The organism is Kitasatospora sp. NPDC101447 (assembly GCF_044767225.1).
Taxonomy (GTDB): Bacteria; Actinomycetota; Actinomycetes; order Streptomycetales; family Streptomycetaceae; genus Kitasatospora.
Genome location: NZ_JBIWNL010000027.1, coordinates 1 through 56,665, shown reverse-complemented (window position 1 = coordinate 56,665; position 56,665 = coordinate 1). Strand labels below are relative to the sequence as shown.

Here is a 56,665-nt window from a genome sequence, read left to right as displayed (position 1 = left end):
TCATCGCGCTGACCGACGACTACCTGGACCGCGCCCTGGAGCGCCTGAACACCGCCCGCCTCGCCGACGGCCGCCCCTGGCTGCTCGCCAAGCCCACCGGCACCGCCCCGTGGCTCGGCCCGCTGCTGCGCCCCGGCGAGACCGGCTGCTGGACCTGCCTCGCGCAGCGGATCAGCGGCAACCGCCAGGTCGAGCGCTACCTGGCCGGCAAGCGCGGCGAGACCGTGCCGCTCCACCCGCTGCGCGCCGCGATCCCGGCCGGCCCGGCGATGGCCGCCCAGCTGCTGGCCGCCGAGACCGCCCGCACCCTGGCCGACGCCTGCTGCTCCGCGCTGGCCGGCACGATGGTCAGCCTCGACCTCAACACCCTGCAGACCACCGAGCACGCCCTCGTCCGCCAGCCGCAGTGCCCGAGCTGCGGCGACCCGGCGCTGCTCACCGAGCGCAGCCCCAAGGTCGTCCTGCAGCCCAGCCCCGCCCGGCACACCACCGACGGCGGCTACCGGGTGCAGGCCCCGCAGTTCACCTACGACCGGCTGAAGCACCACATCAGCCCGCACCTGGGCGCGATCACCCGGCTCGGCGCGCACGAGGACACCGGCAACGGCATCACCTACAGCTTCACCGCCGGCCACAACTTCGCCATGGTCAACGACAACATGGACCTGCTGCGGCGCAACATGCGCGGCCAGAGCGGCGGCAAGGGCCGCTCCGAGATCCAGGCGAAGGTCAGCGCGATCTGCGAGGCCATCGAGCGCTACTCGGCGGTCTGGCGCGGCGAGGAGCCGGTGGTGCGCGCCGCCTACCGCGACCTCGACCCGGCCGTCGCCGTCCACATGGACGCCCTGCTGCAGTTCTCCGAGGCCCAGTTCGAGGGCCGCGCCGCGTGGAACGCCGACCCCAACCACCGGCTGCACCTGGTGCCCGACCCGTTCCCGACCGACGTCGAACTGGACTGGACGCGCGCCTGGTCGCTCACCCACGACACCGAGCGGCTCGTGCCCTCCGGCTACGCCTGGTACGGCCACCCCGACCTCCAGCAGCACTTCTACTGCGTCGGCGACTCCAACGGCTGCGCCAGCGGCAACACCCTGGAGGAGGCGATCCTGCAGGGCTTCTGCGAGGTCGTCGAGCGCGACGCCGTCGCCCTGTGGTGGTACAACCGGCTCGCCCAGCCCGAGTTCGACCTCGACTCGCTGAACGACCCGTACGTGGACACCATGCGCGCCTTCTACGCCTCGGTGGACCGCGAGCTGTGGGTCCTGGACATCACCTCCGACCTCGGCGTGCCGGTGTTCGCCGCCGTCTCCCGGCGCAAGCACGCGGTCGAGGACATCATGGTCGGCTTCGGCGCCCACCCGGACCCGCGGATCGCCGCGATCCGCGCGCTCACCGAGGTCAACCAGTTCCTCCCGTTCGTCGACCGCCGGGACGACGAGGGCAACACCCTCTACCGCACCGACGACCTGGAGACCCTGGAGTGGTGCCGGACCGCGACCGTCGCGGGCGAGCCCTGGCTGCTGCCGGACCGCGAGCGCGCCGCCAGCACCCTCGCCGACTTCGCCCCGCTCGTCGGTGACGACCTCGCCGGGCACGTCCGGGACTGCGTCGAGCGCGCCGCCGGGGCCGGCGTCGAGGTGATCGTGCTCGACCAGAGCCGCCCCGACCTCGACCTCAGCGTGGTCAAGGTGATCGCTCCCGGCATGCGCCACTTCTGGCGCCGCCTCGCCCCCGGCCGGCTGTACGACGTCCCGGTGCGCCAGGGCCGGCTCGCCGCGCCGCACACCGAGGAGCAGCTCAACCCGAAGAACGTCTTCTTCTAGAACGGCCGGGTGCTGACACGATGACCACCGCTCTGACCACCGATGCGACCGCCGGTCCGACCGCCGGTCCCGACGGGATCCACCTGCCCGCGACCGCCCGTACGGTCCGCCGGCTGCGGCTGCGCCCGGACGGCGCGCTCGCGCCGCTCGGCCCGCGCGCCGTCCGGCTGACCGCGCCCGTCGGCGCGCTGAACCTGAACGACCTCGCCCCCGGCGCGCTGGACGCGGTGACCGCGCTGGCCGCCGGGGAGCAGACCGAGGAGGAACTGGCCGCCCTGGTCGCGGCCCGGGACGGCGACGCCGGGCTGCTGCGCTGGCAGCTGACCCGCCGCCGGCTCGGCACCGCCGGGCTGCTGGAGCACTCCGTCCACCTGGCGACCGGGGCCTCGGACGAACCGCTGGCCCGGCTGCGGCCGGTCGGCCGGGGCGCCGCCGAGCCGGGGCCGACACCGGACCCGACCGGGCAGGTGAAGCTGTCCCGCTTCGCCTCCGCCGCGGTCGAGGACGGCGCCCTGCTGGTCCGCGCCCCGGGCAGCCCGCTGGCCGTCCAGCTGACCGCCCGGGCCGCCGGACTGCTCGCCGCACTGGCGGGCTGGACCAGCCCCGCCGCCCTCGCCCAGCTGCCCGGCGGCCTGCCGCTGGACGCCGTCCGGCAGACCCTGCGGCTGTTCGCCGCGGCCGGCCTGCTGGCGTACGGCTCCCCCGGCGCCGAGCCGGAGGCCGAGGAGCAGCGCTTCGCCCAGTGGCAGGCCGCCGACCTCGCCTTCCACTCCCGCACCCGTCGGCCCACCACCGTCGCCGGGTACGGCGGCACCTACCGGTTCGGCGACCGGTTCGCCCCCGAGCCCGCCTCGCCCGCGCCGTTCCCGGGCGAGAAGGTCGCCCTGGCCGTCCCGGACCTGGACGAACTCGCCCGCGCCGACCGGCCGTTCACCGAGGTGCTGGAGCAGCGCCGCTCGGTGCGCGACCACGACGAGCAGGCGCCGATCACCCTGGAGCAGCTCGGCGAGCTGCTCTACCGCAGTGCCCGCCGGCGCCAGACCTTCACCGGCGGCGACGGCCAGGAACTGGCCGACCGGCCGTACCCGAGCGGCGGCGCGGTGCACGAGCTGGAGGTGTACCCGCTGGTCACCTCCTGCGCCGGCCTCAAGCCCGGCCTGTGGCACTACGCGACCGACCGGCACGAGCTGGAACTGGTCAGCGAGCCCAGCCCGGCGACCGCCCAACTGGTCGCCGGCGCCCGCGAGTCGAGCCTGATGAAGGCCGACCCGCAGGTGGTGCTGCTGGTCACCGCGCGCTTCGGCCGGGTGATGTGGAAGTACGAGACGGTCGCCTACCCGCTGATCCTCAAGCACGTCGGCGCGCTCTACCAGACCCTCTACCTGGTCGGCACCGCGATGGACCTCGCGGTCTGCGGCCTCGGCGGCGGCGACGCCGCCGACTTCGCCGCGGCCAGCGGCATCGACTACTTCACCGAGGGCACCGTCGGTGAGCTCGTGATCGGCAGCCGGCCCCCGACGCTGCGCCAGGACGTCGGCGTCCCACGGAGAGAAGCCAGACGATGAAGTTCCGTTTCAAGGCGCTGCAGCGGATGCGCGAGCCGGACGAGCTGGACTCGCCCACCCTGCTCGCCGCACCGCGCGGCTGGATCGCCCTGTTCGTCGTGATGATCACCATGGCGGCGGCGCTGCTGTGGACCTTCGCCGGGAACATCCCGATCACCGTCGACGCCCCGGGCCTGCTGACCCGCCCGCACGGCACCGCGATGATCCAGAGCCCGTTCGGCGGGATGGTCCGCACCGTCCTGGCCAAGCCCTCCGACCAGGTCAGGCAGGGCCAGTCGGTGGCCCGGGTCGAGGACGCCGAGGGCCACAGCCGGGAGATCACCAGCCCGTTCGGCGGGCGGGTGGTCGGCCTGTCGGTCACCGACGGGCAGGTCGTCGCGCCCGGCTCCCCGGTGGTCTCGGTCGAACGCGTCGAGGACCCGCAGGAGGGCATGGTCGCGATGGTCTTCGTGCCCTCGACCCACACCATCGGGCTGGAGCCCGGCGACCAGGTGGACCTCAACGTCTCCACCACCCCGGCCGGCGCCTTCGGCCTGCTGCGCGGCACCGTCAGCTCGGTCAGCCCGTACGCGCTCACCAAGGAGGCGGTCTCCGGCCTGGTCGGCGGGGACCTCGCCGCCCAGCGCTACCTGGGCAAGGACGCGCCCCGCCTGGTGGTGGTCGAGCTGACGCCCGACCCGGACACCCCGAGCGGCTACTCCTGGACCTCGCAGAGCGGCCCGCCGAACCCGCTGGGCACCCAGGTCGCCGTCACCGCCACGATCAACGTGGGCAAGCAGACCCCGTTCAACCTGATCCTCGGCCGCTGAGGGGAGCTCCGATGACAACCACGATCCCGGAGACCACCCGGAGCACCGCTTCCGACCCCGCACCGGGGAAGAAGCCGGGGAAGAGGAACCGCCGCGGCCGCCCCACCCGGGCGGCCGCGCCGCGGCGCTGGCGGCACGCCGTCCCGACCGTCCTGCAGATGGAGTCGGTGGAGTGCGGCGCCGCCAGCCTCGCCATGATCCTCGCCTACCACGGCCGCTGGGTGCCGCTGGAGGACCTGCGCGGCGTCTGCGGCGTCTCCCGCGACGGCGCCCGCGCCTCCACCCTGCTCAACGCGGCCCGCGCGTACGGGCTCAAGGCCCGCGGCTACCAGACCGAGGCCGAGAAGCTCCGCGACCTCGACGGCCCGGTGATCATCTTCTGGGCGTTCCAGCACTTCATGGTGGTCGAGGGCGTCCGCACCCGGTACGGGCGCACCGTCGTCGCCGTGAACGACCCCGCCAGCGGCCCCCGGCTGATGGAGTGGGACGAGTTCGACTCCGGCTTCACCGGGATCGTGCTCTCCTTCGAGAAGGGCCCCGACTTCGAACCCGGCGGCGACCGGGGCGGCATCACCCGCGCGCTGCTGGAACGCCGGCTGCCCACCGGACGCGCCATGCCGCTGGTGCTGCTCGCCAGCCTGCTGCTGGTGCTGCCCGGCATCGCCATCCCCGCGTACACCCGGGTGTTCATCGACCGGGTCCTGGCCGGCAGCGGGAGCGGCTACCTCCTCCCGCTGCTGGCCGCCATGACCGCCACCGCCGTCGTCGTCTTCGTGCTGACCTCCGTCCAACGGCACTACCTGCTGCGGATCGAGATCCGGATGGGGCTGGTCAGCTCCGCCCGGTTCTTCCGGCACCTGCTGCGGCTGCCGGTCGACTTCTTCCTGCAGCGCCGCCCGGCCGAGGTCGCCAAACGCGTCTCCGGCAACGACGTGGTCGCCGAGATCCTCTCCCGCGACCTCGCGCTGACCGTCATCAACCTCGGCCTGGTGCTGTTCTACGCGGCCATCCTGATCCGCTACGACATCCTGCTCGGCGTCGTCGGCCTCGGCATGGCGCTGCTCAACATCGTCGTGCTGCAGGCCGTCGCCCGCTCCCGCACCGACGCCGTCGCCGCCCTGCGCACCGACCGCGGCAACCTGACCGCGACCACCTTCACCACCCTCTCGCTGATCGAGACGGTCAAGGCCACCGGCGCCGAGCCGGACGCCTTCAGCCGCTGGGCCGGCTTCCTGGCCAAGGTCGTCACCGCCAAGCAGAAGCTGGGCATCCCCAGCGCCGTGCTCACCGTCGTGCCGCCGATGCTGGCCGCGCTCAACAGTGGGCTGATCCTGCTGGTCGGCGGGCAGCGGGTGGTCGACGGCGCGATGAGCGTCGGCATCCTGGTCTCCTTCCAGACCCTGCTCGCCGCGCTCAGCCGCCCGGTCACCCAGCTCACCAACCTGGGCGGCCGGCTGCAGGACGTCACCGCCGACATCAAGCGGCTGTACGACGTCGAGCGCTACCCGGTGGCGGCGGCGTTCGCCAAGCCGGAGCCGCAGGCCGGGCCCAAGCTGGACGGCAACCTGGAGTTCGAGAACGTCCGCTTCGGCTACAGCCCGCTCTCCGACCCGATCATCAAGGACCTCAGCCTGACCGTCGTCCCCGGCCGGCGGATCGCCGTGGTCGGCGGCTCCGGCAGCGGTAAGTCCACCCTCGGCCGGCTGCTGACCGGCCTCTACACCCCGTGGTCGGGCCGGATCCTGCTGGACGGGCGGCCGCGCGAGGAGCTGTCCCGCACCGTGCTGGCCTCCTCGCTGGCCTACGTCGACCAGGACATCTCGCTGTTCGAGGGCACCGTCCGGGACAACCTCACGCTGTGGAACGACGACGTCCCCGACGAGGCCGTCACCGCCGCACTGCACGACGCCGCGGTCTTCGACACCGTGATGACCAGGCCCGGCGGCATCCACAGCCCGGTCCTGGAGGGCGGGCGCAACTTCAGCGGCGGCCAGCGCCAACGCCTGGAGCTGGCCCGCGCGCTGGCCACCGAACCCACCCTGCTGGTCCTGGACGAGGCGACCAGCGCGCTCGACCCGGAGACCGAGCGGGTGATCATGGACAACCTGCGCCGCCGCGGCTGCGCCTGCCTGATCATCGCGCACCGGCTCTCCACCGTCCGCGACGCCGACGAGATCATCGTGCTGAACCAGGGCGAGATCGTCGAACGGGGCACCCACGACGAGCTGTTGGCGCTGGGCGGGCACTACACCGCGCTCATCGAGTCCGCGCGCCGCGAGGAGGAGGACGAACTGTGACACTCGCTGTGGAAGTCTTCTCGCCGTTCTTCACCGACGCCGCCGAACCGGTCGAGCCGCTCGCCGACCGCTACCTCGTCCTGGACGACCCCGGGCGGATGCTGCTGGTCCGCTCCGGCGCCGTCGACCTGTTCGCCGTGAGCCTCGAATCCGGTGCGCCGCAGGGCCGTTGGCACTTCCTGTGCCGGATGGAGGCGGGCACCCTGGTGCCCGGCGCGGCCGCCGGAGCGCGGCGCGGCATCGTCGCCCGCCCGGTGCTCGGCGCCGAGGTCTCCTACCTCGCCACCTCCTGGGTCGAGGGCCTCTCCGCCCGCGGCCGGGACTGCGGCACCGCCGCCGGCGCTGCCGTCCGGGCCCTGCCCGAGGGCGAACAGCAGCAGGCTGCCGATCAGTTCCTGGCCGGGCTCGCCCGCGGCCTCACCGCCCTGGCCGGCGCCCTGCGCGACACTCTGCCGCCGCGCGAGTTCACCCCGCTCGACCCCGCCGGGCCCACCGCCCTCAAGCGCGGCCAGGCCCTGCGCTCGGTCGACGGCCTGCAGTGGGTGCGGGTCGAGGAGGGCACCGTCGAGGCGCCCGGCGGCGCGGCCGGCGAACTCGCCGGGGGCACCGAGCTCTGCCTCACCGAGAAGGACTGGCTGGTCGCCACCGGCCCGGCCACCGTCCGGGCCCGCTCCCCGCGCGAACTCCTCGACGAGGGCGGGCTCTGGGAACGCCTCACCGCGCACTGCGGCCGGCTCCTGGACGCCGTCGACCGCCGGATCGAGACCCGCCGCGACGCCGAGACCGAACTGATCACCGCCCGCCGCGAACGCGACGCCGGCACCCTCGCCGACTCCGCGCGCGGCTTCGAGACCGTCCTGCGCGACACCTCCTCCCGGCTGCGGATCGGCGACGCCACCGGCGACGAACCCACCCTGGCCGCCGCCCGGCTGGTCGCCGCGCACGAGGGCTACACCGTCACCGCCCCGGTCACCGGCAACGGCCACGACCGCCGGCTGGACCGGCTGCAGGCCATCGCGCTCGCCTCCGGCGTGCGCACCCGCTCCGTCCGGCTCGACGGCCGGTGGTGGCGCCACGACCTCGGCGCGATGATCGGCTACCGCAAGGCCGGCGCCCCGGTCGCGCTGCTGCCGCTCGGCGACGGCTCCGGCGGCGGCTACGTCCTCGCCGAGGGCGGCAAGGTCACCCCGCTGACCCCGAAGCTCGCCGCCGAACTGCAGAACAAGGCCACCGTGCTGTACCGGCCGCTGCCGGCGGCCGTCCGGACCGTCGGCGGACTGCTCAAGTTCGGCCTGCGCAACAACCGGCGCGACCTGTGGATGTTCACCGGCATGGCCGCCCTGGTCGCACTGATCGGCCTGCTCGTCCCGATCATGACCGGCGAGGTGCTCGGCACCTTCGTCGCGCACGCCCAGCGCAACCTGATCACCGAGGGCGCGCTGGTGGTGATCGGCTCCGCGATGGCGGTGGCCGCACTGTCCATCGTGCAGAACATCGCCGTACTGCGGATCGAGAGCCGCTCCACCGCCGCCATGCAGGTCGGCGTCTGGACCAGGCTGCTGTCGCTGCCCGCGCCGTTCTTCGCCAACTACTCCACCGGCGAACTCGGCACCACCGTGCTCGGCGTCAGCGCCGCCCAGGAGACCCTCTCCGGGATGATGACCACGGCGACCCTCGGGCTGCTCACCGGGCTCGCCAACCTGGTGCTGGTCTTCTTCTACGACCTGCGGCTGGCCGCCCTGGCCACCGTCCTCGTGCTGATCGGCGGCGGCTTCGCCCTCGTCGCCGGCCGGCTGGAGGTCCGCTGGCAGCGCCGGCTGTACGCGCACGAGCAGACCATGTCCGCCCGGGTCTTCCAACTGCTCACCGCCGTCCCCAAGTTGCGCGTCACCGCGGCCGAGGACCGGGTGTTCGGGGTGTGGGCCGCCGAGTTCGGCAAGGGGCGCGGACTCGCCGCCTCCTCCCGCCGGGTGCAGAACGCCGTCACCACCTTCAACGCGGGCTTCCCGCTGGTCTGTTCGGTCATCGTCTTCGGCGTGATCGCCGGCCCGCTGGACGGCAGCGTGCCGATCCCGGTCTTCCTCGCCTTCTTCACCGCCTTCAACCTGCTGATCGCCTCCAGCCTGCAGTTCACCTCCGCCGCGGTCACCGCGATGGGCGTCGTACCGATGCTGGAGCGACTGCGGCCGATCCTGGAGGAAAAGCCCGAGGTCGACGACACCAAGGCCGACCCGGGCGACCTCTCCGGGCGGCTCGGCCTCAGCCACGTCACCTTCCGCTACGGCCAGGACGGCCCGCCCGCCCTCCAGGACGTCACGCTGACCATCGAACCCGGCGAGTTCGTCGCCGTCGTCGGCCCGTCCGGCAGCGGCAAGTCCACCGTGCTGCGGCTGCTGCTCGGCTTCGAACGGCCGGAGGCCGGCACCGTCCTCTACGACGGCCAGGACCTCGGCGAGCTGGAGGTCTCCGCGGTCCGGCGGCAGTGCGGGGTCGTGCTGCAGCACGGCGCGCTGCTGGCCGGCGACATCAAGGCCAACATCGTCGGCTCCACCAACCACACCCTGGACGACGCCTGGGCGGCCGCCGAGATGGCCGGCATCGACAAGGACATCGCGGCGCTTCCGATGGGCATGAACACCGTGCTCTCGGAAGGCACCAGCACCCTCAGCGGCGGCCAGCGGCAACGCCTCATGATCGCCCGCGCGCTGGTCTCCCGGCCCCGCATCGTCTTCTTCGACGAGGCCACGAGCGCGCTCGACAACCCGACCCAGCGGCTGGTCACCGAATCCACGCGGCGGCTCAACGCCACACGGGTGGTCATCGCGCACCGGCTGTCGACGGTCGCCGAGGCCGACCGGATCATCGTCATGGACCAGGGCCGGGTGGTCCAGCAGGGCCGGTACGAGGAACTGCTGGCCGACCGGGACGGGCTGTTCGCCCGGCTCGCCAGCCGGCAGATGTAGAGCTCGCCGTTCGCCGTTCGCTGTTCCGGGGAGGGGACATGGAGTACGCACTGCTGGTCTTCGGCCAGGAGACGGACTGGGACCGGATGACGCCCGAGGAGCGCGAGGCGCGGTTCACCGCCAACCGCGCCTTCGGACGGGAGCTGGCCGAGGCCGGCGTGCGGATCGTCTACGGCGCGCGGCTGGCCCGGCCGGCCGCCGCCGAGGGCGAGGCCCGGGCCGGGGACGGCGTGCTGGAGGTCGGCGGCCTCTGGGTGATCGACGTGCCCTCCGAACAGGAGGCGCTCGGCTGGGCGGCGAAACTGCCGGTCAGCGAATCGGGCCGGGTGGAGGTCCGTCGCTGCGACGGGCCACCGCGGACCAACCGGCCGGTGGGAACGGAGAACTGAGGATCATGGAATACACCCTGCTCATTCACGGCGACGAGCGGGTCTGGAACGGGCTGAGCGAGGCGGAGGAGGCGGCACTCGACGCCGCCCACGCGAGATTCGGCCGGGAGCTCGCCGAGGCCGGTGTCGGCGTGCGGTACGGGGGTGGGCTGCACCGCAGCTGCAGCGCCCGGCTGGTGGTGCCGGGGGGCGCCGCCGGGGCACCGGTCTCGGACGGGCCGTACCGGGAGGGGCACGAGCACCTGGGCGGGCTGTGGGTGATCGACGTTGCCGATGAGGCGGAGGCCGTGGCCTGGGCCCGCCGCATGCCCGGCGCCCCGGGCGACCTCGTCGAGGTCCGCCCGGTCCGGGTGACCTGAGGAATTCGCCCCGTCGAGCACCGGCTCGACGGGGCGACGTGCTCAGGCGTCGGCGACGAAGTGGTCGAACTCGCCCGCCTTCGCGCCTTGGAGGAAGGCGGCGAACTTGGCGGGCGAGGTGCGGACGATGACGTCACCGTCGTCGGACTCGCGAAGCTCGATCACCCCGTCGGAGGTACGGACCTCAACGCATTCGGAGTTCGCAGCCGAGTAACTGGACTTCTGCCAGGAAGAGTTAGACATCTTTGCTTTCCATATCCTTCTTGATGGATTGAATGAACTCCCGGGACTCCTCTTCCGAGAGGGCCGCCGAATCGATCCGGTCGAGCAGGGAGCGAAACTGGGCGGTGTGCGCCGGTGCGTCATAGAGGACGCTGCCAAGGCCTGAATCCATCTGCGCTGTGTCGAGCTCAGGAACCGGACCTTCAGCGTAGGTGAAGTTCTCGTAGTTGACCGGAAGCGTATCCACGTCGAACAGCACGACTCGGACCGAGATGGTCGACCGCTCGGAATCCTCGATGAGGCTACCGAGCTGCTCGGCTTGGACCTTTGGCCCACTGAACTGCATGCGCAACGCCGCTTCGTGGATGTATGCCGAGTACGGAGTCTCGCCGGATCGGACCACCTGCTGCCGCTGGATGCGAAAGGCGGTCCTCAGGTCGACCTCGTGGTGGGGAAGAAGCGGGAAACCTCGGGCGAAAACCGCAGAAGCGTAAGCAGTGGTCTGGAGCAATCCAGGAATGAAGGCCATGGTGTAGGTCGAAAGCCCATGGGCGCGACCCTCGATCTCGGCCATCTCCAGGAAGTGCTGCGCGAGGCGGCCACGGTAGTCCTCCCACCAACCTCCCTTGTCACGACCCGAGATGATGTCCGCCAACGCATCGATCAGTGGCTCGTTGACACACATGCACAGCGCGGCGATCGTACGCAGTCGTTCGACACTGATGCCGGTCTTGCCGCTCTCCATCTGTGTCACATGAGCTGGGTTGATTCCGAGCGCGCGGGCGAGCTCACTGCCGCCGAGGCCCGCCTGTTCACGCATCCTGCGCAGCTCGGCACCCAGCCGCCGCTGGCGGAAAGTCGGGTTCGATCGAAGCGCCATGACGTCCTCTCTGCAGGTCGTGGGACCAGTGTGCCTCAGAGCCGCCGCCACGTTAGAGGGAACTTCTCGCGCACCGCCACAAATCTGTGGCGGTGCGCGCTATCGTCATTCCCAGCTCGATCCGACGGATCGTCAGTAATGCCTGCACCCCGGGCAGTAGGCGCCTGCTGCCCCGGCACCGAAGAGCAACCAGCCCTGCTCCGGCCTGGCCTGGCTCACGGCGACGCCCGTCGTCACCTCTCCCACACCACAGCCTCACGGAGGTTCCCGTGTGCACCCGTAACACCCCCTCGCTCACGCTCAGCCGGCAGGCCCTGCGGGACGTCCTGACCCGCAACGGCTGGCACCCCGAGACCATCTTCAACGCCGAACTCGCCCTGATGGAGCTCCTCGTCAACGCGTGGCGCCACGGCGACACCACGGCGCCCGTCGTCTGGTTCTCCCTCCTCGGGCACACCCTCCGCGTCACCGTCTCCGACGAGTCCGACGCCGTCCCCCAGCAGCGGAGCGCGGCCGAGTTCGCCGAGACCGGCCGCGGCCTCCAGCTGGTGGAGGGCCTCACCCACCGCTGGGGCGTCGACCCCCAGAAGCGCGGCAAGAGCGTCTGGTACGAGCTGGACTCGGTCGCGTGACCCGCGAACCCGTCGCCCCGGACGACCCGCGGATGCGCGACTACAGCGGGCCGCAGATCACGGCCCTCCTCGGCGAACTGCACAGGCGCGGAATGCCGTACGGACTCCTCTGGGGCTCCGCCTCGCCCGGCGGGTCCACCCTCGACGGGCGCATCCTCGTCGACTTCGGCAACGCCCCGGTCAGCACCATGCTCAACCTCCTCCACCTCCTCCGCGACCTGGACCGCCACAAGGCGTGGACCCCGTAGAACAAGCAGCACTGACCCACGCGGAGGCCCTCGCCCACCCATGGCGAGGGCCTCGCGGGCACCCCCGACAGAGCTCAGGGAAGTGACCCCCGTGCCGCCCGTGCGCCGATACGCCGTTGACGGCGTCAGCGGGCCGAGTTCAAGGTCGTCACAACTGAGCGCAACAGACGCATCAGCGGAGGTGGTCATGGAGCTACGATTCCTCGGCAAGGACCCGGAGTCGGGCGATCACGGATGCCCGTCCGTATGCCTCGACGAGGAGCGCGGGGAGCTGGTGATCCAAGGCTGGAAGGCAGATCTGGCAACGGAGGCCGAGTGCCGGAAAGCCGGCCCCATTCCGGAGCACGAGGCCGTGGTCCGGATCCCCAAACGCATGATCCCGCTTCTCAGGGAGGCCGTTCGTGGCGCAGACGCTCTCTAGCTTCGCCGATCTGATCCGATCCGCGCAGCACTCCGCGCTGCACCTGGAGATGCGGGACTGGTACGCGGTCGAGAACGAGACCGACGGGTTCACCGCATGGCGTCAGGGCAAGAGGCTCGACCCCGAGAACCGGGAGTCGTGGTGGCGGCCGTGGCTGGACCTGGTGCAGGAAGTCACCCGCAAGGGCGTCGCGATTCGTCGCGCCCGGGTCGTCTCGGAGCCGGTGAGCGAGTACATCCGCTTCGAACATTCCGGGACCTTCACCAATGTCGCGGCGGGTGAAGAGATTCGGTGGCTCCCCAGGCGTGGTGCGTCGGGAATCGCCCTCCCAGGGAACGACTGCTGGATCTTCGACGGCCGGGTCGTCCAGTTCAACGTCTTCGACGGCGACGGCCGGTGGGTCCACACCGATCAGACCGAAGACCCGGCGGTGGTGGCGCTTTGCGCCTCGGCCTTCGAGGCCGTGTGGGACGCCGGGGTCCCGCACCAGAAGTTCGCCGTCTAGCGCCTGCGCCGGAAGTCGATCGGCCGGTTCATGCCCACCTCTCCACTGTCCAGTGCGAAGGCCGCACGCGCAGAGATCGCCGCACGCCTGGACGCGATGAAGAAGGACGCGGGGCTCACCGGGGATGAACTGGCCGGCCGGTGCGGGTGGCACAAGTCGAAGTCATCGCGGATCGCGCGCGGTCTGACCGCGCCTTCGGATGCGGACATCCGTGCCTGGTGCGCCGCCTGCGGATCCGAGGACCAGGCCTCGGACCTCATCTCGGCTTCACGTTCCGCCGACTCGATGTACGTGCAGTGGCGGCAGATCCACCGCGACGGCATGCGCCGGATCCACGAGAAGACCCTCCCGTTGTACCAACGAACCCGGAGCTTCCGGGTCTACGCATCCAACGTCGTGCCGGGAATGCTTCAGACAACCGGGTACGCAACAGGGCTCCTTCGGTCGATCACCGACTTCCAAGGAACGCCTGATGATGTCGACCAGGCCGTTCGAGCCAGGACCGAACGATCGAGCGTGGTCCAGAACGCCGGCCGGCGGTTCGCGATCCTGGTCGAGGAAGCAGTCCTGTACTACCGAGTGGCGGACAACGCGGCCATGGCCGCCCAGCTGGGACGCCTGTTGTCGGTCATGGCTCAGCCGAACGTGTCCTTCGGGATCATCCCGCGGGGCGTGCGCCGTACAGTGTGGCCGCTCGAAGCGTTCTACGCCTTCGATGACGAGCTGGTCGCCGTGGAGACCCTCACTGCCGAGATCAACATCTCCACTCCGAGCGAGATCAGCACGTATCACCGGGCCTTCGCCGAGCTGGCGAAGCTCGCCGTCCGGGGCGCGACGGCACGGACCTGCATCACGAAAGCCATCGACTCGCTCGGGTGAACCGGTGCAACCGGGTGCAACTTCGTCGACTGCACGGCCCTTGGCTCCTTACCGTCCTGCTGACGACATCTCATCAGGCGCGGGGAGCTGATCTCATGGCCGACGGCGAATGCCCGGGATGTGCGTTCTTCGTCGATGCGAAGGCGCGCTACCCGACCGACGAGTACCCCACCATCGGCCGGATGCTCGTCCGAACGCACGCACAGCACCTGGCTGACGGGGAGTGCCTGGCGCCCTCTCGGCCGGTCCTCACGCCGGAGGAGCACACCGCAGCTCCCCTGACCTCCGAGGAGCGGCAGCGGCGGGCTGACCTGCTGACCCGCGTCCGGGCAGCGAACCATCCCGTGCGCTGAGCGCGACATCGAACAGGAGGACAACACCGCGAACGCCCTGTGCGAGATCGAGATCCCGACCGACCTTGCCGCCTACAACTGGCCTTCACCATCCGCGTGTTGGGTGTGGCGAGCATCGATCCCGATCGCTTCGGCGCTACCGTCTGACGCACCCCCCGCTCGAACCGTCCCCGCCCTGTCCCTTCCACGACCCCGACCCCGGGGAGGACCCGATGTCGACCTGCACGCAGTGCTCCGCTCCTGCGGCGATCGAGGATCTCGACGTACAGCCGCCCCAGCCCTGGTGCCTGGGCTGTGCGACCGCCCTCGTGCGAGCGGGCGATCCGGTGATCAACTACCGCTCGCTCCGCGGCGAGAACGAGTACGAGCACATCCTCGCCGGCGGCAGCACCCAGGTACTGCCCTTCGGCTGACCGGCACACCAAAACGGCTCGCTCCCTGCGCGCAGGGAGCGAGCCGCTCTCGGGTTGATTCTGCGGGTCGTCTCCGAGCACATCCCGTGCGAGTGGAAGGCAGTAAGAGAATGGGCGAGTTCACTCCCGCGGCCGACGAAGCGCTGAAGGCCGCGCGATCCATGTGTGGGCCGCTGGAGCTGGCGGAGATCAGCAACCGGCGAGGCTCCGCAGTCTGGAAGGCCACCGGGCCGCGAGGCGTCGCGAGCATCAAGCTCGGCACCGGTGAGGCCGCCGAGGTGACCGCGCGCGAAGCCTCCGTCCTGGACCAGCTCCCCGGCTACACCGTGACCGCCGGCCGCTTCGACGACGGCGTCTGGTACGTCACCCCGTGGCTGGCCGGACCGTCCACCTGGGAGGTCTTCCGCCCGGTACGCAAGGGCGACGGCGGGCGGGGTGACGCCCTTGAAGCGGCAGTGGAGCTGTGCCGCGCCGTTGCCGGCCTCCACGCCGAGGGGTGGGTACACGGCGACCTTCAGCCCCAGCACGGAATCCACGGCGCGGACGGAACGGTGCGCCTCCTCGACTTCGCCTGGTCCCGACGGCTCGGCAGCACCCCGTGGACCGCATTCGACGGCACGATGATCCACCTCACCGCCCCGGAGTTGGCTGCCGCCATCATCACCGGCCCCCAGCCCGTCGACACGACACAGACGGCCGACGTCCATGCCCTCGCCGGCACCCTGTGGACCTGCGTCACAGGCACATGGCCGCTGGACTACGAGGCCGCCGGACTCGGGCGGGGCACGCCCGTCGCGGAGATCCGCAAGGCCATCGCGACCCGGGCCGTCCCGCTCGCCGCCTCGACGCCCTGGCCCACGCTTCAGGCCCGGCTGCGGGACGTCCTGCTGGCCGGGCCCGACGACCGGCCGAGCGCCGTCGAACTGGCCGACCTCGTACAAGCGGTGGACGCATGGTCCGGCTACGCGAGCTGACCCCGGACGACGCCGTAGCCCTCCAGAGCATCTACAGCCCGGAATCGACGAGGTTCCTCGGCCGCGGGCCGATGGACGCCGCGGAAGCCCGAAGCGCCGCTCACGACGCTGCGGCCTCCGCCGCTCGATCCCCGCGCATGATCTACACCCTGGGCCTCGATGTCGACGGCGATCTGCTCGGGATCGCCAAGCTCCACCTCGACCGCTCCTTCGCCTCCGCCGGCTACGTCCTGCGTCCGGATGCCTGGGGGAAGGGGCTCGCCACCGAAGCAGTACGCGGGCTCGTCGCCCTGGGCTTCGGCCATCTCGGGCTGTCCGCGATCCGCGCCAAACACCACCCGCAGAACCCGGCTTCCGGCCGCGTCCTCCTCAAGGCGGGGTTCGAACCGACCGGTGAGCACGCCGGATTCACCACCTATGCCATCCGGTCGCCCTGAGCACATCTGAGACAACACACCAAAACGGCCCGCTCCCTGCGTGCAGGGAGCGGGCCGTTCGCATACCGGTCGTGGTAGGGCGCCGCGGGCGGGGGGCGGGGCAGTGGCCGGGGCCTGCCGCATGCCCTCAGCGCCGGGTGACCTGAGCCGGCGCGCCGGGCGCATCGACTGTGAAGGAGTGGGAAGTCGGATCGGCCGACTTCCCACTCCTCTTGCCCTGGTGGGGCGTCACGGCGCATCGGTGAGGTCGAGTTCGGCCCGAGCACTCTCGGAGTTGGGATGGCGGGGGCTGGTGCCCCAACGGTGACCGGCAGGTGCGCGCCAAGCACCCCCACGGAGCGAAACGAGTCTGCTACGTTCACTGTGCGCGAATAAGTGGTCACACGTACGATTCATGCGTACACGACCACTCACGGCTGGCAAGCAGGCGCGGCGCAGGTCACTGGTTGGGGGGACGAACATCCATGAATGCGTACGCAGGCTCGGACGGGACAGGCGGGGCCTACGCCGTCCCGGCGGCCACGCCGCCGCTCGGAGCGACGTTCGGGGTCAATCCCGCGGATCTGGACCTGGCTGCCAAGGCCGCCAAGGAGAGCGGTGAGGCGATGCCTGGCGAACTCAAGGCGATCCACCAACCCTCCGACGCTGTGGTCTCCGCGCTGTCGGGCTGGCAGGTCGGCGCCTCTCTGCAGAACTGCACCGCGGCGTGGGAGGAACTACTGAACAAGCTCGCATCCGAGGTTGACGGAGTTGCCCTGAAGCTAAGCCAGACCGCCACCGACTACCGCAACGCGGACAAGAACGGCGCCACAAGCCTGAAGCCTTCCGGGCTGTCCCCGCAGGGGGCGCGCTGATGGTCACCCTCGCCCAACTGCGAGACACCGAGCTGTCCGGCTTGATCCCGGCGGCAACCGCCTACGACACCCTCTCCAGCAACTTCAGCAAGCACGTGCAGATCATGCAGCAGGAGGTCCTCAAGCACGTCTACAACGCGAACTGGGTCGGCAACGCCGCCGGTGCCGCCAACGCCTCGCTGCAGCGCACCAGCAACCGTCTGGACGCTGCCCACACCGAGATGTCGGCGGTCTCCGGGCTGCTGCGCGAGGCCTCCGAGAGCTTCCTGCTCGCCCAGTCCAAGTTGAAGGTAGCGCTGCAGGAGGCCCAGAACCTGGGGCTGACCGTCGCCGATGACGGGACGGTGTCCTGGCCCGCGCCGTCCAAAACGGAGAGGAACGACCCGGGGTACAACGTCCCCGAGCAGGCGAAAGCACTGGCGAACCGGATATCCGAGGCCGTCACCGAGGCCGGCAACGCCGACCAGAAGATCGCAGGGCTTCTGAACGCCCTGACCGAACGCGCCCGCAACGGCACCGGGTTGGAGGCCGACAAGGCCGCCGCAGACCTGAAGGCCGTCACGCAGCAAGGTGTCGACCTGATGGCCGCCGGCTTCCCGCCCGCCGGCGCCTCGCCCGCCGACGTCAACGGATGGTGGAAGGGCCTGACGCCCGAAGAGCAGCAGCGACTCATCAAAGCCCATCCTGACCTGCTGGGCATGCGCGACGGCATCCCGGCCGCGGCCCGGAACCAGGCCAACCAGCTGAATCTCGCCAATCTCATCACCAAGTACCAGCAGAAGCCCGACCTGACGGACGACGAGAGGCAGAAGCTGGACGGCTTCCTCGCGATCGACAAGAAGCTGAAGGAACGCAAGGACCAACCTCCGCCCGTGTTCCTGCTCGGCGTCAGCGAGGAGGGCCAGGGTCGCGGCATCCTTTCCTACGGCAACCCCGACACCGCTACGAACGTCAGCGCCTACGTACCCGGGATGGCCACCAAGCTCACGGATGTCGCCAACAAGGACGGCGACCGCGCCCTGAACGTGTACACCGCCGCGCGTATCGCCGACGCCAACGCGTCGGTCGCGTCGATGGTTTGGCTCGGCTACGACCCGCCACCCGACGCAATGAAGGTGCTGGAGGGCGACACCCGTCCACTGGAAGTAGCGGACACAGACCGTGCCGAGAAGGGCGGCGCCGCCTACGACAAGTTCATGGCAGGCCTGCGCGCCACACACGACGGGCCGCGTGCACACCTGGTCGCCCTGGCCCACAGCTACGGCACCACCACGGTGGGCTTGGGTGCACAAATGTCGGGCGGCACCGGCGCCGACGACATCATCCTCGTCGGCTCCCCCGGCACCGGCGCCCACAAGGCCTCGGAACTGAACATCGATCCCAGCCACGTGTGGGTCGGCGAGGCGGATAACGACCCAGTGACCCACGCGCCGCCCTTGGACCGAGTCGCCATGGCCGTTACGGGACCGTTCGCCCCACCCGTAGACGACTATTGGCAGGAACACACCCCTCCCAACCGGCTCTGGCACGGCCAGGACCCGGCCAGCAAAGAGTTCGGCGCCAACCGCTTCGCCGTCCCGGACGGAGACATACGCTCCGCCCACTCCCTCTACATGGAGAAACCCAACCCAGATGCCCAGCCGGGCGACCCCGCAATCTCCGCCAACAACATCGGCCAGATCGTGGCGGGCAACTACAGCAACGTCACCAGACAGGAGCAGCGATGACCACACCCATGAGCAAGCCGCTGTCACGACGCCTGTCCAACGCCGCCGTACCGGTCGCGCTCGCACTCGCTTTGACGTCCTGCAGCGTGGTCAAGGCCAACGTCGACTCCTACCGACCCTTGCCGTCCACCTCGCTGGTACCGCCCGAGCAAGCCCTGCACACCCTCGACACCCTGCTCGACGACTCCCTCGGCCAGGTCCAGCCCCGCCTGCAGTACTGGGACGCCTGGCCGACCTCCACGGAACAGGCAGGAGGGATTGACGACCACTCCCTCGGTTACGCCACGGCCTCCCGCGACCGCTACATCATGACCAAGATCGACCCGGCCAAGTACACCACCCTGCTAGGCATGGTCGAGAAGGGTTGGAGAGCCAAGGGCTACACGGTCGCCACACCCGCCGGAATCGCCCTGCCCTCCCTCGCCGCCCGAACCTCGGACGGAAACAGCGTCAGCATCACCATCTACACGCACGGCAACATCTCCATCAGCGCGTCCGTGTACCGCATCCCTGTCATCCGCGACCACGATCCGTTCGGCACTCCCACCCCCGTACCGGTCACGACCAACGGCGATCCCGACATCCTCCCCAAGTACGAGGACCCATTCTGGTCACACTGATAACCCCGAACTGTCCGGGCTGCTCCGGCCAACTCGGCCACTGGCCTGCTCCAGGCCCAGCGGCCCACAGCCCTGCTCCCCCATCCTCCAAAGGCTCCGCATGACCCCCGAACAGGCCGTCCAGGAACTCGACGCACTCCTCAACGAGGCGATGTCCGCCATTCGGCCGCCGCTGCGCTACTGGGACGGCTGGCCGCGCTCAACCGAGCAGACCGCGGGCCCGGACAACCACTCCCTGGGCCACGCGGTCGCCACCCGCGACCGGTACATCATGACCGTGGTCGACCCCGCCAAGTACGGCCCGCTGCTGGGCGTCGCCGAACGCGGATGGCAGGCCTGCGGGTACCGAATCACCGCCGTCAACCCGAATCAGCCTGCCATGTTCGCCACCACGCCCACCGGGCACAGCGTGTGCATGCTTTTCGGAGCCGCGGGCAACATCACTTTCCAGGCCACCGTCGGCCCCATCCCCGTCATCCGCGACCGCGACCCCTTCGGCACCTACGTCCCCGAGCCGACCCTGCCCAACGGCAACCTCGACATCATCCCCCGGTACGAGGACCCGTTCTGGTCGCACTGAACGGCCGCTTCCCGCAATGGCGGCAACTGTTCGTGACACCTGCAACCAGCCTGCCCAGCCGACCGCATGAGTTGCCGACACGCGTGGCGAACCCGCATCCGGCCACGGTGGCCGACCCTCACAGCAGATCCGCCGTGAGCACCTGCAGCACCGGCCTCCACACCTTCTCAGGTCGACCTGTTCGGGGAACCGCATCGATGCGAACGGACTGAGACAGCGCACCGAGACGGCCCGCTCCCTGCATACAGGGAGCGGGCCGTTCGCGTACCGGTCATGGTAGGGAGCCGCGGGCGGACGGCACGAGGGGGCGGGGGCGGGAGGCGGGAGGCGGGAGGCGGGAGGCGAGAGGAGTGGGGGGGGGGGGGGGGGGGCGGGCCCCCCCCCCCCCCACTCCTCGTGCCTTGGTGAGGCTTCACGGCGCATCGGTGAGGTCGAGTTCACCACCGAGGTCCGACCCGGGGTCGGTGAACCCCGCTCGCAGCTCCGACCGTGTCCGAGGTGGCGCCGCGTCCGCGGTCGGCCGTCCTTCGGCGCGACGGAGTTCGATGTCATGAGCAGGAACACCAACCACGCGAGGCACGGAGGCCCGGGAGTGCGCGCGGCTCTCGCCCGGCGACGGGTCCCGATCGCTGCGACCGCGCTCGCGGTGCTGGCCGGATCCGCCCTCGCGATGTCCGCCCGCGCCGCGGGCCCGGAGGCCGCCCCCTCGCCGGCCGCCGGCGCCCCGGCTTCCGCCGTCAAGGTCCAGCAGTGGGTGTACCCGGGGCCCGCGGGGTCCGCCGTGTGCAGCGCGCCCTCGGAGTACGCCGACGGGCGGCTCGCCCAGGGCGTGCTGAAGCCGGAGTACTACACCATCGACGCCACCGGCAGCGCCGCCCTGCTGTCGGCGTCCGACCCGGACTACGCCTGCAACGGCTACAGCGCCGCGAACGCGGCCGATGTGAAGGCGCACTCCGCGCAGCAGTAAATGACGGTCTCGCTGGCGGACCTGGAGTCCGAGCGCAAGCTCACCGGTGACCCGGCGAAGACCGCCGCGGCCGTGCAGACGCTCGCCGACTTCACCCAGAAGATCGGCTTCAACGGCGTCGACATCGACTTCGAGAACTACTGGGCGTGGAGCGACAAGGACGCCTCGAACTACAACGCCTTCCTGCGGGCGCTGGCCGACGGGCTGCACGCGCGCGGCCTCAGGCTCCAGGTGGAGGGGCCGCCGGACACCACCACCAAGTTCGACTACGGCAAGGTGCTGGCGCTCGGCGCCGACCAGGTCGTGATGATGGCGTACGACCAGGAGTACCAGTCCCCGGCCGGCGCCACCTGCCTGCCGTACGCGCAGTTCGACTGGATGCGCGACCTGCTGTCGGGCGCGCTGGCGCAGATCCCGGCGGACCAGCGCTCGCGGTTCGTCGCGGGCCTGCCCTCCGAGGCGTACACGGCGAGCGACCAGTGCCGAAAGATCGCCGGCAACCAGACGATCGCCGACATGAAGAAGGCCCCGGGCTACTCCGAGGACCCGGCGGTCGTCGCCCAGCGGCGCGACCCGGCCTCGGGCGAGATCCGCTGGAGCTCGGGCGGCCGCTTCTACGACTACGTCGACCAGGCCGCGCTGGACGCCAAGCTCAAGATCGCGACCGACCTCGGCATCAACGACGTCTCGGTGTGGGCCCTGGGCGGCGGCAACGCCTGGTTCTCCCCCGGCGCCCTGGGCGGCGGCACCACGGCCCACGGCCTGGTGTCGAGGGCGAGCGGCCGCTGCGCCAACGCCCCGGCCCAGGGCAACCTGACGCGCCTGGAGGTCCGGGACTGTGACGGCTCCGCCGGCGAGGCCCTGACGGTGGGGACGGACGGCACGCTGCGCGTGTACGGCAAGTGCGTGGACGCCTCCGGTCGCAAGACCGCGGCCGGCACCCCGGTCATCCTCTACACGTGCAACGGCGGCAACAACCAGCAGTGGGCCCACCAGCCCGACGGTTCGTTCGTCGGCGGCCAGTCGGGCCTCTGCCTGGACGTGATCGGCGGCGCCGTCCCCGCGCCCGACGGCACCCAGCTGGAGCTGTGGCCGTGCACCGGCAAGACCAACCAGATCTGGACCCTCGTCTGAGGCCTGCCTGGCCCGCACCATCCGCAACGGCCCACCGCCACCCCGGCGGTGGGCCGTTCGCATGCGGGTTGCGGCAGGGGCGACTCGGGGGCCGGGCCGAATCGTCAAGTCCTGGTCCCTACAAGGCAATTACTTCATCAACCTTCGTGCCGCTCCCCTTGCCCGGCTCATGACAGGTCGGCAACCCTGAACTGCCGCCCCTCCCCCGGTCGCCCCCACGGCCGGGGCCGGCGTGTGAGTCGCCTGCCCGTCCCCCACGAAGGAGCAAGCATGCGCAACTTCCGGATACGCCTCGCCGCCGTCGCGGCCGCGGCCGCCCTCGCCGCCCCCGCGGCGCCGGCCACCGCCACGGCCGCGCAGGCGCTGTCGTTCCGCCCGCTGAGCTACAACACCAACGGCTACAACTGGGGCGGTTACGCCGCCCAGGGCAGCGGGTTCACCTCGGTGTCGGCGACCTGGACCGAGCCGCGCGCGACCTGCAACTCCACCAACGACCTGTACGCGCCCTGGGTCGGCATCGACGGGTACGGCTCCTCCAGCGTGGAGCAGACCGGCGTGGCGACGGACTGCTCCAGCGGCAGCCCGGTGAACCAGGCCTGGTACGAGATGTACCCGGCGGCCCCGGTGTACCTGAGCACCGGCTCGTACCCGGTGTCGGCCGGTGACTCCATCAGCGCCTCGGTGACGTACGCCGGCAGCAACAAGTACACCCTCAAGCTGACCGACTCCACGCGGGGCTGGACCTACACCACCACCAAGACCCTCTCCGCGCAGCGGACCAGCGCCGAGGTGATCATCGAGTCGCCGACCGGCTCGTACCCCAAGTTCGGGACCCTGAGCTTCACGTCGGCCACCGTCAACGGCAAGTCCCTCGGCTCCTACGGCCCGGTCGCGCTCGACCCCAGCGCGAACGGCACCTACGAGGCCCGCACCAGCGCGCTGAGCTCCGGCGGCACCAGCTTCACCGACACCTACCTGCACCAGTAGTCGCACCGATGCCGACGCGGCCCGCCCCCTCCGAGGAGGGGGCGGGCCGCACGCGTGCGACGTCCGGTACCGAACACCACCTCACAGGTTCTGGTGGCCGACGGCCTTGTGCTGGGCGTCGTACTCGTCGAGGGCGCTCATCCGGGACGCGGCGGGGACGGCGACGGCGTAGGCGGTGAAGTCGGTGCCGGGGACGGTGACGGCGGTGACCGTGGTGGGGGCGGCGTTGCCGAAGGTCATCGTGGCGCCGACGACCGCCGCGGCGGGCTGGGCGATGAACAGGCGCGCGCCGTTGGGGAGGGTCCGCTCGCCGTACATGCCGCGGGGGCTCTGGTCGGTGGGGCCCTTGACGCCCGCGCAGGCCCCGTAGGGGCTGTCGGCCCGGCCGTCGAAGACGGTCCGCAGGCACACCAGGCCGGCGGGCGTCTTCTCTCCGGGCGCGTAGTCGGCGGGGACGGTCGGGTAGTAGGTCAACGTCACCGACCAGGTGGCACCGTCCACCACGCCGCTGCCCACGGTCTGCGACAGCTCGCCCTCGACCGGCGGCGGCGGTGCGGCGGCGAACTGGACCCGCGGGGGCCCTGCCGGGTCCGGCACGTCCGGGAGGAGCGCGAGGAGACCGGCCCTGGCACCGACCGCGACACCGGCCACGACGGCGGCGGCCGCGACGCCGGTCAGCACGCGGCGGCGGCGGGTACGGCGGGCCCGGCCCGACCGCAGGATCTCGGCGACCGGCGCGGGCGACGGGGTGACCCGCCCGGCCGAACGGGCCAGGGCCTCGTGGAGTCGATCGGTCATGGGGTCGCTCCCAGGAGGTCGGCGGCGTGGTCGAGCAGGGTGGGGTCGGAGCGCAGCCTGGCCAGCGCACGGGACGCCTGGCTCTTCACCGTGCCGACGCTGCACCCGAGTTCGTCGGCGACCTGCTCCAGGCTCAGGTCCTCCCAGTAGCGCAGTACCACCACGGCCCGCTGGCGTTCGGGCAGCCCGGCGAGGGCCGCGACCAGCAGGTCGCGGTCCTCGCCGGCGTGGGTGGCAGCGGGCGCCGGGGTGTCCGGCAGGAAGGGTGTCAGCAGCTGGCTGACCCTCCGCCGCCGGTGCCGGCTGCGGTTGTTGTTCACCAGTGCGCGTCGCAGATAGCTCGCGGCGGTGTCCGGGTCGATCCGCCGCCAGTGCGGATACGCCTTCGCGAGGGTGGTCTGCACCAAGTCCTCGGCCTCGTGGAAGTCACCGGTGAGCAGATAGGCGGTCTGCACCAGTGCCCCCCAACGGGCCACCACGAACGCGCTGAAGCCGGCGTCCTCGCCTGCTCGCTCGTCCTTGCCTGCTCGCTCTTGGCCGCTGCGCACGGAAATGGGCGTCCTTCGGGTCGGTGAGGGGGTCAGAAGTCCTGGTGGCCGACGGTCTTGTGCTGGGCGTCGTACTCGTCGAGGGCGCTCATGTGGGACGCGGCGGGGACGGGGACGGCGTAGGCGGTGAAGTCGGTGCCGGGGACGGTGACGGTGGTGACCGCGGTGGGGGCGGCGTTGCCGAAGGTCATCGTGGCGCCGACGACCGCCGCGGCGGGCTGGGCGATGAACAGGCGCGCGCCGTTGGGGAGGGTCCGCTCGCCGTACATGCCGCGGGGGCTCTGGTCGGTGGGGCCCTTGACGCCCGCGCAGTCGCCGTAGCGGCTGTTCGCCCGACCGTCGAGGACGGTCCGCAGGCACACCAGGCCGGCGCGGGTCTTCACGCCGGGTGCGTAGTCGGCGGGGGTGGTCGGGTAGTAGGTCAGCGTCACCGACCAGGCGGTGCCGTCCACCACACCGCTGCCCACGGTCGCCGCCCGCGGCTCGGTGGCCGCCGCCGGGGTGACGGGTGCGGCGGTGGGGTCGGTGTTGGTGACGGGTGCGGCGGCGGCCGTGGCCGTGGCCGTCGCGGTGGCGATCGCCGGGGCAAGCGGATCGGCGGCCGCCGGGGCGGACGCGGCGCCGGCGGACGTGCTCAGGGCGAGGCCCGCCAGCGCCATGGCGGCCGCAGCGGCAGCGGCGAGCTTCGTGGTCCGTGCCTGGGTCATGGTTCCTCCTGGATCGCGCAAGGGATGAACGGAAGGAGCGGCGCCTCTCCACCCATGAGTACTCCCGCCCCGGCGAACGGGTTGCACGCGTCGATCAGCGGCGCACTACGGGCACGACGCCTCTCGCCCGGGTGCGCGCCAGTGGGCCGGAAGCGTCAAGCGGATCGACGGATCGCACACCAGAGGGTGAATGTTCGCATGCCTAGCGTGCTTGCCGGGTAACGCCTTGCTCGACCTGCTCCGAACCTCAGGAGGGATCCGCCGCCATGGCGAAGACCAAGCAGAAGGCCCGGGTCTTTGTGACCAAGGACTACACGATCTTCAACCACAACGGAGATCTGTGGATCGAAGACGGAACGAAGATCGCCACCGACGGTGGCTTCAACGGCAACTACGACTGGGAAGCGGACGAGAAGCGCTGGGTCGGGGCCGGACTCACCGGCAAAGCCAAGTACTTCTACAAGATCCTTGAGCCCGACGGCCACAAGGGCAAGTACATCGACGGCGATGACATCGACTGGGAGACGAAGAAGAGCTGACCCCGCGACACGGTGGCCGGTCGGGCTTCCGAACTGCACCTTCGGCCCGCTCCCTGCGCACGGGGAGCGGGCCGTTGGGGGTGCCCTCCTCAGGCGAGGTGGGCGGCGAGCAGCGGGGCGCACTCCTCCGGGCGTTCGAGGAGGGGGAGGTGGCCGGTCTCGGTCAGCGTCTCCAGCCGGCAGTGCGGGACGGTGTCGCGCAGCAGCTCGGCGTTGCGGGTGAAGGCGGGCATGTCCTCGTCGCCGAGCACGACCAGCGTGCGGGCGGCGATGCGGCGCAGGTCGTCCGCGGTGTGCCGGTGGGCGGTGAGGGCGTCCATGGCGCGGTTGCCGAGTTCGGCCCAGCTGTGACGCACGACCACCGAGCGCAGCGCGGCGCGCAGGGCGGGGTGCCGCTCGGTGCCGGTGAAGATGTCCGGCGGGGACTGCATCCAGAGGTCGGCCAGCTGTTCGCCGGGCCCGGCGAAGCGGTGGAGCATCGTCAGCTGCCGGTAGCGGACCCTCGCGGAGTCCTCGTTGGGGGTGCCGGCCAGGGTGGGTGCGGCGAGGACCAGGCGGTCCAGCAACGACGGTTCCTGGAGGGCCAGTTGGATGGCCGACAGCGAGCCGAAGGAGAGCCCGACGAGCCGCCGGGCGCCGGTCTCCTTCGCGACCTCGGCCAGCTGCCCGGCCAGGGCCGGGAGCGTCAGGCCCGGGGTGAGCGGGGCGGAGCCGCCGTGACCGGGAAGGTCGACGCCGATGTGGGTCCAGCCGGGGAGGCGGTCCCACAGGGGCTGCCAGGTGGTGGAGTCCATGGTGTAGCCGTGGAGCCACAGCACGGCCGGGCCGTCACCGTGGCGGTGCAGGTGCAGGTTCGGGCCCTCAGGCATCGCGGCCTCCGGAGAAGTCGGCGCAGAACCGGCGGAAGGCGAGCACCGGCTCGTCGCGGGCGTCGTAGCGCGGCGTCATCGCGTGGTCCAGGTGCTCCCAGACCACCTTGTCCTCGGCGAGCGCCTTCTCGCTGCCGCCGAGCAGGGCCGGCAGCGCGGCCCGCTGGTTCTCGCGCACGCCGATGGCGACCCGGGCGACGCAGCCGCCGTCCTCGGTGGGCACCGAGCCGGTGACGATCACCTGCCGTTCCGCCTCGGGGCCGAACTCGGTGACCACCACGTTGGGGCTGAACGCCTGGGCGTGGAAGCGCGGCTTGAAGTCCCACCGCACCCGGCCGGTGCGGACCGCCTCCCAGCGGATCTCCTCCAGCGTGCGGGCGTCCTGCCAGGGCGAGGTCTGCATCAGGAACTCGCCCTCGATGACCAGTTCGCCGCTCCCGCCGTCGCGCGCGGTCATCCCGCGGGTGCCGGGGACGCCGTGCACGGCCTTGAAGTGGTCGGGGTCGAAGGCGTTCTCGACCACGTACTCGGACGGCACCGCGACGGGCAGGCTGACGGCGGCGACCAGCGGGTACTCGTCCTCCCAGCCCTTCACCGCCCGCTCGAAGCCGCGGTCGCCGTCCGGGTCGTCGGAGAGCCGGACGAACAGCGCGTCGCCCCAGGTCAGCACCCGGTGTTCGGCGACCGACCAGTGCTTGGACGGGTCGCCGAGGGCGATCCGCTTGCCGTGGAAGGGGCAGACCAGGCAGTCGCCCTCGCGCCGCCCGCCGTGGCCCAGGTGGGCGCCGCGGTGTGGGCAGGAGGCGTCCAGGACGCGCACCCGCTCCCCCTCGCGGACGGCGATCAGGCGGTGCGGGCCGACGGCCAACGGGGTGATCTCGTCGGTCAGTTCGGTGAGGAAGGCCAGCAGGTACCAGCCGTGGTGCACAGTCATCGGACTCACGTTCATCGGGTTGCCAGTGCCTTGAGGACCTGTTCGGCGGCCCGTTCCCCGCTCGCCAGGGCGCCCTGCACCCAGGGCAGCCGCTCGCCGGAGACGGTCGCCTCGCCGGCGAAGAAGAGCGTGCCGTCCACCGGCTCCGCCCACTCCCGGGCGGCGTCCTCCAGCCCGGCCCGGGGTGCGGTGAACGCCCCGGCGGCGTACGGGTCCCGGCCCCAGTCGGCGACGGCGAGGTCCGTGACGGCGGCGCCGGAGGTCCAGGGCAGGGCGGTGGCCAGCAGGGCGGCCAGGGCCGCGGGGTCGGCGACGGCCGCGCGCAGCTCGGCGGCGGCGTCCGCCTTGGCGACGACCAGGGCTTCGGGGCGGCCGGCGGTGCAGCGGACGAAGCCGGTGCGGCCGTCCACGTCGAAGACGATCACCGTGTCGGGCGCGGGCCGGTCGAGCGTGGCCACGGCGCAGCAGCCGTCCCCGGCGGGGAGCCGGCCGGCGGCCGCGCGCTTGTCGGCGGGCAGCCCGGCGATCCCGCCGAGCGCCGCCGGCGGGACGGTGAGCACGAGGGCGCGGGCGGCGGCCGTCCCGGCGTCGGTCCGTACGGTGACCCGCCCGGGTTCGTGCGCCAGCTCCCGGACGGGCTCGCCGAGCCGCACCGCCAGGTCCTCGGCCAGCCGCTCCGGCAGCCGGGCGAAGCCGCCGTCGACGGCGAACTCGCCCTCGCCGACGTCGTCCCGGCGGTGTGCCTCGGCGACGGCGGCGGCGCTCAGCCCGTCCGGGTCGGCCGCCCAGTTCTGCCGGAACCACTCGGTGGCGGCCGCGGCCTCCGGGCCGGTGCTGCCCTGGGCGCGCAGCCAGGTGCCGACGGACAGGCCGGTGATGCCGGGCGCGCGCTGCAGCATGGCCTCCAGCTGCCAGGGCGCGCGGCGGCCCCGGCTGAGCGCGCCCATCTCGCGGTTGGCGCCGTCCTCGACGATCCGGGCGCTGACCCGGCGCGGTACGGCGGTGGTGCCGCCGGGGCCGACCAGCTCGTGCACCGGGTTGCGGTCCCCGTGCACCACCTGGGCGCCGAGCTCCAGCGGCGGGCCGCCGTCGGCGGGGTGGAAGGTGTGGATCCGGCCGCCGACGCGCTCCCTGGCCTCGTACACCACGACGCGCCGCCCGGCCCGCTGCAGCAGCCGGGCGCAGTTCAGGCCGGACGGGCCGGCGCCCACCACGATGACGTCGTACGCGCTCACCGTTCACCCCCGAGGTCGACCGGGAAGGCCCGCAGGCGGCGCGGCACCAGGCAGAGGTCCCAGTCCGGGGGGCCGGCCGGGCCGCGCAGGGCGGGGAAGCGGCGGAGCAGCCGGGGCAGCAGCAGGGCCGCGGTCTGCCGGACCAGCGGGGCGGCGAGGCAGAAGTGCGGGCCGCCGCCGAAGCCGAGGTGCGGGTTGGGGCTGCGGTCCAGGCGGAGTCCGTCCGGGTCGGCGAAGACGTCCGGGTCGCGGTTGGCGGCGGTGAGCACGGCGAGGACCCGGGCGCCGGGCGGCAGGACGCCGCCGTTCAGCTCGACCCGGTCGGTGGTGACCCGGGCGGTGAACGGGATCGGTGCCTCCAGCCGGAGCAGTTCGTCCACCGCGAGGCGGGCGAGGTCCTCGTCGGCCCCGGCGAGCCGGGCGACCGCGGCGCGGTCGGGCAGCAGCAGGTGCAGGGCGTTGCCGATGGACTCGGCGAGGGGCTGCCAGCCGCCGATGACGGCCAGGCTGAGGATGCCCAGCATCTCGGCGCGGCTCAGCCGGTCGTCGGCGGCCAGGGCGGTCAGCGGCAGCTCGGCCCCCTCGCGGACGACCCGGGCGGTGTGCCTGTCGAGGTAGTGGGTGAGTGCGCCGGCGGCGCTGCGGCCGAGGGCGGCGCGGGCGGGCGGCACCATCGGGTCGAGGTTGACGGAGGCGGCCCGGGCGAGTGCCTCGAAGCGGGTGAACTCCGCCGCGGGGAGCCCGAAGAGGCGGGCGTAGACGGCGGTGGCGAGCCGTCGGCCGATGTCGGCGACGGCGTCGACCGGCCGGTCGAGGGGAAGGGCGTCGAGCAGCGCGTCCACGTCGGCGGCGAGGCCCGCGCCGAGCGGGCGGACGGCGGCCGGCCCCAGGAGCAGCGCCCCCGGGGCCCGGAGCCGGTGGTGGTCGGGCGGGTCGGTGGTGAGCATGGACGGCGGCAGGGCGTCGTCGCGGGCGCGTTCGCGCTGGCCCTGCGCGGCCGAGAAGCGCGGGTCGCGCAGGACGGTCGCGCAGTCGGCGTGCGCGGTGACCAGCCAGAGCCGGGACGCGGCGTCGTAGTGCACCGGGTCGTTGGCCCTCAGCCACCGGTACGCCGGGTGCGGGTTCGCGCGCCCGGCCGGGGCGAACGGGTGGATCAGGTGCTCGGGCAGTCGCACCGTCGCCGTCGTCATGGGTGCAGCCCCCAAAGTCTCAGCGGACCCGGGGTCCGCGCCAGCGGAAGGAGAAGGCGGTCAGCAGCAGGCCGGCCAGCGACCAGGCGGTGAGGACCATCGCGATGTGCCCCAGTTCCCAGTTCCCGGCCGGCTCGACGACGGTGAAGGAGTCCGGCAGGAACACCGACCGGAAGCCCTGGGCCATCCACTTGACCGGGAAGAACGCGGCCACCGTCTGCATCCAGGCGGGCAGTTGGCCGAACGGGAAGAACACGCCGGAGATGAACTGCAGCACCATGAAGACCGGGGTGACGATCGCCGCGGCGGACCGGCTGTTGGGGATCAGCGCCGAGTAGGCGGCGCCGGCCATCGCGCAGGCGACGGTGCCGAGGGCGAGGTCCCAGCCGAGGGTGAACCAGCGCTCCGGGGTGCTGGGCAGCGGCAGGCCGAACAGGGCCAGCGCGATGCCGATCAGCAGCACGGTCTCCAGCGCGGTGGTGACGATGACCCGTACCAGCTTGCCGACGAAGTAGGCGGACTTGGGCATCGGGGTCATCGCGAGCCGCCGGACGGTGCCGGTGTCCCGCTCGATCGCGATGTTGATCGCCAGGCCGGAGAAGGCGGTGCTCATCACGCCGGCGGCGATGATGCCGGCCATGAACACCAGCTTGACGTCCGTGTCGGTGCCGGCCACCTTGCCCGAGAAGATCGAGCCGAAGACGACCAGCAGGATCACCGGGAACATCAGGGTGAAGACCAGCGACTGCTTGTTCCGGAAGAACGCCCGCAGCTCGACCTTGGAGCGGGCCGCGCCGGCCCGCAGGATGCCGGGCATCCGGCCGGCCCGCCGGGGCGTCGTGGTGCCGCCGGCGGTCCCGGTGGCCGGGGCGGTCGCGGTGGGTTGGGTGAGGGTCATCGCTCGGCCGCCTCGTGGGTGATGCTCTGGCTGGTGTCGGCGCCGCGGTCGGTACCGTCGGCGTGCTCCCGGATGAGGTCCAGGTAGACGTCCTCCAGGGTCGGCCGGTGCACCCGCAGCTCGGGCAGCTCGCCGACCCCTGCCAGGTGCGCCCACGGGACCAGCGCCGCGAGCAGCGCGGTCGGGGCGTGCGTGGCGATCCGGAGCACGCCGTCCACCCCCACCGGGGCCGGTTCGGCCCCGGGTGGCAGCGGCGGCAGCGTGCGGCCGGCCAGCTCCGGCGGAATCCGGAAGGAGACCGTGGTCGGAGTCTGCGAACGGCCGCCGAACTCGGCCAGCGGCCCGCACTGGACCACCCGGCCGGCGACGATCACCGCGGCGCGCTCGCACAGCGCCTCGGCCTCGTCCAGGTAGTGCGTGGTGAGCACGGTGGTGCGACCGCGCTCGGAGAAGTAGCGGACCAGCTCCCAGGCCTCCCGGCGAGCCACCGGGTCCAACCCGGTGGTGGGTTCGTCGAGGAAGATCAGGTCCGGGTCGCCGACGATGCCCACCGCGACGTCGAGCCGACGGGCCTGGCCTCCGGAGAGGTCCGCGCTCTGCTTCTTCTCGTGCTTGCCCAGTCCGACCATGTCGATGACCTGGCCGACCGGGAGCGGGTTCGGGTAGAACGCCGCGAAGTGCTCGACGACCTCGCGGACCGTCAGGTCCGAGTAGGCGCCGGTGGTCTGCGGGACGACCCCGATCCTGGCGCGCCACTCGCGCCGGTCCTCGGCTGGGTCACAGCCGAGGACCCGCACGTCACCGCCGGTTCGCTGGCGGACGCCCTCCAGGATTTCGACGGTCGTCGTCTTGCCCGCGCCGTTCGGCCCGAGCAGGGCGAAGACCTCTCCCTGGTGGATGTCCAGATCCAGACCCTGGACCGCGTGCCAGTCGCCGTAACTCTTGCGCAGGCCGCGGACTGAGACGGGGTGTTCCCCGACGGCAGTCGCCACTGTGGATCGCTCCTCTGTGGGGTGTTCAGGCCGACCTGGTGCTCAGGTCGACCGGCCGGGCGCTCTGCCCGGCGGGCGGGTTTCCCGGCTGGATCAGGTGCAGCAGCAGCACGGGCAGCAGCAGGAGTTGCCGCCGGCCGCGATGTCCGACAGGTCGCCCTCGCTCAGCTCGGCGGTGTCGATCTGCGGGGTCTCCGGGATGTGGAACTCGTAGCGACCGGTCGCCAGACCGATCTCGAAGAGCTCGACCTGCACCTCCAGGTTGCCCTCCTGCTCGCCCTCGGCGGCAGTCGAGACGATGACGATCTCGGCGTCGGCCGGGAGCTCCAGGCCGGCCTCGGCGAGGGCGGCGCGGGCGTCGGTACGCAGGCGGGCCGCGTACTCCTCGCTCGACCAGGCGCTGATCAGGGCACGGGTGTAGCCGTTGACGAACTCGGCCCGCTTCCTCTGGTCCAAAGCCATGTGACTTTTCCTTTTCTCGGTATCCGGTGTTTGCCGGCGGCCCTTCCCGGCGCCGCCTGCAAATGAAGAATGACACGGCCGCAATCGGCCGCCAAGACCTCATTTCCGGTGCCGGGACTAAGTATTGAGCACATGCGGCAGGTGCGGTAGATTTCAGCCGTCACACGCCCATGAATACGTATCAGAATACGCATCGGAATACGCATCCGAATACGTACCGGGAAATGCCGAGTACGTATCCCGGAGCCGAGTACGCATTCCGGAGTCCCGGGTAAGCATCGAGAGGAATCACGGGGGTGGTCCGCACCGTGCCTACGCACACCGTCCCGCCAGGCCCTGCCGACGACGTCGACATGGCGCTGATGAGGGAGTCGCCGCTCGACTTCATCACCGACCTGGCCCGCCGCTACGGCGACATCACCCGCCACCGTGCGGACGGCGACACCGTCTACCTGCTCAACCGTCCCGAGTACGCCAAGCACGTGCTCAAGGACAACGGCGCCAACTACACCAAGGAGGGCACCCCGGACGACGCCATGCTGCGTCCGCTGCTCGGCAACGGGCTGCTGACCAGCAACGGCGCCGACTGGGCCCGCCAGCGGCACCTGACCGCACCGGCGTTCCGCCCGAGCGCGGTGCGCAGCTTCGACACCATCGTCACCGACGCCACCGCCGGCATGCTGGAGCGCTGGCGCCCGTCCGTCGAGTCCGGCGCCCCGCTGGAGGTGGACCAGCACTTCACCGCGCTCACCCTCGGCATCCTGACCCACGCCATCCTCGGCGCCGACATCGACGGCATCGGCGAGGGCTTCGGCCGCGCGGTGGACGCCGTCAACCGCTGCATCGGCCACTACGTGCCGAACCCCGACCCCGACCCGGCCGACACCGCCCGCCGGTTCGCCGACTTCGGCCGGGCCCGGGTGTTCCTCAACACCGTCACCCGCACCCTGATCGCCGCCCGCCGCGCGGGCGGCAGCAGCACCGCCGGCGGCGACCTGCTGGACACCATGATGTCCGGCGACCACCTGGTCTCCGACGAGGACCTGCGCGACCAGGTGCTGACCATCGTGATGGCCGGCCACGAGACCACCGCCAAGTCCCTGACCTGGACGCTCTACCTGCTCGACCGCCACCCCGAGGAGCTCGCCAAGGTCCGCGAAGAGGTCGACCGGGTCCTCGGCGGCCGCCCGCCGACCGCAGCCGACCTCCAGGACCTGCCGGCCTGCCGCCGGGCCATCCAGGAGGCGATGCGGCTCTACCCGCCGGTCTGGCTGATCTCCCGCCGGGCCGTCGAGCACGACGTCATCGGCGGGTACGACGTCGAGCCCGGCACCCTGGTGTGCGTCAGCCAGTGGGTGCTGCACCGCCACCCCGACCACTGGGACGCCCCGGACGCGTACCGCCCGGACCGCTTCGACGGCGCCACCCTCCCCAGCCACCTCTACCTGCCGTTCGGCGGCGGCGACCGGATCTGCGTCGGACAGCACTTCGCGATGCTGGAGGCCGTCCTGGTGCTCGCCACGCTGCTGCAGTCGGTCCGGCTGGAACTGGTCGAGGGCTTCCCCGTGGAGCCCGAGGCCCTGGTCACCCTCCGCCCCAAGCACGGCATGACGATGATCGCGAGGCCCCGATGAGCACAGCCGTCCGCCCCGTCGGCGGGTCCTACGACCCGGCCCGCACCACCGGCGGCGGCCTCGCCGCCGAACTCGACCGGCTGGAGGCGCAGGCCGCGCTCTCCTTCCCCGAGGAGCTGCGCATCCTGCGCGAACTCGGGATGGGGGACGGCGCCACCGAGCCCGGGACCGGCACCGGCGCCACCGAGCCCGGGACCGGCGCCGGCGCCACCGTGCTCGAACTCGGCGCCGGGCCGGGCGCGGTGACCCGGCGGCTGCGCGCCGCGCTGCCCGCCGGGACGGCCCTGATCGCCGCCGACATCGACGGCGAGCTGCTCGCCCACGCGGCCGGCCCCGGCGTCACCCTGCTGGTCGCCGACGGCGCCGACCTGCCGCTGCCTGACGCGAGCGTGGACTTCGTCCTGCTCCGCTACGTCCTGCAGCACGTCCCCGACCCGGCCGCCGTCCTGGCCGAGGCCCGCCGGGTGCTGAAACCCGGCGGGCGGGTCGCCTGCACCGAGGTCGACTCCGCGCTGTGGGGCGCGGCCGAGCCCTCGTACCCCGAACTCGCGGGCGTGCACGCCAAGATGGCGGCCGCCCAGCGCGCCGACGGCGGCGACCGGTCGATCGGCCGGCGGCTGCCCCGGCTGCTGCGCGCGGCCGGCTTCGACGAGGTCGTGCTGCGCCCCTTCGCCACCACCAACGACGACCACCCCACCGACGCCTTCGCCCCCCAGCTCGGGCCGCAGCGCCTGGAGCCGCTGGTGGCCCGGGGCGTCCTCTCCCTGGCCGAACTCGCCCTCGCCGCGGACCGCTGGAACCGCTTCCGGTCGGACCCCGACGCCTGGGTGATGCTGCTCGGCCTCACCGCCGCCGCGACCGCACCCGCGGGCCGCGGACCGCAGGAAACCGCCTGACCACACCGAGAACCGCAGCCCCGGAAGGAATCGCCATGCACCCCAAGGTCAAGATCTTCATCACCATCTTCTGCTACATCAGCGCCGTCGCCGGCCTGATCACCGCCGTGATGGACGCCAGCCACAAGCCCGCCCAGACCACCGACGCGGTCGTCGCCGGCGTGCTCGGCGTCGCCTTCCTGCTGGGCGGTCTGGCGCTGACCCGGAAGCCGCGCTACTGACGGTGGTGTCGACGCCGGGTCGCTTAGCAGCACAACGGGTCGGGGGGTAGGGCTTCGAAAAGCCCTACCCCCCGACCCGTTCCCGCTACCGGCTAGCGCGACCGGCGCAGCGGGTTGATCACCCCGAACGCCCCGGTCAGCGTGGACGGGTCGACGAAGGAGCCGCCCGGCCCGTGCGTGCGGCGGAAGTTGTCGACCAGCCCGCGGAACGACGGGTCCACCGTCACCCGGTACGCGGCCAGCAGGTTGACCCGCTCCGGCGTGGACAACTCCTGCTCGGCGCGCAGCTGGTGGCTGCGGGACAGGTGGTACATGCCCTCGACGGTGTACCCGGCGTCCAGCCAGCCCTGCCACAGCCCGTCGCGGTCCGCCTCCTGCCCGGCGAAGTACGCCAGGGCGCGCGGCCGCGGCTCGGTCGGCGCGGCCGTGGCCGGCACCGGCTCGGCGCGCAGCTCGACCCGCCGCCCGCACAGGTACAGCACCGCGACGCCCTTGCGCACGCAGAAGTTGAGCGCCTCCGCGGCCTGGTCGACGACCGCCTCGGCCTTGTCGTTGAGCGAGGTGTTGCACAGGATCGGCACCCCGGTCGCCGCCCGGAACGCGTCCAGCGCCCGGTGCAGCCGCGGGTTGGACTCGGCGGTGACCGTCTGGTGCCGGGCCGAGCCGTCCAGGTGGACGATCGCGGGCACCAGCTCCCGCACCTCCGGGCGGACCTGGACCGCCTCCAGCATGTACGGCGACTCGCGGTCCGAGGCGAACCACTCGCCGGTGTGCTCGGCCATCACCATCGGCGCGACCGGGCGCCACCACTGGCGCCGCTTGTACGCGTTCAGCAGGTCCTTGACCTTCTGCGAGCGCGGGTCGCCGATCAGGCTGCGGTGGCCCAGCGCACGCGGCCCGAGCTCCGCCCGGCCGTCCACCCAGGCGATCACGCCGTCGGAGACGTCGGCGACGAACCGCTCCGCCTCGAAGTCCGTCACCGAGGCGATCCACGGCGCGAACTCGGCCAGCGCCTCCTCGACGTCCATGACGTCCCGGCCGTAGTACGGCGAGACGATCCGCAGCCCGGAGTCCGCCAGCGCGCCGGCCCCGTAGAGGCCGAGCAGGCCGAGGCCGATGCCCTGGCCGGAGTCGTTGGCGCACGGCGGGGTGACCAGGCCCTTGAAGCCGAACCGGTCCATCAGCAGCGTGTTGGTGGGGCAGTTGAGCGCGTAGCCGCCGCTGGTGGACAGATGGGTGTCCTCGGCGCGGATGCCGCCGACCTCCAGCAGCCGCTCCACGTTGCGGATCGCGACGCCCTCGCAGCAGCGCTGGACGACCTTCATCACCGCGCTGCGCAGGTGGTCCTCGCGGCTGAGCGAGTCGTCCAGCTCGACGCCGGCCAGCTGCTCCTCGGCGGCGGCCACCACCGCGCGGACCAGGTCGTGCGCGGCCTTCCACGGCTGGGTGGCGGAACCGCCGAAGAAGGTGACGTCCGCGATGGCGGCCTCGGCGTCGAACTCGATCGCCGCGGTCGAGGCCGTGGCCAGCGCCATCAGCGAACCGGGCTCCAGGCCGAACACCGTCTCGGCGGCGGTGTACAGCGGGCCGGGGGACTCCACCGGCTCGAAGGTGATCCGCCCCTGCTTCACCACGCAGCCGGCGTACCAGTAGGTGTTCGGACGGCTCTCCTGCGCGTAGTCGGGCAGCGCGTCGATCGCCATGCCGACGATCTGCCCGTCACGGAACAGCGGGAGGTCCCGCAGCACCCCGCTGAACAGGTGCGCCAGGCTGTGCAGCGGGAACTCCTCCGCCCCGGCGGGCTTCGGCACCGGCTGCGCCTTCGGCAGCCCCGGCGTGCCCCAGGTCGCCGTCACGTCGTCGAGGGTGAGCCCCTCCTCGGCCAGCAGTGCCGACAGGAACGCCTCGGCCCGGCCCTCGGTGTACAGCGGCCAGAAGTGGTGCTTCTGCCCGCTGACCCGCTCCAGTTCCCACACCCGCACCAGTTCGACGTCCGCGTCGTCCCGGCGCCACAGCGCGACGTTCTGGTCGTGCCGGACCGAGAACACCGCACCCGGCCCCGGCGGCGTGAGATAGGCGGAAAGGAAATGCTCGGCCACGGTTACCTCTTCTTCCTCGGTCTGCCCAGGAGGAGGTAATTCCGGCCCGTTCGCGAGGGGATTCCCGCACCCCGCCCAGGGCCGGCCGCCCGCCCCCGGCACCAGCGACTACGCGGCCATTCGACCACGCCCGCCGAGACCCGGTACATACTGAAATCCCCCTTTACGCACGCCGCGTACGCATGCGCAGCACCCCGTCGGCGGCACTCGCCGACGGGGCGGGGACAGGCGGGAAAGGGGACGGGCGTGAAAGGGGACGGGCGGGAAGGGAGCGGAGAGCGGACGGGCGGCTACCGGGCCCGCGGTTCCGGGCCCAGGCCCGCGAGTTCCAGCAGGAACGCCTTGACCTCGGTGGCCTCCAGGGCGTCCCGGGCCGCCGTGGGATCGCTGCAGAGCAGCACCGGGCCCTCGTCCGGGTGGGCGGGCAGCCGCCCGTGGCTGCCGCGGACCGGGGACGGGTCCAGCGGCACGACGTCCATCCGGTAGCGCAGGCCGACCTTCTTGCGCAGCAGGGCGCCGCCCGCCCGCAGCCGGGCGGTGCGGTCGGCCGGGTCGAAGAACAGCTCGGCCGGGTCGTAGCCGGGCTTGCGGTGGATCTCGACGGTGGGCGCGAAGTCCGGGGCGAGGGCGTCGTCGAGCCAGTAGTAGTAGGTGAACCAGGCGCGGGGGGCGGCGACGGCGACGAGGTCGCCGGAGCGTTCGTGGTCGAGGCCGTGCTCCTTCTTGGCCGCCTCGTCCAGCACGGTGTCGATGCCGTCCACGCCTTCGAGCAGCTCCTGCACGCGGTCCCGGTCGGTCCGGTCGCGGACGTAGACGTGCGCGAGCTGGTGGTCGGCGACGGCGAACGCCCTGGAGGTCCACGGGTCCAGGTACTCCATGCCGTCCTGGGTGTGGACGTTCAGCAGGCCCGCCCGGCGCAGCACCCGGTTGATGTCCACCGGCCGGTCGACGGCGGTGATGCCGTACTCGCTGAGGACGACGACCGTGACGTCCTGCGCGGCGGCGTCGGCCAGCAGCGGGCGCAGCGCCCAGTCGATCTCGGCGGCCGCGTCGGCGGCCTGGGGGGAGTCCGGGCCGAAGCGCTGCAGGTCGTAGTCCAGGTGCGGTACGTAGACCAGGGTGAGGTCGGGGCGGTGGTCCCGGAGGATCTGCCGGGAGGCGCCGACGATCCACTGCGAGGAGGGCAGTCCGGCCGTCGGCCCCCAGTAGGTGAAGAGCGGGAACTCGCCGAGCCTGGCCGTGAGTTCGTCGTGCAGGCCGGGCGGCCTGGTGTAGCAGTCGGGCTCCTTGCGGCCGTCCGCGTAGTAGATCGGGCGGGGGGTGACCGTCCAGTCCACGTCGGCGCCCATCGCGTACCACCAGCAGACGTTGGCGACGGTGTACCCGGGTTTGCGCCGGCGGGCGGCGTCCCACAGTTTGTCGCCGCCGACCAGGGCGTTGTGCTGGCGCCACAGCAGCACCTCGCCGAGGTCGCGGAAGTACCAGCCGTTGCCCACGACGCCGTGGCCGGCGGGGAGTTCGCCGGTGAGGAAGGTGGACTGGACGGAGCAGGTGACGGCGGGCAGGACGGTGCCGAGCGGGGCGCTGAAGCCGCGGTCGGCGAGTCCGGCGAGGGTGGGCATGTGGCGGAGCAGGGCCGGGGTGAGCCCGACCACGTCCACCACCAGCAGCCGTTTCATGAGTCCGTCTCCTTGAGTCCCAGGCGCTGCAGTTCGACGCGCGTCCAGTCGAGTTCCTCGGCGATTCCGCCGACCGGGTCGGGTGCCCCGGCGGTTGCACCGGCCGTGCGGGCTGCGGCGGACGCGTCGGGCGCCCGCCGTTCCGGGCCGGGCGGCAGCACCGGCCAGGTGTAGGTCTCGACCTCGATGTGGTCGACCGCCGCCCTGGGGCCGCCCAGCAGCAGGCCGAGCGTCTCCCGGAGCACCGGGCCGGTGCTCGCCAGCGGCGCGGCCGGTCCGGCACCCAGCGGGACGTGGAAGTGGACCCGCCAGGGGTGCTCCCCCGGCAGCGGATCCGGCCCGGCCAGGGCCTGGTCCAGGTCGTCCCGGCGCAGCAGGCCGTCCGCGCCGGGCTCGCGGGTCTGGTGCAGGAACCGCGGCTCCGCGTACGGCTCCAGGGCGGTGCGCCCGGCGGCGCTGCGCGGGCGGTCCGCGACGAGGGCGGCGGACGCCTGCAGCTTGACCACCTCCAGGCCGGCCGCGGCGAGCCGGTCGAGCGCGGCGGCCGGCTCCTCGTGCTCGACCGCGAGGTGACAGGCGTCCAGGCAGACGCCCAGGTGCGGGCCGGCCGCGTCGGCGAGCTCGCGGACGGCGTCGGCCGTCGACTCGACGACGCAGCCGGGTTCGGGCTCGAACCCGACCCGCAGGAGGCGCCCGGTGCTCCCGGAGATCCGGGCGAGCTCCCGGGCGAGCCGGTCGAGCTGCCGGCGGGCCGGGTCGGCGTGCCGCGGCGTCCAGTCGGCGCGCCAGCCGAGCGGGAGGGTGGAGATGCTGCCGCGCCGGGCGTCGTCCGGGAGGAGTTCGGTGAGCACCCGGGCCAGGTCCAGGGTGTAGCGCAGGCGTTCCGGGTCGGCCCAGTCCGGCCGGTACACCCGGTGCTTGACGACGGCCCCGCCGAAGCCGCGGTAGGGGAAGCCGTTGAGGGTCACCACCTCCAGGCCGCGGGCGTCGAGGTCGGCGCGCAGGCGGCGCAGCGCGGCGCCGTCGGCGAGGAGTTCGTCCAGGACGGGGCGGGCCAGCCAGAGGCCGAGGCCGAGCCGGTCGACGCCGAGGCGTTCGCGGACCGGCTCGCCGTACCGGCCGAGCTGGTCCCGGACCCCGGCCAGGTCCTCCGCCGGGTGGACGTTGGTGCAGTAGGCGAGGTGGACGGTGGTGCCGTCCGGGTGCCGGAAGCGCACGGGCTACCGCACCGCCCCGGGCGCGGGTGCGCCGCCGCGCAGGACGGAGTTGCCCTCGTGGAGTCCGGTGGCGTCGACGGCCGGCTCGCTGAGGTCGAGGCGGCCGCTCTGCCCGTAGAAGGCCACCGGGTTCTCCCAGAGCACCTGCTCGACGTTGGCCTCGGTGAACCCGGCGAGGAGCATGGTGTCGCCGACCTTCCGGGTCTTCAGCGGGTCGCTGTTGCCCCAGTCCGCCGCGGAGTTGACCAGCATCCCGGTGAGGCCGTACTCGGCGAGGATCGCGGCCATCCGGGGCTCGTCCATCTTGGTGTCCGGGTAGACGGAGAAGCCGGCCCAGCAGCCGGAGTCCCGCACCATGGCGACGGTGACCTCGTTGAGGTGGTCCAGGACGACCAGCGCGGGGTCGATGCCGGACTCGCGCACCACGTCCAGGGTGCGGCGGGTGCCGGCCGCCTTGTCGCGGTGCGGGGTGTGCACCAGCACCGGCAGGTGGTGCTCCACCGCGAGGGCGAGCTGGGCGGCGAGCGCCTCGTCCTCCTCGGCGGTCATCGAGTCGTAGCCGATCTCGCCGATCGCCACGACCTGGTCCTTCTCCAGGTAGCGCGGGAGCAGGTCCAGGACCTCGCGCAGCCGCGGGTCGTTGGCCTCCTTGGGGTTGAGGGCGAGGGCGCAGTGGTGCCGGATGCCGAACTGGGCGGCCCGGAAGGGCTCCCAGCCGATCAGGGCGTCGAAGTAGTCGACGAAGCTGCCGACGCTGGTCCGCGGCTGGCCGAGCCAGAACGACGGCTCCACCAGGGCCCGTACGCCCGCGGCGCTCATCGCCGCGTAGTCGTCGGTGGTCCGGGAGGTCATGTGGATGTGCGGGTCGAAGATGCGCATGGCGGTGGGTTCCTTCGGTGCGGGGAGGCCGGGCGGGTCAGGACACTCGGTGGGCGTGCAGGACGGACTCGATGTCGGCCGGCACGGCCCGGCCCGCGGCGCGCCGCTCGGTGCCGAAGTCGTCCAGCATCCGCAGGAGTTCGGTGTCCGCACGGTCGGCCAGGCCGGCCACCAGGGCCAGCGGGACGCCGGTGAAGACGCACTTGAGCACGGCCTGCCGCCAGGCGGCCTGGTCCAGCCGGCGGGCGGCGTAGTCGCCCAGCGCGGCGGCGATCAGGCGCAGGTCGTTGGTGCGCAGGGCGTCCCGGACCAGGGGCAGCGCGCCGTCGCCGAGGCCGTACGGGCCCGCCCCGGGCAGCTGCTCGTCCGTGGTGCGGTGGTCGAGCACGCTCAACGCGCGCAGCACGGCCCGGCGTTCGGCGGTGTCGCCGCCCCGGTACAGCGCGGTCAGTTCGGCCACCAGTGCCTCGCCGCGCAGCGGCAGGGCCGCGAGCAGCAGGGTGCGGACGGCGTCCTCGACCTGCCAGCGGGCCAGTGGGTGGTCGGCTCCGCCGTCGCGGCCGGCCGGCTGCAGGTCGCCCCGGCCGCCGTGCCGGGCGGCGCCCGGGAAGGCCGTGCGGACCGCTTCCGGTCCGGCGGCCGCCGCGGCCAGCCGCCCGCGCAGCCAGTCGTCGGCCTGCGGCGTCAGCCGGTCGGCCAGCGCCTCGCGCAGCCGGGTCGTGCTCCATTCGGGTTCCGTCATCGCGCCGTCTCCATCGTCATCGCGGGCCGGGCGGCGGCCGCGCGCAGGAATTCCAGTGAGCGCCGGGCCACGCCGGGGCCGTCGTGGCTGTGCCGCGGCAGTTCGACGCTGATCAGCCCGCGGTAGCCTGCCGCGCCGAGGGCGGCCAGCACCGGCGGGAAGTCGATCTCGCCGTGGCCGAACTCCAGGTGCTCGTGCCGGCCGCGCCGCATGTCCTCGATCTGGACGTTGACCAGCCGGTCGGCGACCAGGTCGACGCACTCCGGGACGGACCGCGGCTCCAGGCAGCGGCAGTGGCCGATGTCCAGGGTGATCCCGAGCCGGCCCGGCGCGCCGGCCCCGTCCAGCCGGGCCAGCAGCCGCCGGGCGGAGTCGAGGGTGTCCACGAACATGCCGGGTTCGGGTTCGATGCCGACCACGACCCGCTGCTGCTCGGCGGCCCGCAGCACCGGCTCGCAGCCGCGCAGCAGCCGCTCCCACAGCAGCCCTTCCGGGACGCCGGCGGGGGCGGTGCCGCTCCAGAACGAGACCGCCTCGGCGCCCAGTTCGGCGCCGATCCGCACCGCGGTGGTCAGCAGCCGCACCCGGCGTTCGGCGCCCTCGTCACTGAGCATGGTCGGCTGGTGCTTGCGGCGGGGGTCGAGCAGGTAGCGGGCGCCGGTCTCGACGACCACGGCCAGTCCGAGCCGTTGGAGCAGCGCCGCCGTCCGTTCCACCTCGTGGACGAGGCCGGGGGCGAGCGGGTCGAGGTGGGCGTGGTCCAGGGTCAGCGCGACCCCGTCGTAGCCGAGGTCGGCGAGCAGGCGCAGCGCGTCCGGGAGCCGGTTGTCGGTGAGTCCGTTGGTGCCGAAGCCGAAGCGCGGGGGCGGCGGCCCGGGGTGCCGGTGCGTCATGTCGGGGACACCTTCCGGGCGAGGCGGCGGGCCAGCGACACGGCGAGGACGGGCGCCAGGGCGACGCCGCGGGCGCCGGCGGCGGCGGACAGCGCGGCCTGCAGCGGCGCCATCGCGTGGATGCCGGCCCCGACGGCCCGGCGGACCCGCACCGGGGAGGGCGCCCGGACGGCGGCGAGCTGGGCCGGGGCGGCGGTGGCGAGGTAGCCGGCGGTGAGCAGGCCGGTCAGCGCCCGCCCGGCGGCTCCCCGGCGGCGGCCCAGGGCGAGGACCGTCCCGGCGACAAGGCCGCCGGCCGCCAGGGTGGCCCGGGGCAGGGCGGGGGTGGCGCCGTGGACCTCGCGCCGGCTGAGCACGGTCAGCGCCGCGGTGTGCCCGGCCAGCACCAGCGCGGACGGCAGGGCCGCGCGGACCCGGCCGCTGCCGGCGGCGCCGGAGAGCACGTCCAGGCCGCGGGCGGCCGCCATCGCGGCCGGTCCGGCCGGGGTGTCCTTGAGCACCAGGTCGTAGAGCCAGACGGTGCCGGCCAGCGGGACGGCCACCCGCAGCGCGGCGGCGCCGCCCGCGGCCGAGGCCAGGGCGAGCCCGGCGGCGGTGAGGCCGGTGGCGACGGCCAGCGCGGTCCCCGGGGTGACCCGCCCGGACGGGATCGGGCGCTCGGGCCGCTCGACGGCGTCCAGCTCGCGGTCGGCGTAGTCGTTGAGGGCCATCCCGCCCCAGTAGAGGCAGACCGAGGAGGCGGCCCGCAGGGCGGTGCGCGGCCCGGTGGGCAGGCCGGCCGCGGCGGCGCCGAGCAGGACGTCGCCGGGCACGGAGAGCGCGGCGGGCGCGCGGACCAGCTCCAGCAGGTCGCCCACCCCGGTCGGTGCGGGCCCGGCCGCCGGGCCGGTGGCGGCGCCGACCGCCCCGGGCCCGGCCAGGAGGAGGCTCACCGCACCGCCTCCGGTCCGAGCGCCCAGTCGCGCAGCCGCTGGTACTGCGCGGCGAGTTCGTGGGTGGTGCCCGCGACCGGGTCCTTGAAGAAGAACCCCAGCTCGGCGACCGGCCCCGCCACGCCGCGGCGGTGGGCGAGCGCCGCGAACCGGGCCAGGTCGAGGACCAGCGGCGCGGCCAGCGTCGAGTCGCAGCCCTCCCAGGTGAACTGGAGCGTCATCCGCACCCCGAGGAAGCCCTCGAAGCCGATGTGGTCCCAGGCCGTCTTCCACTCGCCGAGCGCCGGCACGTTGTGGATGTGCACGCCGCCCTCGACGGGGTGGCCGAGCGTCTCCTCCAGGACGCGCCGCTTGGAGCCGACCTTGCTGCGGGCCCGGTCCGGCTCGGCGAGGGCCGCGCCGTCGCCGCCGCCCAGCAGGTTGGTGCCGGACCAACTGCGCACCCGCAGCGCCCGTTTGGCGAACATCGGGGCGAGCACCGACTTGACCAGGGTCTCCCCGGTCTTGCCGTCGCTGCCCGCGTACGGCAGGCCGTTCTCCCGGGCGATCGCGTCCAGGGCGGGGATCCGGGCCCCGGTGGACGGGGTGAAGTCCACGTAGGCGCAGCCCTCCAGCAGGGCCGCGTACGCGTAGACCGCGCTGTAGGGCAGCGGGGCGCGGCCCGCGGCGAGGGCCTCGCGCAGGGCGCCGGGCGTGGCCCAGGCGGGGTCGGGGTCGGTGCTCGGCTCGGTGGTGGCGACGTTGACCACGACGACCCGGTCGAGGCGGTGGCGGTTCCGGAAGTCCCGGAGGTCCGCGGCGAGCCGGTCGACCAGTTCGGCCTGCGGGAGGTCGTCCCCGGTGGGGACGGTCCGGATCTCTTCCTCGGCGGCGGCCAGTTCGGCCGCCAGCGGCGGCAGCAGGACGCCCGGCAGCACGCCGGCGTCGACGAGCCGTTCGGCGCGTTTGGCCAGCGGTTCGGTGGCGGTGTCGTGCCCGCCGAAGACCAGCCCGTCGAAGCCGGGCAGGTCCAGTTCCGCGAAGTCCGGCAGGCTGCTGACGCAGCCGGTCGGTTCGGCGAGCCCTGCCGCGATCGCCGCCGCGCCGACCACCGCGGTGGTCGCCACCGATCCGCGGGCCCCGACCAGCCAGACGCCGGTCCTGTGCTGTTCCGTGTTCATCCTGGTCCTTCCGCTGCTGGGACCGCCGCCGGAACGGCCGGGAGACGAAGGCCTGCTCCCCGGGGGTGCGCCCCCGGGGAGCAGGCCCCGTTCCCTGCCCGACGGCTGCGACTGCCCGTCAGATGCCGGGCGGGTAGGGGAAGCTGTCGTAGGCCGCGTCGATCTCCTCCGGCGACTTGTGCAGCCAGGTGCGGCGCAGCGAGCGCAGCACCTCCGGGGCGAGGGGCTCGGCCACGGTGTCCGTCTTGGGCTTGGCGGTGGACTGCACGGCCCAGGAGAGCGCGATCAGCGGGTCGACCTCGGCCCAGCGGTCCGCGTCGATGTCCAGGAACTGCATGGCGCGGACGAAGCCGTGCCAGGCGTGGAAGCCGACCGGCGGGTTGCCGTTCATGATGTGGGTCCGGCCGCCGGGGTTGCGGCGCGGGTCGTACAGCACGCCCTGGCCGAAGTCGACGAAGGCGCTGATCATCCGGTGCCGGTCGTGCGGGAAGAAGGTGTCGATGACGCCGAGCTGGGCCGTGGAGATCACGGTCAGCGCGTCCTTGAGCGGGCGGACCATGGCGATGAAGCTGCCCGGGTACGTGCCGGCCTTGCGCTGGTCCTGGTAGGCCTTGACGATGGCCACCTCGAAGTCCTTGCCGAGCGCCGCCGCCAGCTGCCCGTAGGCGGCCTTGATCTCGGGGGTGGCCTTGAACCACAGCACCTCGTCGTACTGGTACCAGAACTCGTTGGCGTACGGGTCGCCGAGCATCCCGGGGACGTCGGGGAGGACGACGCGGTCCCGGCGGCGGGCCGGGGCGGCGGTGCCGGACGCCGCGGTCGCGGAGGCCGGGGCCGCGGACGCCGGGACGGCGGCGACGGCCAGGCCCGCACCGGCCAGGGTGACCGCGCCGGCGGAGAGTTTGAGCATGCGCCGACGGTCGATGGGCTGGGACACGGAGGTCTCCTCGTGTGGGACGTGCGGGCCGGGCGCCCGGGGCGCTCCGGTCCTGCTGTGGTCCGTGGACTTTCGACTGCGCTGCGAGTCCCTGGCCGCCGGCACGGGCCTGCCGCCCGGCAGCGGGGACGGGCCGGGGATCCCGGCCTGCGCTGATGGTGCTTCGGAGCCTAGGAACGCCGGCTATACGGCGTCCATATAGCCGGCGGCGGCGGGTTCCCCCACCGGGAGGTCCGCCTCCGGCGCCCGGTCGGGGTGCCGCAGCGCCGGGCTGACCACCGCGAACAGCGCGAGCACGGCCATCGCGGCGGCGATCGCGCCGAGCGTGCGGGTGACGCCCAGGCCGTCCAGCAGGTAGCCGCCGGCCAGCGCGCCGAAGGAGCCCGTCCCGAAGGCGAGCAGCTGGATCAGGCTGCTGACCCGGCCCTGCATCCGTTCCGGGGTGATCGTGACCTGGTAGACGCCGCCGGCCACGTTGGTCAGCCCGCCGACGTAGGCCATCGCGGCCATCACGGCGCCCAGCAGCACCGGGGAGCCGGTGAGGGCGAGGACCGGGACGAGGACGGCCCACAGCGCGGTGCCGCCGGCCACCACGGCGCGCAGCGGCACCCTCCGGGCCACCCGCATGCCGGTGAGCGCGCCGACGGTGCCGCCGATGCCGCCCGCGGCGGTGACCAGCCCCAGGGTGGTGGCCGAGCCGCCGTTCTCCCGGACGATCAGGACGAGGGCGAGGCTGATCACCTGGAACAGCAGGTTGGTCCCGGCGATCAGGCTGACCAGGACGCGCAGGAAGCGGCGCCGCCACGTCCAGACCAGCCCTTCGCGCAGTTCCGCGACGAGCGGGGCCCGCGGGCCGTCCGGTTCGCTCTGCAGCCTGGTCCTGATCGGCAGCAGGGCGAGCAGCGACAGCACGTGGGTGACGGCCGAGAACAGGAAGGGCGCCCACCGGGCCGCGGTGTAGAGCAGGCCGCCGAGCGGCTGGCCGAGCAGCCCGGCGGCGCGCCACCTGGCCTCGTTCTGGCCGAGCGCGGCCGAGAGCTGCTCGGCGGGCACCACGTGCCGCACGGCCGCGCGTTCGGCGAGCTGGTAGAAGACCGCGAGGGTCGACTCCGCGAAGGCCGCGGCCACCAGGTGGGCCAGGCCGATCCGGTCGGCGAGCACCGCCGCGGCGACGCTGCCCGCGACCAGCACCGCACCGATGTCGCACACGATCATCAGTCGGCGCCGGTCCCAGCGGTCCACCAGCGCTCCGGCGGGCAGCTGCACCAGGAGGTTGGGCAGCAGGCCCGCGAAGCCGACCAGGCCGGCGTCGCGGGCCTCGCCCGTCTTCCACAGCACCAGGAAGGGGTACGCCACGACGCAGGCCCGCGCGCCGAGCAGGGTGAGGCCGACGCCTCCCCACAGCAGCAGGAAGTCGCGGTTGCGGCGCAGCGGTGCGGGCGCCGCGTGCCCGGCCCCGGCGGAGGGGTCCGCCGGGTCGCTCATCCGCGGGGCTCGATGTCCCGGGCGGCGCAGCTCCACTCCAGGACGGCCATGGCGCTGTGCATCTTGTTCTCGGCCTGCCGGAACGCCAGGCTCGCCGGGCCGTCGAGCACCTCCGCGGTGACCTCCTCGCCGCGGTGGGCGGGCAGGTCGTGCAGGAGGACGGCGTCCGGGCTGTGCTTCCACAGGTCGGCGGTGACCCGGAACGGTTCGAACAGGGTGCGCCAGTCGGGGTCGGGCTTGCTGGTGCCGGTGGTCTGCCAGCGCGTGGTGTAGACGGCGTCGAAGGGCTCTCCGAGGTCGTCGAGGTCGTGGCGTTCGGTCACCTCCGCGCCGCAGCGGGCGGCGTGGGCGGTGGCCCGGGCCAGTACGTCGGCGGCCAGGCCGTAGCCGGGCGGGGTGCGCAGCTCCAGCCGGGCGCCCGGGAAGCGGGCGAGGGCCAGGGCCAGGGCGGCGGCCGAGTTGTTGCCCTCGCCGAGGTAGAGCACCCGCAGGCCCTCGATCCGCCCGAAGCGGCCGAGCAGGGTGGCCAGGTCGGTCAGCGCCTGGGTGGGGTGCTCGTCGGCGGTCATCGCGTTGACGACGGCCAGCCGGCCGTCCTCGGCCCAGCCGCGCAGTTCGGCCGGGTCGCCGGTGGTGCGGGCGACCAGGACGTCGAGCATCCCGGCGAACACCCGGCCGGTGTCCTGCACCGTCTCGCCGGTGTTGGTCTGCAGGTCGCCCGGCCCGTAGGCGATGACCTGGGCGCCGAGGCGCAGGGCCCCGGCGGAGAAGGCGGTGCGCGTGCGGGTGGAGGTCTTGGCGAAGTACGCGCCGGCGATCAGGCCGCTCAGCGGCCGCCCGGCGCCGGCCCGGCCGGCCGCGAACTCCGCGCCGCGGCGGGCGAGGTGGCGGAGTTCGGCGTCGGTGAGGTCGTCGAGGGACACCAGGCTGCGCCTGGACTGCGTCCTCGGTATCTCGGGTGTCGCGAGTGTCTCGGGTGTCACGGGTATCGCGGGTGTCGCGGGTGTCACGGGTGTCTCCTTGCGGTCGGTGGGGGTGGGCCGCAGCGCCGGGGCGTCACCAGCGCGAGCCGAAGTGGGCGTCGTCGCCCTCGCCCGCCTCGATGACGGCCCGGGCGAGCTCCTTGCCGTTGTCGCCGTTGGTCAGCACCACGAAGCCGTTGCCGCCGTGCACCTGGGTCATGGTCATCGCGAAGTAGCCCTCGAACTCGCCGAAGACGCCGAAGTCGAGGTCCCCGGCGGTGGCGTCGATGACGGTGGACATGCCGTACATGGAGCCGGGGCTCGGCGTGAGCAGGTCCCGGGCGAGCGACGGGGTGAGCAGGACCGGTTCGTCGTCGAGGTACGCGCGGCGGATCTCGGCGGCGGCCCGGGCGAGGTCGGTCGCGGTGGTCCACAGGCCGCCGCCGGCCACCGACGGGTGGATCGGCAGCCCGACCGGGACGGGCCGGCCCGCGGTGTCGTGGCCCTGGGCGACCGGCCGCCGGGAGCGCAGTCCGAAGCCCCAGTCGTAGCGGCTGCCGGTCATCCCGAGCGGCAGGAACACCCGGCTGCGCATCAGCTCGGGGAACGCCAGGCCGGTGAGGTCGGTCAGGACCTGCTCCAGCAGCAGGTAGTTGAGCTTGTTCTTGCGGAACAGCTCGCCGGGGCGGTGCTCGAAGGCGGGCTCCGGGGTCCGGGAGGGGTGCTCGCCGCGCAGCGCCTGCAGGACGGTGGGCACCTCGTCGCCGGGCCGGTACGGCTCGTGCGCCGGTTCGAGCGCCAGGCCGGAGGTGTTGAGCAGCAGCCGGCGCAAGGTGACCGGGCCGACGGCGGCGGGCACCCGCCAGTCGCGCAGGTACGCGTTGACGTCGGCGTCGAGGTCCAGCAGCCCTTCGGCGGCGAGGGCGAGCGTGCCGAGCGCGGTGATGTGCTTGCTGACCGAGGCGACCTTGAACGGGGTGTCCGCGGTGACCCGGTCGGTGCTGCCGGCGGCGACCACGCCGTGCGTCTCCAGCCCGGCGAGTTCGCCGTCGCGCAGCAGGGCCACGCTCATCCCGGGGACGCCGTGCCGTTCCATCAGCCCGGCGTACGGGGAGGCGGCGGGCGCCCGGCGGGGCCGGTGCCCGGCGGACTGCCCGGCGGGCCCCTCCGGGGCGGGCTCCGCGGCGGACCCGGAGGCGGACTCGGGGGCAGACCCGGAGGCGGACTCGGGGGCGGTGAGGGTCACGGCGAGCTCCTCGATCGAGGCGGTCTGGTAGAGCATCCGCAGGGTCAGCGGCAGGCCCGCGGCGCGCGCCTGCTCCATGACGCGCAGCACGGTCATCGAGTCCCCGCCGAGCTCGAAGAAGCTGTCCCGCGCACCGACCCGCTCCAGTCCGAGGACGTCCCGCCAGATCTCCGCCAGCTGCCGCTCGACCGGCGTGCGCGGCGCCACGAACTCCTCGCCGGCCCACGAGTCCTCGCGGTCGGGCGCGGGCAGCGCGGCGTGGTCGAGCTTGCCGTTGACGCTGAGCGGGATCCGCTCCAACGGGACGAAGGCGGCGGGGACCATGTACGCGGGCAGCCGCTCGGCGCAGTGCGCCGCGAGTTCGGTCCCGGTCGCGGCGGCCCCGGCCTCGGGCACGTAGTAGGCGACCAGCCGGCGCGGTCCGTTGCCCGGGGCGGTGGCGGTGACCACGGCCTCGCGGGCGGCCGGGTGCTCGGTGAGCACGGCCTGGACCTCGCCGGGTTCGATCCGGTAGCCACGGATCTTCAGCTGCTCGTCGACCCGGCCGAGGAACTCCAGCTCGCCGTCGGGCAGCAGCCGGGCCTGGTCACCGGTGGCGTACATCCGGCTGCCGGGCGCGCCGTACGGGTCCGGCAGGAACCGCTCGGCGGTCAGCGCCGGCCGGCCGAGGTAGCCGCGGGCCAGGCCGGGGCCGGCCAGGTGCAGCTCCCCGGGCACGCCCACCGGCACGATCCGGCCCTCCGGGTCGAGGACGTACACCCGGGTGTCGTCGATCGGCCGGCCGAGCGGGATGCCGCCGGCCAGGTCGAGGTCGGCGGCCCCGATCGGGCGGTAGGTGGCGTGCACGGTGGCCTCGGTCGGCCCGTACGCCTGGGCGAGCGCGGTGGCCTCCGGGGAGCGGACCGCCGTCCACTCGGCGAGGTCGGAGGCGGCGAGCCGGTCTCCGCCGAAGACCACGGTGCGCAGGGCGAGCGCGTCGAGCACCGCCCGGTCGCCGTCGGCCGCCGCGACCAGCGCGCGGAACGCCACCGGCGAGATCGACACGTGGGTGGTCCGGCTCTCCGTCAGGAGCGCGAGCAGTGCGCGGGGTTCGCGCGCCGTCGCGGACGGCACGACGACGATCCGCCCGCCGTGCAGCAGCGCGCCCCACATCTCCCAGACCGAGACGTCGAAGGCCGCGGAGTGCAGCAGGGCCCACGTCTGGTCGGCGTCGAACGGGCAGCGCCCGGCCGTCGCCCGGTACAGGCGCAGCAGGTTGGCGTTGGTGAGGCCGACGCCCTTGGGCTTCCCGGTGCTGCCGGAGGTGTAGATGACGTACATCAGGTTGTCCGGCCCGGCGGCGGGCGCCGGGTCGGTGGCCGGCCGGGCGGCGATCTGCCCGGCGTCCCCGTCGAGCAGCACCCGGGCGGCGGCGGACGGGACCCGGTCGGCGTGCTCGGCGCGGGTCACCACCAGCGGGTTCCCGGCGTCCTGCGCCATGTGCGCCAGCCGGGCCGGCGGCTGGTCCGGGTCGAGCGGCAGGTAGGCCCCGCCGGCCTTCAGGACGGCGAGCAGGACGGTGACCAGCTCGGTGCCCGGCGGCAGCAGCACGCCGACCACCGACTCGGGCCCGACGCCGAGCGACCGCAGGTGGTGCGCCAGGCGGTTGGCCCGCGCGTTCAGTTCGCCGTAGCCCAGCCGGTCCTGGCCGTGCTCGACCGCGACGGCCTCCGGGGTGCGGGCGGCCTGCGCCTCGAAGGCGGCGGCCGCGGTGCCCCGGACGGGCTCGGTGGCGAGCGGGCCGTTCCAGGGGCCGAGTACCGACTCCCGTTCCCCGGCGGGCAGGTAGGCGGCGAGCGCGTCGCCGTCGGTGTCCCCGACCATCGCCTCCAGCACCGACCGGTACATCGCGGCCAGCCGCTCGGCGTGCGCGCGGCTCAGCGCGTGGGTGTGGGTGCGCAGGGTGTAGTAGCCGGGCGTGGTCGGCACGCCGAGGGCGAAGTCGGTGCTGTCGTCGCCCTCGCCGGCGTCGAGGTCGACCAGGTCGGCGTCCATCTGCTCGAAGTCCTGGAAGGTGAAGAGGACGTCGACCAGGCGCTCCCCGCCGCCGAACTCCCGCTGGATCACCGGCATCGGGTACCGCCGGTGCGGCCACTGCTCCAGCTCCCGGGCGAACACCCGGCGGACCAGCTCGCGCCACGTCCGGGCGCCCCGGTCGAAGCCGAACGGCAGGCTGTTCAGCTGCATGCCGTGGACGCGTTCGGCACCCCGCACCTCCGGCCGGGCGCTGTACACCAGGCCGGTGGAGAACGCCGGGGCGTCGGTCAGCTGGCTCATCACCTTCAGGTGCGCCGCGTGCAGCACGCTCTTCAGGGACACCCCGGCCTCGCTGGCCAGCGCCCGCAGCCCGGCTTCGAGGTCCCGGTGCATCACGTACAGGTGGTAGTCCTCGCGCGGCCGGGTGAGGTCGGCCCAGTCCTGGGGGAAGCCGAAGCGCGGGTAGCGGGCGGCGTGGTCGCGCCAGTACTCGCGGTCCTCGGCGGAGTCCAGGGCGCGCCGTTCGGCGGCGATGAAGTCGGCGTACCGGACGGGGGGCGGGGTGTCCGCCGCGACCGGCCGGCCGTCGCGCAGCCGCCGGTAGTCCTCCAGCAGCTCCATCACCAGGTTGTGGAAGGTCCAGCCCTCGGTGATGCCGTGGAACTGGGTGAAGGCCAGCCGCCAGTCGTGCTCGCCCTCCAGCAGGGCGGCGACCCGCACCAGCGGCGCCCGGGTCAGGTCGAACAGCTCGGCCCGCTCGCGGGCCGTGTGGTCGTCCAGTGCGCTGCGCCGGGCCCGGTCGTCGAGCTCCCGGTGGTCCAGCACCGCCACCGGGACCGGCGCCTGCGCGTGCACCAGTTGCAGCGGCAGCGAGTACCCGGAGACGTGCAGCGAGGTGCGCAGGATCTCGTGCCGCGCGGTGGCCGCCCGGACGGCGCCGCGCAGCGCCTCGGCGTCGAACGGCGCGTCGTCGCGGATCTTGAGCACCGTGACGTTGTGGTAGCTGTTCCGCTCGTCGTCGGCGAGCATCTCGACCAGCATGCCGACCTGGACCTGCGACATCGGGTAGGCGTCGGTGACGCCCGCCGGCAGCAGCTCGCGGTCGGCCGGGCCGATCAGCTCGAAGGGTTCGACCGGCCGTTCGGCGGCGACGTGGGAGCGGCCCGCCAGCGAGGCGGCCAGCGCGGCCACCGTGCGGTGCTCGAAGACGTCGCGCACCGACACGTCCAGCCCCACCGCCCGCAGCGAGCCGACCAGCACGACCGCGCGGATGGAGTGGCCGCCGAGGTCGAAGAAGCTGTCCTCGACCCCGACCCGGTCCGTCTCCAGCACCTGGGCCCAGGCCGTGGCGAGCTGCTCCTCCAGCGGGTTGCGCGGCGAGACGTACGCCCGGCCGCCCGCGGCGCCGCCCTCGTCCGGGGCGGGCAGCGCGCGGCGGTCGACCTTGCCGTTGCGGTTGAGCGGGATCCGCTCCAGGGAGGTGAACGAGGCCGGGACCATGTGCTCCGGGAGCAGGCCGGCGCAGTGCGCCCGCAGCGCCTCGGCGCCGGACCGGCCGTCCTCCCCGGCCGGGACCCAGTAGGCCGCCAGCCGGAGGTCCCCGTTGGCCGCGCGGTGGGCGACGACGGTCGCGTCCGCCACCCCGGGGTGGGCCAGCAGCACGCTGCGGATCTCGCCGGGCTCGATCCGGTGGCCGCGGATCTTCACCTGGTCGTCGGCCCGGCCGACGAAGTCCACCACGCCGTCGGCCGTCAGCCGGGCGAGGTCCCCGGTGCGGTACAGCCGCGCGCCGGGCGGGCCGTACGGGTCGGGCAGGAAGCGCTCGGCGGTGAGGTCCGGCCGGCCGGCGTAGCCGCGGGCCACGCCCTCGCCGCCGACGTACAGCTGGCCGACCACGCCGACCGGCACCGGCTCCAGCGCGTCGTCCAGGACGTACATCCGCAGGCCCGGCAGCGGGCGGCCGATCGGCACCACGTCGACCGGCTGCGGGCGGTCCACCGGCAGGATGCTGGTGCCGACCGACGCCTCCGTCGGGCCGTACTCGTTGATCAGCCGGCCGGTGCCCAGCAGCCCCAGCCAGTGGTCGGCCGACCGGCCGGGGAAGGCCTCGCCGGCCACCACGACCACCTCGGCCAGCGCCTCGGCCTGCCGCTCGTCCAGCTGCCGGGAGAGGATCTCCAGGTGGCCCGGGGTGAGCTTGAGGAAGCTGAACGGGCCTGCGGCGACGAGCAGTTCGCCCAGCCGGTCGAGCGGGAGGTCCTGCGGGAGCAGATGGACCCGCTGCCCGGTGACCAGCGGCGCCCAGAGGTTGGGCACCACCAGGTCGAAGGCGACCGAGGAGAACAGCGCCCCGCCACCGCGGCCCCGCCCGGACAGGTCGGCGGCCGCCCAGCGGACGTGGTTGGCCAGGCCGTGGTGGTGCACCTGGACGCCCTTGGGGGTGCCGGTCGAGCCGGAGGTGAAGATGACGTACGCCAGCCCGGCCGGGTCGGCGCCCTGCCCGGTCCGCCCGGCGGGCAGGGCGGCCAGCGCCGCGCGCTCCGGCTCGGCGTCCAGCACGACCACCGGCCGCCCGGCCGCACCGGACACCGCGTCCCGGTACGCCTCCTGGGTCAGCACGGCGCGGACCCCGGCCGTGGCCAGCATGGCGCCGATCCGCTCGCCCGGGTGGCCCGGGTCCAGCGGGAGGTAGGCGCCGCCGGCCTTCCAGACCGCCAGCAGGGCCGTCAGCAGGTCCGGGCCGCGGTCCAGCAGGACGCCGACCACGGACTCCGGGCCGACGCCCAGGCCCCGCAGCCGGTGGGCCAGCCGGTTGGCGGCGGCCTCCAGTGCGGCGTACGTGGTGGCGCCCTCGGCAGCCTCGCCGAAGGTCAGCGCCACCGCGTCCGGCGTCCGGTCGGCCTGCGCCTCGAAGAGGTCCAGCACGCTTCCCGGGGCGCCCCCGGCGGGGGCGGAGGTGTTGAACCCCCGCAGCACCGTCTCCCGCTCGCCGGCCGGGAGGCGGGCGGCGAGCGCGTCGCCGTCGAAGTCGGCGGCCATCGCCTCCAGCACCGACCGGTACATCCCGGCCAGCCGCTCGGCGTGCGCCCGGGTCATCGCGTGGGTGTGCGACATCAGGACCAGGTTGCCGCCCAGCACGAGGGTGGCGAGCGCGAACTCGGTCAGGCTGTCGTCCACGCTGGCGCCGGCGTCGACGAGGTCGGTGTCGACCTGGTGGAAGTCCAGGTAGCTGAAGCGGATGTCGAGCAGCCGCGGCCCCTCGCCGAACTCCCGCTGGATCACCGGCATCGGGAACCGCCGGTGCGGCCACAGCTCCACCTCGCGGGCGAACACCCGGCCGACCAGCTCGCGCCAGGTCCGCGCGCCCCGCTCGTAGCCGAACGGCAGGCTGTTCAGGTACATCCCGTACACCCGCTCGGCGCCCTCCGCCTCCGGCCGGCCGTTGCAGACCAGGCCGGTGAAGAACGCCGGGGCGTCGGTCAGCTGGCTCATCACCTTGAGGTGCGCGGCGTGCAGCACGCTCTTCAGCGAGACGCCCTCCTCGGCGGCCAGCGCGCGCAGCCTGGCGTCCAGGTCCAGGTAGGGCACCTTGATCCGGTAGCTCTCCCGCGGCTCGTCCGCGCCGCCCGCCCAGGTGGCCGGCAGGCCGACCGGCTGGTGGTCGCGGACGGTCTCCTGCCAGTAGGCGCGGTCGTCGGCGGACTCCAGCGCCTGCAGCTCGGCGGCGATGAAGTCGGCGTAGCGGACGGCGGGCGGGTCGAACGGCACGGGCTCCGAGCCGTCGCGCACCTGCCGGTAGACCGCCAGGAACTCCATCAGGAGGGTGTGGAAGCTCCAGCCCTCCAGGATCGAGTGGCACTCGGTGAGCCCGAACCACCACGTCCGCTCGTCCACCGGGTGCGCGGAGACCCGCAGCAGCGGCGGGCTGGTGAGGTCGAACAGGGCGGCGCGCTCCCGCGCGGTGTGCGCCGCGAGTTCGCGCTGCTGCTCCTGCGCGTCCAGCCCGGACAGGTCGTGGATCAGCACCGGCATCCCGGCCTCGGCGTGCACCAGCTGCATCGGCACCGAGTAGCCGGAGACGGCGAACGCGGTCCGCAGCATCTCGTGCCGCGCGGTCACCACCCGGACGGCCTCGCGCAGCGCCTCGCCGTCGAACGGGCCGTCGTCGCGGATCTTGAACAGGGTGATGTTGTGGTACTTGTTCAGCTCGTCGTCGGCGAGCATCTCGACCAGCATGCCGAGCTGCACCTGCGACATCGGGTAGGCGTCGGTGACACCGGCCGGCACCCGCTCCCGGTCCGCCGCCGAGAGCAGCTCGAACGGCCGGACGAAGGTCTGCTCGACGGCCGCGGCCCGGCCCTCGGCGGACCGCGCCAGCGCGGCCACCGTACGGTGCTCGAAGACGTCGCGCACCGACACGTCCAGCCCGGCCGCCCGCAGCGCACCGACCAGCACCACACCGCGGATGGAGTCGCCGCCGAGGTCGAAGAAGTTGTCGTGGGCGCCGACCCGCTCGGTGCCGAGGACGTCCGCCCACACGGCCGCGACGAGTTCCTCGACCGGTCCGTCGGGGGCGACGAACTCCCCGCCCAGGGTGAGGGAGTGGCCCTCGGGGGCGGGCAGGGCGCGCTTGTCGAGCTTGCCGTTGGCGGTCAGCGGGAAGGCGTCGAGTTCCACGAAGGCCGCCGGCACCATGTAGGAGGGCAGCTGCTCCGCCACCCGGGCCCGCAGTGCGGCGGCGTCCGACCCGGCGTCGGCGGGCACCAGGTAGGCGACCAGCCGGCGGTCGCCGGGGACGTCCTCGCGGGCGAGGACGACGGCGTCCCGGACGGCCGGGTCGGCGGTCAGGACGGCGGCGATCTCGCCGAGTTCGATGCGGTAACCGCGGATCTTCACCTGGTCGTCGATCCGGCCGACGAACTCCAGCGAACCATCGGCCATCCGCCGCGCGAGGTCACCACTGCGATACAGACGCCCGCCCGCCGGACCGAACCGGTCCGGCACGAAACGCTCCGCCGTCAGAGCCGGACGCCCCAGATAGCCCCGCGCGACACCCGGACCACCCACATACATCTCACCCACCACACCGGGCGGAGCGACCTCACCGAACCGGTCCAGGACGTAGATCCGCAGATCACCCAGCGGCACACCCACCGGGTTCCCGGTGCCCGACAGGTCCTTGTCGGTGACCCGGTAGTACGTGGAGTGCACGGTCGTCTCCGTGATCCCGTACATGTTCACCAGCACCGGGCACTCCAGCCCCAACCGCTCCGCCCACGGCCGCAACTCACCGAACTCCAGCCGCTCACCCGCGAACACCACCACCCGCACCGCGAGCCGCCCGATCCGCTCGTCACCCTGGCCCGCCGCCGACACCAGCGCACGGAACGCCGACGGCGTCTGGTTCAACACCGTCACCCGGTGCTCCACCAACAGATCCAGGAAGTCCTCCGGCGA

The 56,665-nt window shown here is 73.2% G+C and carries 51 protein-coding genes (1 of these 51 cut by a window edge); 27 read left to right on the top strand and 24 right to left on the bottom strand.

The features are described from left to right. The 7 genes in view from ACIRST_RS30040 to ACIRST_RS30010 are tightly spaced (at most 38 nt apart) and all read left to right on the top strand, a layout consistent with a single transcriptional unit that may run on beyond the window. Window positions 1-1,823 carry the 3' portion of a TOMM precursor leader peptide-binding protein gene (locus tag ACIRST_RS30040; RefSeq protein WP_402805895.1) on the top strand. The gene continues 454 nt to the left of window position 1, outside the view, so the window shows 1,823 of its 2,277 coding nt (coding positions 455-2,277); its start codon lies off the left edge, out of view; its stop codon occupies window positions 1,821-1,823. Window positions 1,824-1,843: 20 nt separating this feature from the next. Continuing rightward, window positions 1,844-3,388, top strand: coding sequence for a SagB family peptide dehydrogenase (locus ACIRST_RS30035; protein WP_402805892.1), 1,545 nt, complete (start codon window positions 1,844-1,846; stop codon window positions 3,386-3,388). Continuing rightward, window positions 3,385-4,197, top strand: a complete 813-nt coding sequence (locus ACIRST_RS30030) for an HlyD family efflux transporter periplasmic adaptor subunit (RefSeq protein ID WP_350525419.1) — start codon at window positions 3,385-3,387, stop codon at window positions 4,195-4,197. Before ACIRST_RS30035 ends, ACIRST_RS30030 begins: the two co-directional genes overlap by 4 nt. 11 nt (window positions 4,198-4,208) lie before the next feature. Then, window positions 4,209-6,494, top strand: a complete 2,286-nt coding sequence (locus ACIRST_RS30025; protein ID WP_402805888.1) for an NHLP family bacteriocin export ABC transporter peptidase/permease/ATPase subunit — start codon at window positions 4,209-4,211, stop codon at window positions 6,492-6,494. Continuing rightward, window positions 6,491-9,457, top strand: a complete 2,967-nt coding sequence (locus ACIRST_RS30020) for an NHLP bacteriocin export ABC transporter permease/ATPase subunit (protein ID WP_402805885.1) — start codon at window positions 6,491-6,493, stop codon at window positions 9,455-9,457. Before ACIRST_RS30025 ends, ACIRST_RS30020 begins: the two co-directional genes overlap by 4 nt. 38 nt (window positions 9,458-9,495) lie before the next feature. Next, a complete protein-coding gene (locus tag ACIRST_RS30015) occupies window positions 9,496-9,846 on the top strand; it encodes a YciI family protein (protein WP_350525422.1) in 351 nt (116 codons plus the stop codon). A gap of 5 nt (window positions 9,847-9,851) precedes the next feature. Continuing rightward, window positions 9,852-10,205, top strand: a complete 354-nt coding sequence (locus ACIRST_RS30010) for a YciI family protein (protein ID WP_402805882.1) — start codon at window positions 9,852-9,854, stop codon at window positions 10,203-10,205. 42 nt (window positions 10,206-10,247) lie between these two features. On the opposite strand, the gene ACIRST_RS30005 is transcribed toward ACIRST_RS30010, so the two are convergent. Further along, entirely contained in the window at window positions 10,248-10,448 is a 201-nt protein-coding gene (locus ACIRST_RS30005; RefSeq protein WP_402805879.1) for a DUF397 domain-containing protein, read from the bottom strand. Then, window positions 10,441-11,307, bottom strand: a complete 867-nt coding sequence (locus tag ACIRST_RS30000) for a helix-turn-helix domain-containing protein (protein ID WP_402805877.1) — start codon at window positions 11,305-11,307, stop codon at window positions 10,441-10,443. The genes ACIRST_RS30005 and ACIRST_RS30000 overlap by 8 nt, the downstream gene beginning before the upstream one ends. Before the next feature lie 269 nt (window positions 11,308-11,576). On the opposite strand from ACIRST_RS30000, the gene ACIRST_RS29995 reads away from it, so the two are divergent. The 16 genes from ACIRST_RS29995 to ACIRST_RS29920 all read left to right on the top strand — a co-directional run bounded on the left by ACIRST_RS29995 (window position 11,577) and on the right by ACIRST_RS29920 (window position 23,038). Next, entirely contained in the window at window positions 11,577-11,939 is a 363-nt protein-coding gene (locus tag ACIRST_RS29995; protein ID WP_402805874.1) for an ATP-binding protein, read from the top strand. Next, entirely contained in the window at window positions 11,936-12,187 is a 252-nt protein-coding gene (locus ACIRST_RS29990; RefSeq protein WP_402805871.1) for a hypothetical protein, read from the top strand. Before ACIRST_RS29995 ends, ACIRST_RS29990 begins: the two co-directional genes overlap by 4 nt. A 187-nt stretch (window positions 12,188-12,374) precedes the next feature. Next, a complete protein-coding gene (locus tag ACIRST_RS29985) occupies window positions 12,375-12,608 on the top strand; it encodes a hypothetical protein (RefSeq protein WP_402805868.1) in 234 nt (77 codons plus the stop codon). Beyond that, entirely contained in the window at window positions 12,589-13,113 is a 525-nt protein-coding gene (locus tag ACIRST_RS29980) for a DUF6879 family protein (RefSeq protein WP_350525429.1), read from the top strand. The genes ACIRST_RS29985 and ACIRST_RS29980 overlap by 20 nt, the downstream gene beginning before the upstream one ends. Window positions 13,114-13,143: 30 nt before the next feature. Further along, entirely contained in the window at window positions 13,144-13,992 is an 849-nt protein-coding gene (locus ACIRST_RS29975; RefSeq protein ID WP_402805863.1) for a helix-turn-helix domain-containing protein, read from the top strand. Between the two features lie 95 nt (window positions 13,993-14,087). Then, on the top strand, window positions 14,088-14,345 hold the full coding sequence (locus tag ACIRST_RS29970) for a hypothetical protein (protein ID WP_402805861.1): 258 nt from the start codon (window positions 14,088-14,090) through the stop codon (window positions 14,343-14,345). A gap of 212 nt (window positions 14,346-14,557) precedes the next feature. Continuing rightward, window positions 14,558-14,758, top strand: coding sequence for a hypothetical protein (locus ACIRST_RS29965; protein WP_402805859.1), 201 nt, complete (start codon window positions 14,558-14,560; stop codon window positions 14,756-14,758). A 110-nt stretch (window positions 14,759-14,868) separates the two neighbouring features. Next, window positions 14,869-15,732, top strand: coding sequence for a hypothetical protein (locus ACIRST_RS29960; protein WP_402805856.1), 864 nt, complete (start codon window positions 14,869-14,871; stop codon window positions 15,730-15,732). Beyond that, window positions 15,711-16,169: a GNAT family N-acetyltransferase gene (locus ACIRST_RS29955; protein ID WP_402805854.1), complete on the top strand. Its 459-nt coding sequence runs from the start codon at window positions 15,711-15,713 to the stop codon at window positions 16,167-16,169. Before ACIRST_RS29960 ends, ACIRST_RS29955 begins: the two co-directional genes overlap by 22 nt. A 464-nt stretch (window positions 16,170-16,633) precedes the next feature. Beyond that, window positions 16,634-17,023 (top strand): hypothetical protein, encoded by a 390-nt coding sequence (locus ACIRST_RS29950; protein ID WP_402805852.1) that lies wholly within the window; start codon window positions 16,634-16,636, stop codon window positions 17,021-17,023. Continuing rightward, complete coding sequence (locus ACIRST_RS29945) at window positions 17,023-18,750, top strand: alpha/beta hydrolase (protein ID WP_402805849.1); 1,728 nt, start codon at window positions 17,023-17,025, stop codon at window positions 18,748-18,750. The genes ACIRST_RS29950 and ACIRST_RS29945 overlap by 1 nt, the downstream gene beginning before the upstream one ends. After that, entirely contained in the window at window positions 18,747-19,370 is a 624-nt protein-coding gene (locus tag ACIRST_RS29940; protein WP_402805847.1) for a hypothetical protein, read from the top strand. Before ACIRST_RS29945 ends, ACIRST_RS29940 begins: the two co-directional genes overlap by 4 nt. Window positions 19,371-19,470: 100 nt before the next feature. Further along, the gene (locus ACIRST_RS29935) at window positions 19,471-19,950 is read left to right on the top strand and encodes a hypothetical protein (protein WP_402805844.1); all 480 of its coding nucleotides are present in this window, start codon (window positions 19,471-19,473) and stop codon (window positions 19,948-19,950) included. A 550-nt stretch (window positions 19,951-20,500) separates the two neighbouring features. Continuing rightward, window positions 20,501-20,917 (top strand): hypothetical protein, encoded by a 417-nt coding sequence (locus ACIRST_RS29930; protein ID WP_402805841.1) that lies wholly within the window; start codon window positions 20,501-20,503, stop codon window positions 20,915-20,917. Then, window positions 20,918-22,051 carry a ricin-type beta-trefoil lectin domain protein gene (locus ACIRST_RS29925; protein ID WP_402805838.1) on the top strand — a complete coding sequence of 378 codons (1,134 nt, stop codon included), beginning with the start codon at window positions 20,918-20,920 and terminating at the stop codon, window positions 22,049-22,051. A gap of 270 nt (window positions 22,052-22,321) precedes the next feature. Then, window positions 22,322-23,038, top strand: coding sequence for a G1 family glutamic endopeptidase (locus ACIRST_RS29920; RefSeq protein ID WP_350526408.1), 717 nt, complete (start codon window positions 22,322-22,324; stop codon window positions 23,036-23,038). Window positions 23,039-23,119: 81 nt separating this feature from the next. On the opposite strand, the gene ACIRST_RS29915 is transcribed toward ACIRST_RS29920, so the two are convergent. Genes ACIRST_RS29915 through ACIRST_RS29905 form a run of 3 tightly spaced genes read right to left on the bottom strand, consistent with a single transcriptional unit; the run spans window position 23,120 to window position 25,091 of the window. Next, complete coding sequence (locus ACIRST_RS29915; protein ID WP_402805835.1) at window positions 23,120-23,836, bottom strand: hypothetical protein; 717 nt, start codon at window positions 23,834-23,836, stop codon at window positions 23,120-23,122. Continuing rightward, window positions 23,833-24,384, bottom strand: a complete 552-nt coding sequence (locus ACIRST_RS29910; protein ID WP_350526406.1) for a SigE family RNA polymerase sigma factor — start codon at window positions 24,382-24,384, stop codon at window positions 23,833-23,835. Before ACIRST_RS29910 ends, ACIRST_RS29915 begins: the two co-directional genes overlap by 4 nt. 32 nt (window positions 24,385-24,416) lie before the next feature. Continuing rightward, window positions 24,417-25,091: a hypothetical protein gene (locus tag ACIRST_RS29905; protein WP_402805833.1), complete on the bottom strand. Its 675-nt coding sequence runs from the start codon at window positions 25,089-25,091 to the stop codon at window positions 24,417-24,419. 266 nt (window positions 25,092-25,357) lie between these two features. On the opposite strand from ACIRST_RS29905, the gene ACIRST_RS29900 reads away from it, so the two are divergent. Then, window positions 25,358-25,630 carry a hypothetical protein gene (locus tag ACIRST_RS29900; RefSeq protein WP_350526404.1) on the top strand — a complete coding sequence of 91 codons (273 nt, stop codon included), beginning with the start codon at window positions 25,358-25,360 and terminating at the stop codon, window positions 25,628-25,630. 89 nt (window positions 25,631-25,719) lie between these two features. On the opposite strand, the gene ACIRST_RS29895 is transcribed toward ACIRST_RS29900, so the two are convergent. The 7 genes from ACIRST_RS29895 to ACIRST_RS29865 all read right to left on the bottom strand — a co-directional run bounded on the left by ACIRST_RS29895 (window position 25,720) and on the right by ACIRST_RS29865 (window position 32,210). Then, entirely contained in the window at window positions 25,720-26,499 is a 780-nt protein-coding gene (locus ACIRST_RS29895; RefSeq protein WP_402805831.1) for an alpha/beta fold hydrolase, read from the bottom strand. Beyond that, window positions 26,492-27,433: a Rieske 2Fe-2S domain-containing protein gene (locus ACIRST_RS29890; RefSeq protein WP_402805829.1), complete on the bottom strand. Its 942-nt coding sequence runs from the start codon at window positions 27,431-27,433 to the stop codon at window positions 26,492-26,494. Before ACIRST_RS29890 ends, ACIRST_RS29895 begins: the two co-directional genes overlap by 8 nt. Before the next feature lie 11 nt (window positions 27,434-27,444). Further along, on the bottom strand, window positions 27,445-28,668 hold the full coding sequence (locus tag ACIRST_RS29885; protein ID WP_402805827.1) for a flavin monoamine oxidase family protein: 1,224 nt from the start codon (window positions 28,666-28,668) through the stop codon (window positions 27,445-27,447). Then, window positions 28,665-29,858, bottom strand: a complete 1,194-nt coding sequence (locus tag ACIRST_RS29880) for a cytochrome P450 (RefSeq protein WP_402805824.1) — start codon at window positions 29,856-29,858, stop codon at window positions 28,665-28,667. Before ACIRST_RS29880 ends, ACIRST_RS29885 begins: the two co-directional genes overlap by 4 nt. Before the next feature lie 19 nt (window positions 29,859-29,877). Continuing rightward, a complete protein-coding gene (locus ACIRST_RS29875) occupies window positions 29,878-30,756 on the bottom strand; it encodes an ABC transporter permease (protein ID WP_350526399.1) in 879 nt (292 codons plus the stop codon). Further along, window positions 30,753-31,748 (bottom strand): ABC transporter ATP-binding protein, encoded by a 996-nt coding sequence (locus ACIRST_RS29870; RefSeq protein ID WP_402805822.1) that lies wholly within the window; start codon window positions 31,746-31,748, stop codon window positions 30,753-30,755. The genes ACIRST_RS29875 and ACIRST_RS29870 overlap by 4 nt, the downstream gene beginning before the upstream one ends. Before the next feature lie 93 nt (window positions 31,749-31,841). Continuing rightward, window positions 31,842-32,210 carry a hypothetical protein gene (locus ACIRST_RS29865; protein ID WP_350526397.1) on the bottom strand — a complete coding sequence of 123 codons (369 nt, stop codon included), beginning with the start codon at window positions 32,208-32,210 and terminating at the stop codon, window positions 31,842-31,844. 353 nt (window positions 32,211-32,563) lie between these two features. On the opposite strand from ACIRST_RS29865, the gene ACIRST_RS29860 reads away from it, so the two are divergent. From ACIRST_RS29860 to ACIRST_RS29850, 3 genes are read left to right on the top strand one after another with little or no spacing between them, the layout of a single operon-like run. Continuing rightward, complete coding sequence (locus ACIRST_RS29860; protein WP_402805820.1) at window positions 32,564-33,844, top strand: cytochrome P450; 1,281 nt, start codon at window positions 32,564-32,566, stop codon at window positions 33,842-33,844. Continuing rightward, window positions 33,841-34,740, top strand: coding sequence for a class I SAM-dependent methyltransferase (locus ACIRST_RS29855; RefSeq protein ID WP_402805817.1), 900 nt, complete (start codon window positions 33,841-33,843; stop codon window positions 34,738-34,740). The genes ACIRST_RS29860 and ACIRST_RS29855 overlap by 4 nt, the downstream gene beginning before the upstream one ends. Before the next feature lie 35 nt (window positions 34,741-34,775). Further along, window positions 34,776-34,961, top strand: coding sequence for a hypothetical protein (locus tag ACIRST_RS29850; protein WP_030245889.1), 186 nt, complete (start codon window positions 34,776-34,778; stop codon window positions 34,959-34,961). A gap of 92 nt (window positions 34,962-35,053) precedes the next feature. Here the strand turns inward: ACIRST_RS29850 and ACIRST_RS29845 are convergent, their stop codons facing one another. From ACIRST_RS29845 to ACIRST_RS29790, 12 genes are all read right to left on the bottom strand, one after another. Further along, window positions 35,054-37,060 carry a carbamoyltransferase C-terminal domain-containing protein gene (locus ACIRST_RS29845; RefSeq protein WP_396552340.1) on the bottom strand — a complete coding sequence of 669 codons (2,007 nt, stop codon included), beginning with the start codon at window positions 37,058-37,060 and terminating at the stop codon, window positions 35,054-35,056. Between the two features lie 290 nt (window positions 37,061-37,350). Next, window positions 37,351-38,739: a nucleotide pyrophosphatase/phosphodiesterase family protein gene (locus ACIRST_RS29840; RefSeq protein WP_350526393.1), complete on the bottom strand. Its 1,389-nt coding sequence runs from the start codon at window positions 38,737-38,739 to the stop codon at window positions 37,351-37,353. Then, window positions 38,736-39,956: a metabolite traffic protein EboE gene (eboE, locus tag ACIRST_RS29835; protein ID WP_402805813.1), complete on the bottom strand. Its 1,221-nt coding sequence runs from the start codon at window positions 39,954-39,956 to the stop codon at window positions 38,736-38,738. Before eboE ends, ACIRST_RS29840 begins: the two co-directional genes overlap by 4 nt. A gap of 3 nt (window positions 39,957-39,959) precedes the next feature. Then, window positions 39,960-40,835: a TatD family hydrolase gene (locus ACIRST_RS29830; protein ID WP_402805811.1), complete on the bottom strand. Its 876-nt coding sequence runs from the start codon at window positions 40,833-40,835 to the stop codon at window positions 39,960-39,962. A gap of 37 nt (window positions 40,836-40,872) precedes the next feature. Then, window positions 40,873-41,577, bottom strand: a complete 705-nt coding sequence (locus ACIRST_RS29825) for an EboA domain-containing protein (protein WP_402805808.1) — start codon at window positions 41,575-41,577, stop codon at window positions 40,873-40,875. Continuing rightward, entirely contained in the window at window positions 41,574-42,470 is an 897-nt protein-coding gene (locus ACIRST_RS29820) for a sugar phosphate isomerase/epimerase family protein (RefSeq protein ID WP_402805806.1), read from the bottom strand. Before ACIRST_RS29820 ends, ACIRST_RS29825 begins: the two co-directional genes overlap by 4 nt. After that, window positions 42,467-43,402 carry an SCO3242 family prenyltransferase gene (locus tag ACIRST_RS29815; RefSeq protein WP_402805803.1) on the bottom strand — a complete coding sequence of 312 codons (936 nt, stop codon included), beginning with the start codon at window positions 43,400-43,402 and terminating at the stop codon, window positions 42,467-42,469. The genes ACIRST_RS29820 and ACIRST_RS29815 overlap by 4 nt, the downstream gene beginning before the upstream one ends. After that, entirely contained in the window at window positions 43,399-44,562 is a 1,164-nt protein-coding gene (locus ACIRST_RS29810) for an inositol-3-phosphate synthase (protein ID WP_402805801.1), read from the bottom strand. Before ACIRST_RS29810 ends, ACIRST_RS29815 begins: the two co-directional genes overlap by 4 nt. 118 nt (window positions 44,563-44,680) lie before the next feature. Further along, window positions 44,681-45,499 (bottom strand): hypothetical protein, encoded by an 819-nt coding sequence (locus tag ACIRST_RS29805; RefSeq protein WP_350526387.1) that lies wholly within the window; start codon window positions 45,497-45,499, stop codon window positions 44,681-44,683. 183 nt (window positions 45,500-45,682) lie between these two features. Next, window positions 45,683-46,984, bottom strand: a complete 1,302-nt coding sequence (locus ACIRST_RS29800; protein ID WP_396552333.1) for an MFS transporter — start codon at window positions 46,982-46,984, stop codon at window positions 45,683-45,685. Then, a complete protein-coding gene (locus ACIRST_RS29795) occupies window positions 46,981-47,937 on the bottom strand; it encodes an ornithine carbamoyltransferase (protein ID WP_402805986.1) in 957 nt (318 codons plus the stop codon). The genes ACIRST_RS29800 and ACIRST_RS29795 overlap by 4 nt, the downstream gene beginning before the upstream one ends. A 103-nt stretch (window positions 47,938-48,040) precedes the next feature. Next, window positions 48,041-56,650, bottom strand: coding sequence for an amino acid adenylation domain-containing protein (locus tag ACIRST_RS29790; protein ID WP_402805983.1), 8,610 nt, complete (start codon window positions 56,648-56,650; stop codon window positions 48,041-48,043). Between the last annotated feature and the right edge of the window lie 15 nt (window positions 56,651-56,665).

Coding starts and splice junctions, on each gene's coding strand:
- ACIRST_RS30035 (WP_402805892.1), top strand. CDS start 1,844: ATGACCACCGCTCTGACCACCGATGCGACCGCCGGTCCGACCGCCGGT.
- ACIRST_RS30030 (WP_350525419.1), top strand. CDS start 3,385: ATGAAGTTCCGTTTCAAGGCGCTGCAGCGGATGCGCGAGCCGGACGAG.
- ACIRST_RS30025 (WP_402805888.1), top strand. CDS start 4,209: ATGACAACCACGATCCCGGAGACCACCCGGAGCACCGCTTCCGACCCC.
- ACIRST_RS30015 (WP_350525422.1), top strand. CDS start 9,496: ATGGAGTACGCACTGCTGGTCTTCGGCCAGGAGACGGACTGGGACCGG.
- ACIRST_RS30010 (WP_402805882.1), top strand. CDS start 9,852: ATGGAATACACCCTGCTCATTCACGGCGACGAGCGGGTCTGGAACGGG.
- ACIRST_RS30005 (WP_402805879.1), bottom strand. CDS start 10,448: ATGTCTAACTCTTCCTGGCAGAAGTCCAGTTACTCGGCTGCGAACTCC.
- ACIRST_RS30000 (WP_402805877.1), bottom strand. CDS start 11,307: ATGGCGCTTCGATCGAACCCGACTTTCCGCCAGCGGCGGCTGGGTGCC.
- ACIRST_RS29985 (WP_402805868.1), top strand. CDS start 12,375: ATGGAGCTACGATTCCTCGGCAAGGACCCGGAGTCGGGCGATCACGGA.
- ACIRST_RS29975 (WP_402805863.1), top strand. CDS start 13,144: ATGCCCACCTCTCCACTGTCCAGTGCGAAGGCCGCACGCGCAGAGATC.
- ACIRST_RS29970 (WP_402805861.1), top strand. CDS start 14,088: ATGGCCGACGGCGAATGCCCGGGATGTGCGTTCTTCGTCGATGCGAAG.
- ACIRST_RS29965 (WP_402805859.1), top strand. CDS start 14,558: ATGTCGACCTGCACGCAGTGCTCCGCTCCTGCGGCGATCGAGGATCTC.
- ACIRST_RS29960 (WP_402805856.1), top strand. CDS start 14,869: ATGGGCGAGTTCACTCCCGCGGCCGACGAAGCGCTGAAGGCCGCGCGA.
- ACIRST_RS29955 (WP_402805854.1), top strand. CDS start 15,711: ATGGTCCGGCTACGCGAGCTGACCCCGGACGACGCCGTAGCCCTCCAG.
- ACIRST_RS29950 (WP_402805852.1), top strand. CDS start 16,634: ATGAATGCGTACGCAGGCTCGGACGGGACAGGCGGGGCCTACGCCGTC.
- ACIRST_RS29945 (WP_402805849.1), top strand. CDS start 17,023: ATGGTCACCCTCGCCCAACTGCGAGACACCGAGCTGTCCGGCTTGATC.
- ACIRST_RS29940 (WP_402805847.1), top strand. CDS start 18,747: ATGACCACACCCATGAGCAAGCCGCTGTCACGACGCCTGTCCAACGCC.
- ACIRST_RS29935 (WP_402805844.1), top strand. CDS start 19,471: ATGACCCCCGAACAGGCCGTCCAGGAACTCGACGCACTCCTCAACGAG.
- ACIRST_RS29930 (WP_402805841.1), top strand. CDS start 20,501: ATGAGCAGGAACACCAACCACGCGAGGCACGGAGGCCCGGGAGTGCGC.
- ACIRST_RS29925 (WP_402805838.1), top strand. CDS start 20,918: ATGACGGTCTCGCTGGCGGACCTGGAGTCCGAGCGCAAGCTCACCGGT.
- ACIRST_RS29920 (WP_350526408.1), top strand. CDS start 22,322: ATGCGCAACTTCCGGATACGCCTCGCCGCCGTCGCGGCCGCGGCCGCC.
- ACIRST_RS29915 (WP_402805835.1), bottom strand. CDS start 23,836: ATGACCGATCGACTCCACGAGGCCCTGGCCCGTTCGGCCGGGCGGGTC.
- ACIRST_RS29905 (WP_402805833.1), bottom strand. CDS start 25,091: ATGACCCAGGCACGGACCACGAAGCTCGCCGCTGCCGCTGCGGCCGCC.
- ACIRST_RS29900 (WP_350526404.1), top strand. CDS start 25,358: ATGGCGAAGACCAAGCAGAAGGCCCGGGTCTTTGTGACCAAGGACTAC.
- ACIRST_RS29895 (WP_402805831.1), bottom strand. CDS start 26,499: ATGCCTGAGGGCCCGAACCTGCACCTGCACCGCCACGGTGACGGCCCG.
- ACIRST_RS29890 (WP_402805829.1), bottom strand. CDS start 27,433: ATGACTGTGCACCACGGCTGGTACCTGCTGGCCTTCCTCACCGAACTG.
- ACIRST_RS29880 (WP_402805824.1), bottom strand. CDS start 29,858: ATGACGACGGCGACGGTGCGACTGCCCGAGCACCTGATCCACCCGTTC.
- ACIRST_RS29875 (WP_350526399.1), bottom strand. CDS start 30,756: ATGACCCTCACCCAACCCACCGCGACCGCCCCGGCCACCGGGACCGCC.
- ACIRST_RS29865 (WP_350526397.1), bottom strand. CDS start 32,210: ATGGCTTTGGACCAGAGGAAGCGGGCCGAGTTCGTCAACGGCTACACC.
- ACIRST_RS29860 (WP_402805820.1), top strand. CDS start 32,564: ATGGCGCTGATGAGGGAGTCGCCGCTCGACTTCATCACCGACCTGGCC.
- ACIRST_RS29855 (WP_402805817.1), top strand. CDS start 33,841: ATGAGCACAGCCGTCCGCCCCGTCGGCGGGTCCTACGACCCGGCCCGC.
- ACIRST_RS29850 (WP_030245889.1), top strand. CDS start 34,776: ATGCACCCCAAGGTCAAGATCTTCATCACCATCTTCTGCTACATCAGC.
- ACIRST_RS29840 (WP_350526393.1), bottom strand. CDS start 38,739: ATGAAACGGCTGCTGGTGGTGGACGTGGTCGGGCTCACCCCGGCCCTG.
- ACIRST_RS29830 (WP_402805811.1), bottom strand. CDS start 40,835: ATGCGCATCTTCGACCCGCACATCCACATGACCTCCCGGACCACCGAC.
- ACIRST_RS29825 (WP_402805808.1), bottom strand. CDS start 41,577: ATGACGGAACCCGAATGGAGCACGACCCGGCTGCGCGAGGCGCTGGCC.
- ACIRST_RS29820 (WP_402805806.1), bottom strand. CDS start 42,470: ATGACGCACCGGCACCCCGGGCCGCCGCCCCCGCGCTTCGGCTTCGGC.
- ACIRST_RS29810 (WP_402805801.1), bottom strand. CDS start 44,562: ATGAACACGGAACAGCACAGGACCGGCGTCTGGCTGGTCGGGGCCCGC.
- ACIRST_RS29800 (WP_396552333.1), bottom strand. CDS start 46,984: ATGAGCGACCCGGCGGACCCCTCCGCCGGGGCCGGGCACGCGGCGCCC.